General features: G+C 59.4%; 47 protein-coding genes and 4 pseudogenes (2 of these 51 running past the window's edge). 33 read left to right on the top strand and 18 right to left on the bottom strand.

The window, feature by feature from the left end; all coding sequences use genetic code 11:
* Window positions 1–439, top strand: the 3' portion of a protein-coding gene (gene ctaD, locus HDG37_RS17365; protein WP_184049711.1) for a cytochrome c oxidase subunit I. Its footprint begins 1,175 nt before the window's first position; only the last 439 of its 1,614 coding nucleotides appear in the window; its start codon lies off the left edge, out of view; the stop codon is at window positions 437–439.
* A gap of 130 nt (window positions 440–569) precedes the next feature.
* On the opposite strand, the gene HDG37_RS17360 is transcribed toward ctaD, so the two are convergent.
* The 10 genes from HDG37_RS17360 to HDG37_RS17315 all read right to left on the bottom strand — a co-directional run bounded on the left by HDG37_RS17360 (window position 570) and on the right by HDG37_RS17315 (window position 12,782).
* Window positions 570–1,505 (bottom strand): LysR family transcriptional regulator, encoded by a 936-nt coding sequence (locus HDG37_RS17360; protein WP_184049709.1) that lies wholly within the window; start codon window positions 1,503–1,505, stop codon window positions 570–572.
* Between the two features lie 476 nt (window positions 1,506–1,981).
* Entirely contained in the window at window positions 1,982–3,433 is a 1,452-nt protein-coding gene (locus tag HDG37_RS17355; RefSeq protein WP_184049707.1) for an NAD(P)(+) transhydrogenase (Re/Si-specific) subunit beta, read from the bottom strand.
* Complete coding sequence (locus HDG37_RS17350; protein WP_006047931.1) at window positions 3,433–3,762, bottom strand: NAD(P) transhydrogenase subunit alpha; 330 nt, start codon at window positions 3,760–3,762, stop codon at window positions 3,433–3,435. The genes HDG37_RS17355 and HDG37_RS17350 overlap by 1 nt, the downstream gene beginning before the upstream one ends.
* A 26-nt stretch (window positions 3,763–3,788) precedes the next feature.
* On the bottom strand, window positions 3,789–4,931 hold the full coding sequence (locus HDG37_RS17345; RefSeq protein WP_184049705.1) for a Re/Si-specific NAD(P)(+) transhydrogenase subunit alpha: 1,143 nt from the start codon (window positions 4,929–4,931) through the stop codon (window positions 3,789–3,791).
* A gap of 1,804 nt (window positions 4,932–6,735) precedes the next feature.
* A complete protein-coding gene (locus HDG37_RS17340; protein WP_184049703.1) occupies window positions 6,736–7,602 on the bottom strand; it encodes an AraC family transcriptional regulator in 867 nt (288 codons plus the stop codon).
* Between the two features lie 96 nt (window positions 7,603–7,698).
* Entirely contained in the window at window positions 7,699–8,592 is an 894-nt protein-coding gene (locus tag HDG37_RS17335) for a class I SAM-dependent methyltransferase (RefSeq protein ID WP_184049701.1), read from the bottom strand.
* 102 nt (window positions 8,593–8,694) lie between these two features.
* Entirely contained in the window at window positions 8,695–9,708 is a 1,014-nt protein-coding gene (locus HDG37_RS17330) for an NAD(P)-dependent alcohol dehydrogenase (protein WP_184049699.1), read from the bottom strand.
* Window positions 9,709–9,783: 75 nt separating this feature from the next.
* A complete protein-coding gene (locus HDG37_RS17325; RefSeq protein ID WP_184049697.1) occupies window positions 9,784–10,548 on the bottom strand; it encodes a DUF169 domain-containing protein in 765 nt (254 codons plus the stop codon).
* Between the two features lie 14 nt (window positions 10,549–10,562).
* Window positions 10,563–11,276 carry a nitroreductase gene (locus HDG37_RS17320; RefSeq protein ID WP_260334900.1) on the bottom strand — a complete coding sequence of 238 codons (714 nt, stop codon included), beginning with the start codon at window positions 11,274–11,276 and terminating at the stop codon, window positions 10,563–10,565.
* A 12-nt stretch (window positions 11,277–11,288) separates the two neighbouring features.
* Window positions 11,289–12,782 (bottom strand): class I adenylate-forming enzyme family protein, encoded by a 1,494-nt coding sequence (locus tag HDG37_RS17315; RefSeq protein ID WP_184049695.1) that lies wholly within the window; start codon window positions 12,780–12,782, stop codon window positions 11,289–11,291.
* Window positions 12,783–13,317: 535 nt separating this feature from the next.
* Between HDG37_RS17315 and HDG37_RS39340 the strand changes: the two are divergent.
* The 10 genes and pseudogenes from HDG37_RS39340 to HDG37_RS39330 all read left to right on the top strand — a co-directional run.
* Window positions 13,318–13,809 (top strand): annotated as a pseudogene (locus HDG37_RS39340) (transposase); the annotation flags it as partial.
* A gap of 1,693 nt (window positions 13,810–15,502) precedes the next feature.
* Entirely contained in the window at window positions 15,503–17,614 is a 2,112-nt protein-coding gene (locus HDG37_RS17310) for an FUSC family protein (RefSeq protein WP_311541474.1), read from the top strand.
* Complete coding sequence (locus HDG37_RS17305; RefSeq protein WP_184049691.1) at window positions 17,611–17,838, top strand: DUF1656 domain-containing protein; 228 nt, start codon at window positions 17,611–17,613, stop codon at window positions 17,836–17,838. The genes HDG37_RS17310 and HDG37_RS17305 overlap by 4 nt, the downstream gene beginning before the upstream one ends.
* The gene (locus tag HDG37_RS17300) at window positions 17,835–18,833 is read left to right on the top strand and encodes an HlyD family secretion protein (RefSeq protein ID WP_184049689.1); all 999 of its coding nucleotides are present in this window, start codon (window positions 17,835–17,837) and stop codon (window positions 18,831–18,833) included. The genes HDG37_RS17305 and HDG37_RS17300 overlap by 4 nt, the downstream gene beginning before the upstream one ends.
* Window positions 18,830–20,314, top strand: a complete 1,485-nt coding sequence (locus HDG37_RS17295) for an efflux transporter outer membrane subunit (RefSeq protein WP_221312043.1) — start codon at window positions 18,830–18,832, stop codon at window positions 20,312–20,314. The genes HDG37_RS17300 and HDG37_RS17295 overlap by 4 nt, the downstream gene beginning before the upstream one ends.
* A gap of 37 nt (window positions 20,315–20,351) precedes the next feature.
* Window positions 20,352–21,020 (top strand): carboxymuconolactone decarboxylase family protein, encoded by a 669-nt coding sequence (locus HDG37_RS17290; protein WP_184049687.1) that lies wholly within the window; start codon window positions 20,352–20,354, stop codon window positions 21,018–21,020.
* A gap of 236 nt (window positions 21,021–21,256) precedes the next feature.
* Window positions 21,257–22,165 carry a LysR family transcriptional regulator gene (locus HDG37_RS17285; RefSeq protein ID WP_184049685.1) on the top strand — a complete coding sequence of 303 codons (909 nt, stop codon included), beginning with the start codon at window positions 21,257–21,259 and terminating at the stop codon, window positions 22,163–22,165.
* Between the two features lie 50 nt (window positions 22,166–22,215).
* Window positions 22,216–22,695: a DUF2938 domain-containing protein gene (locus tag HDG37_RS17280; protein WP_184049683.1), complete on the top strand. Its 480-nt coding sequence runs from the start codon at window positions 22,216–22,218 to the stop codon at window positions 22,693–22,695.
* Window positions 22,696–23,055: 360 nt separating this feature from the next.
* Window positions 23,056–23,214 carry a hypothetical protein gene (locus tag HDG37_RS39335; protein ID WP_260334898.1) on the top strand — a complete coding sequence of 53 codons (159 nt, stop codon included), beginning with the start codon at window positions 23,056–23,058 and terminating at the stop codon, window positions 23,212–23,214.
* Window positions 23,211–23,546 carry a zinc-binding dehydrogenase gene (locus HDG37_RS39330; protein WP_311541470.1) on the top strand — a complete coding sequence of 112 codons (336 nt, stop codon included), beginning with the start codon at window positions 23,211–23,213 and terminating at the stop codon, window positions 23,544–23,546. The genes HDG37_RS39335 and HDG37_RS39330 overlap by 4 nt, the downstream gene beginning before the upstream one ends.
* A gap of 68 nt (window positions 23,547–23,614) precedes the next feature.
* On the opposite strand, the gene HDG37_RS17265 is transcribed toward HDG37_RS39330, so the two are convergent.
* A complete protein-coding gene (locus HDG37_RS17265; RefSeq protein WP_184049681.1) occupies window positions 23,615–24,532 on the bottom strand; it encodes a LysR family transcriptional regulator in 918 nt (305 codons plus the stop codon).
* A 143-nt stretch (window positions 24,533–24,675) separates the two neighbouring features.
* Here HDG37_RS17265 and HDG37_RS17260 point away from each other — a divergent pair, with 143 nt between their 5' ends.
* The 11 genes and pseudogenes from HDG37_RS17260 (at window position 24,676) to HDG37_RS17210 (ending at window position 39,496) form a co-directional block, all read left to right on the top strand.
* Window positions 24,676–26,064 carry a M20 family metallopeptidase gene (locus HDG37_RS17260; RefSeq protein WP_184049679.1) on the top strand — a complete coding sequence of 463 codons (1,389 nt, stop codon included), beginning with the start codon at window positions 24,676–24,678 and terminating at the stop codon, window positions 26,062–26,064.
* Between the two features lie 48 nt (window positions 26,065–26,112).
* Complete coding sequence (locus HDG37_RS17255; RefSeq protein WP_184049677.1) at window positions 26,113–27,429, top strand: MFS transporter; 1,317 nt, start codon at window positions 26,113–26,115, stop codon at window positions 27,427–27,429.
* Between the two features lie 9 nt (window positions 27,430–27,438).
* On the top strand, window positions 27,439–28,608 hold the full coding sequence (locus HDG37_RS17250) for an aminotransferase class V-fold PLP-dependent enzyme (protein WP_260334897.1): 1,170 nt from the start codon (window positions 27,439–27,441) through the stop codon (window positions 28,606–28,608).
* A 135-nt stretch (window positions 28,609–28,743) separates the two neighbouring features.
* Entirely contained in the window at window positions 28,744–29,880 is a 1,137-nt protein-coding gene (locus HDG37_RS17245; protein ID WP_260334896.1) for a cupin domain-containing protein, read from the top strand.
* 149 nt (window positions 29,881–30,029) lie between these two features.
* Complete coding sequence (locus tag HDG37_RS17240; protein WP_184049675.1) at window positions 30,030–31,214, top strand: porin; 1,185 nt, start codon at window positions 30,030–30,032, stop codon at window positions 31,212–31,214.
* A 1,123-nt stretch (window positions 31,215–32,337) separates the two neighbouring features.
* Entirely contained in the window at window positions 32,338–33,369 is a 1,032-nt protein-coding gene (locus HDG37_RS17235; protein ID WP_184049673.1) for a TRAP transporter substrate-binding protein, read from the top strand.
* A 15-nt stretch (window positions 33,370–33,384) separates the two neighbouring features.
* A complete protein-coding gene (locus HDG37_RS17230; RefSeq protein WP_184049670.1) occupies window positions 33,385–35,280 on the top strand; it encodes a TRAP transporter large permease subunit in 1,896 nt (631 codons plus the stop codon).
* 19 nt (window positions 35,281–35,299) lie between these two features.
* Window positions 35,300–36,379 carry a LacI family DNA-binding transcriptional regulator gene (locus HDG37_RS17225; RefSeq protein WP_184049669.1) on the top strand — a complete coding sequence of 360 codons (1,080 nt, stop codon included), beginning with the start codon at window positions 35,300–35,302 and terminating at the stop codon, window positions 36,377–36,379.
* Between the two features lie 4 nt (window positions 36,380–36,383).
* Complete coding sequence (locus HDG37_RS17220; protein WP_184049667.1) at window positions 36,384–37,391, top strand: hydroxyacid dehydrogenase; 1,008 nt, start codon at window positions 36,384–36,386, stop codon at window positions 37,389–37,391.
* Complete coding sequence (locus HDG37_RS17215) at window positions 37,388–38,203, top strand: amidohydrolase (RefSeq protein ID WP_184049665.1); 816 nt, start codon at window positions 37,388–37,390, stop codon at window positions 38,201–38,203. Before HDG37_RS17220 ends, HDG37_RS17215 begins: the two co-directional genes overlap by 4 nt.
* Before the next feature lie 200 nt (window positions 38,204–38,403).
* A pseudogene (locus HDG37_RS17210) lies at window positions 38,404–39,496 on the top strand (IS630 family transposase).
* Between the two features lie 418 nt (window positions 39,497–39,914).
* On the opposite strand, the gene HDG37_RS17205 reads toward HDG37_RS17210, so the two are convergent.
* Window positions 39,915–40,700, bottom strand: a complete 786-nt coding sequence (locus HDG37_RS17205) for an amino acid ABC transporter ATP-binding protein (RefSeq protein WP_184049664.1) — start codon at window positions 40,698–40,700, stop codon at window positions 39,915–39,917.
* 2,340 nt (window positions 40,701–43,040) lie between these two features.
* Window positions 43,041–43,367 (bottom strand): hypothetical protein, encoded by a 327-nt coding sequence (locus tag HDG37_RS17200; protein ID WP_184049662.1) that lies wholly within the window; start codon window positions 43,365–43,367, stop codon window positions 43,041–43,043.
* 313 nt (window positions 43,368–43,680) lie between these two features.
* Here HDG37_RS17200 and HDG37_RS40370 point away from each other — a divergent pair.
* Window positions 43,681–43,845, top strand: a pseudogene (locus tag HDG37_RS40370) (hypothetical protein); the annotation flags it as partial.
* Window positions 43,846–43,974: 129 nt separating this feature from the next.
* On the opposite strand, the gene HDG37_RS17190 reads toward HDG37_RS40370, so the two are convergent.
* Complete coding sequence (locus HDG37_RS17190) at window positions 43,975–44,748, bottom strand: AraC family transcriptional regulator (protein WP_221312042.1); 774 nt, start codon at window positions 44,746–44,748, stop codon at window positions 43,975–43,977.
* A gap of 55 nt (window positions 44,749–44,803) precedes the next feature.
* Window positions 44,804–45,742 carry a LysR family transcriptional regulator gene (locus HDG37_RS17185; RefSeq protein WP_184049660.1) on the bottom strand — a complete coding sequence of 313 codons (939 nt, stop codon included), beginning with the start codon at window positions 45,740–45,742 and terminating at the stop codon, window positions 44,804–44,806.
* A 253-nt stretch (window positions 45,743–45,995) separates the two neighbouring features.
* Between HDG37_RS17185 and HDG37_RS17180 the strand changes: the two genes are divergently transcribed.
* Together HDG37_RS17180 and HDG37_RS40365 are read left to right on the top strand one after the other, a co-directional pair.
* Window positions 45,996–46,427, top strand: a complete 432-nt coding sequence (locus tag HDG37_RS17180) for an OsmC family protein (RefSeq protein ID WP_184049657.1) — start codon at window positions 45,996–45,998, stop codon at window positions 46,425–46,427.
* 334 nt (window positions 46,428–46,761) lie between these two features.
* Window positions 46,762–46,944 carry a LacI family DNA-binding transcriptional regulator gene (locus tag HDG37_RS40365; RefSeq protein ID WP_184049772.1) on the top strand — a complete coding sequence of 61 codons (183 nt, stop codon included), beginning with the start codon at window positions 46,762–46,764 and terminating at the stop codon, window positions 46,942–46,944.
* 316 nt (window positions 46,945–47,260) lie between these two features.
* On the opposite strand, the gene HDG37_RS17170 is transcribed toward HDG37_RS40365, so the two are convergent.
* Window positions 47,261–47,695 carry a beta-lactamase hydrolase domain-containing protein gene (locus HDG37_RS17170; RefSeq protein WP_184049655.1) on the bottom strand — a complete coding sequence of 145 codons (435 nt, stop codon included), beginning with the start codon at window positions 47,693–47,695 and terminating at the stop codon, window positions 47,261–47,263.
* Window positions 47,696–48,298: 603 nt separating this feature from the next.
* Here HDG37_RS17170 and HDG37_RS17165 point away from each other — a divergent pair.
* From HDG37_RS17165 to HDG37_RS17130, 8 genes and pseudogenes are all read left to right on the top strand, one after another.
* Window positions 48,299–49,018 (top strand): MBL fold metallo-hydrolase, encoded by a 720-nt coding sequence (locus tag HDG37_RS17165; RefSeq protein WP_184049653.1) that lies wholly within the window; start codon window positions 48,299–48,301, stop codon window positions 49,016–49,018.
* A 376-nt stretch (window positions 49,019–49,394) separates the two neighbouring features.
* Complete coding sequence (locus HDG37_RS17160) at window positions 49,395–49,547, top strand: hypothetical protein (RefSeq protein ID WP_184049651.1); 153 nt, start codon at window positions 49,395–49,397, stop codon at window positions 49,545–49,547.
* A gap of 265 nt (window positions 49,548–49,812) precedes the next feature.
* On the top strand, window positions 49,813–50,454 hold the full coding sequence (locus HDG37_RS17155) for a hypothetical protein (protein WP_260334895.1): 642 nt from the start codon (window positions 49,813–49,815) through the stop codon (window positions 50,452–50,454).
* A 147-nt stretch (window positions 50,455–50,601) separates the two neighbouring features.
* On the top strand, window positions 50,602–50,850 hold the full coding sequence (locus HDG37_RS17150; RefSeq protein WP_184049647.1) for a hypothetical protein: 249 nt from the start codon (window positions 50,602–50,604) through the stop codon (window positions 50,848–50,850).
* A gap of 236 nt (window positions 50,851–51,086) precedes the next feature.
* Window positions 51,087–51,289 (top strand): annotated as a pseudogene (locus HDG37_RS17145) (transposase domain-containing protein); the annotation flags it as partial.
* Between the two features lie 482 nt (window positions 51,290–51,771).
* On the top strand, window positions 51,772–52,920 hold the full coding sequence (locus HDG37_RS17140; protein ID WP_184049770.1) for a porin: 1,149 nt from the start codon (window positions 51,772–51,774) through the stop codon (window positions 52,918–52,920).
* 927 nt (window positions 52,921–53,847) lie between these two features.
* Window positions 53,848–54,630, top strand: coding sequence for a LysR family substrate-binding domain-containing protein (locus tag HDG37_RS17135; RefSeq protein WP_184049645.1), 783 nt, complete (start codon window positions 53,848–53,850; stop codon window positions 54,628–54,630).
* A gap of 265 nt (window positions 54,631–54,895) precedes the next feature.
* Entirely contained in the window at window positions 54,896–55,828 is a 933-nt protein-coding gene (locus tag HDG37_RS17130; protein ID WP_184049643.1) for a LysR family transcriptional regulator, read from the top strand.
* 89 nt (window positions 55,829–55,917) lie between these two features.
* Here the strand turns inward: HDG37_RS17130 and HDG37_RS17125 are convergent, their stop codons facing one another.
* Entirely contained in the window at window positions 55,918–56,181 is a 264-nt protein-coding gene (locus HDG37_RS17125) for a transposase (protein WP_260334894.1), read from the bottom strand.
* 571 nt (window positions 56,182–56,752) lie between these two features.
* A protein-coding gene (locus HDG37_RS17120; protein WP_184049641.1) for an IS91 family transposase crosses the window boundary here: on the bottom strand, window positions 56,753–57,671 show its 3' portion. The gene runs 329 nt beyond the window's last position; the window shows 919 of its 1,248 coding nt (coding positions 330–1,248); its start codon lies off the right edge, out of view; its stop codon occupies window positions 56,753–56,755.

Here is a 57,671-nt window from a genome sequence, read left to right as displayed (position 1 = left end):
CGTGGTCGCGCACTTCCACTACGTGCTGGTGGCGGGCTCTCTCTTCGCGCTGTTCGCCGGCTGGTACTACTGGTCGCCGAAGTGGACCGGCTGGATGTACAACGAAACGCGCGGCAAGATCCACTTCTGGGCGTCGATGTTCTTCTTCAACCTCGCGTTCCTGCCGATGCACTTCGTCGGTCTCGCCGGTATGCCGCGTCGTTACGCCGACTACCCGGCTCAGTTCACCGACTGGAACCAGGTCATCTCGATCGGCGCATTCGGCTTCGGTCTCGCGCAGGTCTACTTCCTGTTCGCGGTTGCGCTGCCGGCCTATCGTGGCGGCGGCGAGCACGAAGAAGCCGGCGACAAGCCGTGGGACGGCGCAACGGGCCTCGAATGGACCGTGCCGAGTCCGGCTCCATTTCACACATTTGAGAACCCGCCGACGGTCGAGTGAATTGCCGTACGCTGGAGGTTCGATGAGTCAGATTCGCGATCAACAGGGACATCCAGCAACGCGTAAAGGCATCGACAACACGCTTTGCCAGTCCGCGCACGCACCTGTCGTGCCCTAGCCTGGCTGACGCCTAGTTGACTTCGCCCTCAAACAACGCACGCTCACAATCCAGAAGTCTCGGCATATATGCCTTCAAATGATCGACCCATGTGCGAATTTTGGCATCCAGATAGCGTGTGGATGCGTAAAGCACAAAGATGTTGATCGGATGAAGATAGTACTCGGGGAGCACTCTCACAAGCGTGCCGTCTTGCAAGGCGCGCAGTGCCGAATATGCTGGGACGGCGCCGACGCCAATCCCCAGCTCCAAAGCAGCGGCAATCGATTCTCCCGCGTTACAACGGAACCTGCTTTTAAAAGAATGAGCGATAGGATCCCCTTGCGACGTTTGGAGCGTCCACCGGCCTGCAGGAAATAGCGGATTCGAGATTTCGACACATGGCAGACCATCGAGGTCGCTCGGCTTTCGGACGGGGGCGTGTTTCTCGAGAAACGAAGGCGACGCACACAGAATGCTGGCTGTGGCACCGATCTTCTGTGCGACGAGGACCGAGTCTGGCAGGGTGTCAGCCAACACAACCGCGGCATCCAGCCCCTCCTCCACCAGGTCGGGCATTCTCGTAGAAAGTGTTAGATCGATGTCGACGTCAGGGAACGCATGCGCATAGCTGGCGACGCTGGGAATCACATAGTGATGCCCTATGCCCGAGAAGCCAAATAGGCGCAGACGACCAGATGGCTTCGCCCTCGCATCTCTTGCCTGCGCCTCGACAATATCAAGCTGCTCCAGAATGGATGCGCAACTCTGCGCGTAGCGGTGGCCCGCTTCCGTGAGAGAGACTTTGCGAGTCGTCCGGTTAAGAAGTCTGGCCTGAAGGTGTCGTTCAAGATTCGACACCGCCCTTGAGACAGCACCGGCGCCAACGCCCAGAAAGTCAGCTGCCGCCGTGAAACTGCTTGTTTCGACGACTTTCAGGAACCAGCGCATTTCCTGCAATGTATCCATCAGTGGTCATCCGAGATACGGCGCAAACCAGCGACGGCGCCCGGTTTTACAGATCGCAAATATTCGCGCACGTTTCGATGCTCCCGATCCAGGATGCCAATATCCGTTTCCCGATCGATTGTTTCCAGTGAACTCGGTGCGCCCCGTGGCCAATATGATAGCGGAAGCAGTCGTCTGCGCGCCCCCACCATTGCGGTACGACGTGCGTACACACAGACATTGAATCGGCATGGCGACTCCCGATGACAACCGCAATGCAAATCACCGCACGCGAGTGTACGCGCTTGCATGTCGCAGACGCAACCGGGTTGGCCGAAAAGCGCAAATGCCGCATATTCAGCCACGTGATGCATTCCAACATGGGATTCACCCCTGGTTGCCTGAAACCAGGATGTCGATCGCGGTTTGCCACGCCTTGGCAATCTGTATCGACCCGAACGCACCGGTCTCATGTGCCGACGATCGAACAAAAAGACTCAGGCTGACGCCTTCACCATGTCCTCGATCACCTTCTTCGCGTCGCCGAACACCATCATCGTCTTGTCCATGTAGAAGAGGTCATTGTCGAGACCGGCATAGCCCGCCGCCATCGAGCGTTTATTCACAATGACAGTGCGCGCCTTGTAAGCCTCGATAATCGGCATGCCGGCGATCGGCGACTTCGGATCGTTCTTCGCGGCCGGATTCACCACGTCGTTCGCGCCGAGCACCAGCACCACGTCGACCTGGCCGAACTCGCCGTTGATGTCGTCCATTTCGAACACCATGTCGTACGGCACTTCGGCTTCGGCGAGCAGCACGTTCATGTGCCCCGGCATCCGTCCGGCCACCGGGTGAATCGCGTACTTCACCTCGATGCCCTTCTCGACCAGCTTGTCGGTCAACTCCTTCAACGCATGCTGCGCGCGCGCCACCGCCAGTCCGTAGCCCGGCACGATCACCACGGTTTCGGCATTGCCGAGCATGAACGACGCGTCGTCGGCGGAACCGGATTTCACCGGACGCTGCTCCGTCGCGCCGCCTGCCGCCGCGCCCGCTTCGTTGCCGAAGCCGCCGAGAATCACGTTGAAGAACGAACGGTTCATCGCGCGGCACATGATGTACGACAGAATCGCGCCCGACGAGCCGACCAGCGAGCCTGCGATGATCAGCATCGGATTGTTCAGCGAGAAGCCGATGCCCGCCGCCGCCCAGCCCGAGTACGAGTTCAGCATCGACACGACCACCGGCATGTCCGCGCCGCCGATCGGGATGATGATCAGCACGCCGAGCCCGAACGCGATGATTGTCATGATGATGAACGGCAGCCACGCCTGCGTGAGAAAGAAGATGATGCCGAAGCCGAGCATCGCGATGGCGAGCATCAGGTTGATCAGATGCTGGCCGCTGTACACGACCGGCGCGCCCTGGAAGAGCCGGAACTTGTACTTGCCAGACAGTTTGCCGAACGCGATCACCGAACCCGAGAACGTAATCGCGCCGACGAACGTGCCGATGAACAGCTCGACGCGATTGCCGTACGGCAGGAAGCCCGGCGCGGTGTTCTCCGGATCGACGAGACCGAATGCAGCCGGCTCCGACACCACCGCGTACGCAATACACACAGCGGCAAGACCGATCAGCGAGTGCATGGCCGCGACCAGTTCCGGCATCTTGGTCATCTCGACGCGCGCGGCAACGAACGCGCCAACCGCACCGCCGACCACCAGCGCGACCAGCAGCAGGCCAAGCCCAAGACCGAGATTCGAACCGAGCCCGTTAGCCTGCTTGACGATCAGCGCGATGGTCGTGAGGATCGCAATCGCCATCCCCGCCATGCCGAAGGTATTGCCGATGCGCGCCGTCTTCGGATTCGACAGCCCCTTGAGCGCCTGAATGAAGCAGACCGACGCGACCAGATAAAGCAGCGTGACGACGTTCAGACTCATTACGCGTTCTCCTTGCTCTTGTCGGCGATCAGCTTCTTCGGCTCTTTCTTGCGGAACATCTCGAGCATTCGCCTTGTCACGAGAAAGCCGCCGAACACATTGACCGCCGCGAGCGCGACGGCGAGCGTGCCGAAGAACTTGCCCGGCGTGCCGAGCGTGAGGCCGGTTGCCAGCATCGCGCCGACAATCACGATCGCCGAGATGGCATTGGTCACGGCCATCAGCGGGGTATGCAGCGCAGGCGTCACATTCCAGACGACGTGATAGCCGACGTAAATTGCCAACACAAAAATGATCAGGTTAATGACGGTGTGGTTGAGCACTTCCATCGCCGTTTCTCCTCGGTGGATTCGTTTTATGCCTTGCGCGCAACCTGGCCGTCGCGGCACAACAGCGTCGCGGCGACAATGTCGTCGGCGAGGTCGATATTCAGCGCGCCTTCCTTCGTCACGATCAGCTTGAGGAAGTCGAGCAGATTGCGCGCGTAGAGCGACGATGCGTCGGCGGGCACCATCGAGGCCAGATTCGTGTAGCCGACTATCGTCACGCCGTTGTGCACGATCACCTGGTCGGCGACTGTCAGCGGGCAGTTGCCGCCCTTCCTGCCGTCGATTTCCGGGCCGCGGCCCGCCGCGAGATCGACCAGCACTGAGCCGGGCTTCATCGACTGCACGGTGTCGGCCGAAATCAGCGTCGGCGCTGGGCGCCCCGGAATCAGCGCGGTCGTGATCACGATGTCAGCCTGTTCCGCGCGTTCATGCACGAGCGCCGACTGCCGTTGCAGCCAGGACGGCGGCATCGGCCGCGCATAACCGCCGACGCCTTGGGCGGCCCCGCGCTCTTCGTCGGTTTCATAAGGCACGTCGAGAAACTTAGCGCCGAGCGACGCGATCTGCTCTTTCACGGCCGGACGGACGTCGGAGGCTTCGATCACGGCGCCCAGGCGCTTGGCGGTCGCAATCGCCTGCAAGCCCGCCACACCCGCGCCGAGAATCAGCACGCGTGCGGCCTTCACAGTGCCCGCGGCCGTCATCAGCATCGGCAGGAAGCGCGGATACAGCGACGCGGCAACCAGCACGGCCTTGTAGCCAGCGATGTTCGCCTGCGACGACAGCACGTCGAGGCTCTGCGCGCGCGTGGTTCTCGGCGCGGCTTCCAGCGCGAAGCCCGTCACGCCGGCTGCGGCGAGTTTCGCTGCCTGCTCGCGGCCGAACGGCTCGAGCATGCCGACCAGCACGGAGCCGTGCCTGAGCGAAGGCAATTCGGCGTCGGTGGGCGCCTGTACCTTGAGCACGATGTCGGCACCGAAAGCGGTGGCTGCATCGACTATTTCCGCGCCGGCCGCCGTAAAAGCGTCGTCCGGAAAACTCGCGTCGAATCCGGCGCCACTTTGCACCAGGACGAGATGCCCCTGGGCGCATAGTTTCCTGACAATCTCCGGCGTGGCAGCGACACGCTTCTCCCCCGGTCTTGATTCTTTAGTAACACCAATTTTCATATTGATTTTCGTCGATTGCGCCATATTCCGATTTGATAATCTCTGGTACATGCCCTGACAACGCTGTCGTTTGCGTCTACCGCAACCCGTAACCTTGCCAGGTAGCCGCCGGTATTTGCCGGGTGGCGGCGTCAATCACCCAATTGCCGCGCGAGAGAGCTCAGGATTTGGAATGCAGCGGGCGGTGTCGACTGACACCAGACTTGTCAGCGTTCCACTATCGTCGACCGTATCGTTTCGACGATAGTGGAACGGCGACCGCTATATCAGATCGATTTCAACGTACCTGCCGTTGTACGGCACCCGAACTCGGCAGCCGACGCGGGTGCCACCCGGATATGCACCGGCTTCCTGATGCAACGCCATGTTTTGGCGGTCAGCCATCGACGCCCTCGGTAGTCGGCTCGATCTAGATCTTCGACTTGACCGAATTCCCGATGTAGCAGGCACGATGGGCGTTGCGATGCCATTCCTGTACGTCCTCACGGCCGGGGCGCTTTTCGCCGCTGAACACGACATGGGGAGCAGCTTGACTGACTCATCCACACCGTCCCGTCAGCCTCCTTGGAAAGCGTACCGGTCGCCTCGTCTGTGTAAGATTCGACTGCGCATTTTGCCTTTGCAGCAAACACCAGGAAGAACAGCATGTGGTAACTTGAGAGAGCCGCAATGAACGCTTCTTCCGGATCCACTCCAGACGGAGTCCGACATCGGTTCACACAATACGTCAGGAGATGGTGACGCCTTGGCAACTGCACCGCCGTCAAAAGACCACTCGTGCGCGCTGCTGAAGCGTCCGCCCGTGAAACCCTGCCCGGGCAGGCACGCCCACCGCACTGTTGCCCTATGCGTAGCCATGAGCCATTGTCTCCATTTATTTAATAAGGAATATTGAAGTAGTACGCTCGCGCGTTTGAACAAGCTTGCGCGCATTCCCAACTCACGTCTTGTATATAATTGCGCGATCGTAAGGCGCGATTGAGCAGAGGCTGTGGCAGTATGGGGCGCGCAAACGTGCCCGGCGCACCATGTGGTACGTTGTGCAAGGCGTAGATCTCATCATCATAGTCAAAGCGTTTTCCAGTCCGTCAGCGAGCATTGCATTTGCGCCTGCGCTCGTCGCTTCGGTCGGCTGGGATACCAGCGCAATAGTGCCAGCGGTATTACGATGGCGGCCGAAGTGCCGCACGGCACAGGCAGCATTGCCATGTGACGGTCGTGCCCAGCCATGAAACGAGACTTGTCGCAGGAACCGTGGAGTGGTCGGCCTTCCTCTTCCGCTGGCAATGCGTCCATGTCTGAGCGAAAAGCAATGGTGCGGCCACCGCCGCGGACCATGTGGCCCCTCTGAAGCGCTCGCCTGATGCGGCAAACGATTTCGCCTGGCAGTCGTGGACCGGCGAACCGGATACGGACATGCTCAATGCCACCGTGCCTTAGAACGTAACAGGTTGTCCAGCAAGGTAAGACAAGCACCCACGAAGCGGTTGGCAATCGCGGGGGCTCTTTGAGATTGGTGTCCGACCTCCCGGGGCCACCTTCTCTACTACCTCGGCCGGCGTTACCTCTCACCGGTTTTCTCCGTCTTCGTCGAGGCATTTCGGTATCAGCCCTTCGCGGTGAAGGACGGTGGTTTACGAAGCCGGCCTCCTCTGCACAACAAAGGCAGGCTCTTTGCGGTTTTCCTAGGCCTCGATGATCGGCCCTGAGCGGCCCATAGGACTTTCGCTGAATCGGACATTCAAGTGCTGTGGGCCGAGTTCAGCACCACCGAGTGCTACTTTTGCCCCGACCGAATTTTTACTTATTGATAATCTCTGTACTGCCCAGGAGTGACGCCGTACACGCTGCGGAATATCCTTGTCATGTGGGCCTGATCGCAGAAACCGCATCTTGCGGCAATCTCCGCGAGTTGCAAGCCAGATTGCATCAGACGCGCCACTTCCCCTGCCCTGATTTGCATCCGCCAGGCGTGAGGCGGAATTCCATGCCGGCTCTTGAATCGTCTAATGAGAGCGTAGGTTGAGATTCCCGTCTCTTCCGCGATCTCGTCGATCGGAGTGTTATCCACCACCGAAGAATAGATCAATTCCTCGACCCGCCTCGTCTGGCTATCGGCCGGCTTTTCCATCCTTAAATCAGGACCGAATAGCGCCATATGATGCTTGAACCACTCGAAGAATTCATATAGTGCTACCTGTTGACGTTCCGCGTCACCTGACGTGGTCGCATAACGATGCATTTCCAGAAACAGACCGTTGGCGACCTGGTCGGAGGAGCGCACGGGAGCTGCAAATGCCAGAGACGCGCTGCAGGTGGAGCGCCCCCCAAAGGACGGAATCAACAAATCCGCTGGAACATGAAGCGTCCGCATCTCCCAGCCATCTGGATGCAATATCTGGGCTGCATGTATCTGCTCCGGACCGATTACAACCATATCGCCAGCTTTCACCGCATAGGTACGCCCTCTGGTGCTAAACAGGTATGCACCCTTCGTCACGAGGACAATCGTCGCTACGTCATGAGCATGCGGGATGAACTCACGACGATAGCGCCCGTTGAAGAGCACCACGCTGGGCATGGTCGGCACCCGCCAGCAGTTGCTCGGATGCGAACTCCGGTCACCTTCGTTATGCGCGTCCATGATCTCCGAGGTCTCCCATATGGCCATGAAGGCACCAGTCGCGCAAGGCAGTAGCGAGATTGGCTGCGAGATTACATACAACCACGCCAGGCGGCGCTCTCACGCTGGAGATTTGACTTTTCATCAAATGTCACCGGAGCGCCAGTCGGAACTACCCGTATGGGCACACCCGCTGTCGAGCCGTCTCGCAACTGCCTGAACAACCTTGATCCTTCCTTCAATGAGGTTCCTCGCCGCGTTACCTAGCTTCAGATCCGCTTCGGCGCCTAACAGCATGCTAATCAGAGGCGGTCGCCGGGGAAGCGCCCTCATTGCCTCCCCCGCCTTTCTTAGAGAAGTTGCATCCCGCTCGCTCACGTCTTCCCATTTCGCGATGCTGAACCCTGCGGCTTCGATCTGGTCGTGAGCTTTTCGCTGCGTGCTGAGAAAACTAATTGATTTCTCGCTTGCCCAGGGTACCGGGTAATGCACCGGCTCTCCGCTCCCGAGGAAAAGTTCATGGAAGAGCAGCACGCCCCCCGGTTTCAATACTCGCGCGAATTCGCGGTACAACTCGCGTTTTTCGGGAACGTTCATCTGGACGTGTTGGGTCCATATCAGATCAAACTGTGCATCCCCCACCGGCAGATCAAGCGCACTCGCCTTCAAGAATCGGACCGAGTGATCACAGGCGGTCCAGGCAGCCAGTTTGGAAGCTACCGAGACGTATTCCTCTGTTAAGTCAACTCCCAGAACAGTGCATCCAAACGTCTCGGCAAGATAACGGCTGGAGCCCCCCAGACCGCAACCAACGTCAAGGACGGCGAGACCGGGGCCGATAGGGACTTGGCTCGCGAGCTGTATCGTCGCCTGATGTCCACCGAGATGAAAGGCGTCCAGGAGCGCGAGGTCGGCGGAGGTCAGGCTCCGATGTTCCTTTCCCAAGCGGGAAAACGCCGTTTTTATCTCTTCCAGAAGAGAGCCTTGCTTGTAATGTTTTTCGACCCTCGCTAGAACGCTGTCTGCAGGGCGATGCATCGGATCCTCCGCGATTGATTTCAGCCGGGACGACTGCTGCTTCGCCTGCCATGCGGCGTCCGGCTCACAGACCGGGGAAGCACGTCCAGGTGATGCGTTACGCTAGTAGCTAACGCAAATCTTGCCGAATGTCCCTCCTTCGCGCACCTTCTCAAAAGCGGCGGGTACTTCGCGGAACGGTACCGTCAGTCCGACTTCAGGCCGCAGCTTTACGTGGTTCATCGTACGAAGCATGCTTTCAAAGTCACTCCGTGACCCAACCGTGATACCGTCGAGTCTGATGAAACGCATAACCACGAGAGCCAGCTCGATTGCGGCTTTGCCCCCCGACAAGATTCCCACCAACGAGATCGTACCCCCTGCCCTGACAGCTTTGAGCGACTTCGGAAGGGTTTCAGCACCGCCTACTTCTATAACCCGATCCACCCCACCAGCACAGATTTTGACCACTTCTTTGTGCCAGTCCTCAAACTGCCGATAGTTGACCGTTGCATCGGCACCGAGCTTTTTTGCACGCTCCAGCTTTTCGTCCGAGGACGAAATGACAATGGCATTCGCACCCATTGCCTTTGCCAGTTGTAGGGCAATGACCGAAACACCTCCCGTTCCCTGTATTAGCACGGTCTCCTTCGGCATGATCGGGCGTCCGTGCATGAGCGCATTCCACGCCGTCACCCCTGCGCAAGGCAGAGTCGCCGCCTCCACGTCGGACAGATAGTCGGGAACCTGAACGGCGCGCTCCTGAGCCACGACGGCAAACTCGCAGAGCATCCCGTTGCGCGACGAACCGAGTGCACGGTCCTGCCGCAGCGTGCCTCCAGTGGCTTCGCCTTCAAGCCAGTCAGGGAAAAAAATGGGGCACAACCGGTCGCCGACCTTGAACTTCGTCACCCCTTCTCCAACTTCCACCACCTCACCCATTCCGTCCGACACGGGGACGACTGGTGGCTTGATGACTTTCCCGTACTCGCCTTGCACGATCACAAGGTCGCGATAATTCAACGATGCGGCCAGCATGCGCAGCTTGACCTGACCGGGCCCCGGTCGAGGCTCCTCAGCATCGTTTAACTTGAGATTCTCGATTCCGAACTTCTCATTGATTTCCCAGATCTTCATCCCGGCACTCCTGCATACAATGAATACATTGGATATCGACAGTAGGCAACGCCATTACCGTCTCGGGTGGAACGCTTACTTCTTGCCGTAGCTCGCATCCATTCCTGCTCGCACATCCTGCTGGATTCCGTATTGCGCGAAGGGGTAACGCAGGCCATTTTTTGAGAGCGCTTCCATCCCCGCGATCGCTTGCGCCAACGTCGCCGGCGGGAGTGCCATGAGCATCTCGTCATCCAGCACACCTCCATACCTTCGCTCCGCGAAGCATGGAATGGACAGGCTGGGCTCACCGGTCTTGAGAGCTCGCCCCCACGAATCCGCACACGACGACTCGCCAACGACACTCCAATCGAAACGCTTGTAGCCCGCCCACTGCAGACCATTAATGAAATACATCATGGCGCCGGGAGTCGCATAGAACAACGCAATCTCTGGCTCGATGCGCCCGGAAGCGAGCGGCGATACGACAAGGGCTTCGTACTTGCCGTCAGGCACACAATTCATCGCTGCCTGATGAGCGCTCGAGTCATCGACTGTCGCGTACCATACGCCGACCATTTGCTGGCCCGACATCCACTCGGGGTCTTTTGCGCCTCCGAGCCCCACCACAGCCCGGCATTGCGGGCCGACCAGATTTTCAGCAGTAACACCGATTGTGAAACCAAGTCGCGCCGACTGCGCAACGATCTGGTCCATGGTATGAATAGCTTGCGGCCTGCGGATGCGGGGAATTTCCTCCATTTCCTCACGCCGTTCAAACAGCTTCATTCCAAACGGCATACTGCGCAACTTCAGCAATCGCTCCAGGTCCGCGACCAGTTTTACCAGATCCTCTTTCATCTTCGACTCCAACGTTATTCGCGAACAAAGGTCGCAAAATCCTCAACGGAACAGCGCTCCGTCTCCAACGTGTTTTCCGCCGCACTCGGGTCGGCCACTCCCATGGACATCCCTGAGACCATGACATACTTGTCGTCAATCTGGAGCTCCTTGCGCACCAATCCTCCGAATTCGCACCAGGCCTGCTGCGGGCATGTATCCAGCCCGAATGCTCGCGCGAGGATCATCACGTTCTGCATGAACATTCCCATGTCCAACCAGGACCCGTGCGTCATGGCCTTTTCCATCGAGAAGAACAGCCCTACCGGGGCGCCAAAGAACTCGAAGTTGCGCAAGACAGCCTGCGCTCTAGCCTTCATGTCATGACGTTGGAGCCCATATAACGCGTACAGATCGAACCCGACTTTGCGCCGGCGGCTGAGGTATGGCTCCCACCATGGATCTGGCGCATAGTCATACTCCTTGGTAGTCATCCCTCGCTTCGCTGCCTCCTGGACGCGGGTTGAAAGACGCTCTTTCACAGCACCGGTTACGACATGCACAAGCCACGGTTGCGAGTTTGTGCCAGAGGGCGCCCTGGCAGCCAGGGACAGGATGTCCCTGACTACTTCTTCGCCGATGCCATCGGGCATAAACCGTCGGATGGAACGCCGTCCGCTGATGGCATGAACCGCCGACAACTGATCCAGGATATCGCCTTCCATTTCTTTCGCCGTTTCAGAATCCATGACAGGCACGTCTTAACACACAAGCAGACGTAGCTCCCGACGCAGGATTTTCCCGGTGGGTCCCTTAGGCAGTCCTTCCACGAGTTGCACGTGCGCGGGAACCTTGTACTCAGCGAGGTGCAGCTTGCAATGGGATATAACTTCATCGCAAGACACGATATGCCCTTCCTTAACAACGACAAACGCCATGACCGTTTCGCCGAAAGTGCTATCCGGGACCCCGACGACAGCACATTCGCCCACCGCGTTGTGCAGATACAGTACATCCTCAATTTCTGCAGGGTAGACGTTCGAACCACCGCGGATGATCATGTCTTTGCGCCGACCGATAATGTAGAGAAAGCCGTCCGTGTCGATCCTTCCCAGGTCTCCGCTACACACCCAGCCGTCCACGACCGTCTCCGCCGTCGCCTGCGGATTCCGAAAGTAACCCGACATCATCGCGGGACTGCGCAACAATACTTCGCCCACCTCTCCAACCGGTACGTCATGAAACTCCGCATCCACCACGCGAATGCCACAATCGGGCAAAACTCTGCCGCACGCATCGCGTCTTGCTGCCCGGTCAATCAAGGGGTCGTAGGCTGTCACAGGCGCACACTCGGTCATCCCCCATAGATCGAAGACAGGGAAACCGAACCGCTCGCACGCGCGGTCATAGAGCGCGGACGGAAAAGCAGCGCCGGACGTGAGAGCCCAGCGTACGGACGACAGATCGACGCCCTCTTCCGCCTGGTCGAGCCAGTTCATCATCATGACGTATACGGTGGGTACCGCCATCAGTAAGGTGATGCGATGCTTCTCGACCGCTTTTAGCGCGACGGCTGGATGAAACCTGTCCAGCAACACAACGGTTGAACCGCCAATCATGTTGGACAATGCGTTCAATATCAGGTGGAGCATGAAGGCCATCGAGCCCACCACGAGAGAACGGTCGTTTGGAGAGATCCTCAAATGACTAGAAAACATCGTCACATCAGACAACATTGCCCCATGGCTGAGCATGACACCTTTCGGTTTGCCCGTAGTTCCCGACGTGTAGAAGATCAGGGCAGTGTCGTCTGGACGGGTTTCGACCCGCCGGACCAAAGGCTCGCTACTCCGAAGCAGTTGATGCCAGGATGATCCGTCCTCTCCAAGCACGCAACGCTGCACAGATTCCCCGTCCAGCAACGCGGTCAACTCCGCCTGTACGATCGCAAGGACTGGCTCACAGTGCTCTACGATGCCTTGCACTTCCCGCGCAGCAAGGCCCGGATTCACCGGCACAACAGTCGCGCCAGTCTGCAGAATGGCAAAAAAACTGACCAGCCACTCCGGCCGGTTGTATGCCAGAAGTACGACGCGTGTCCCCGGTGCGGCCCCCTTGTCTGCGAGACCGGTCGCGAGCCGTGCTACATCCTGCGTGAAGTCATGGAAAGCGACCGGTTCGCCTTTGAATAGCAAGACGGGATGGTCGGTGAAATGCGGTGCGCAATGCACCAGAATATCTGCCAGGTTGTCCAACGTCTCCTCCATACGCGGCGCTGAGTTCGGGCGAAACCGCCCTGATCGCCGCTGATTCGTCTATGGTCTTCCGTTTATTTTCGAACTGTTGCTGCCTGCAATATTGGTCGCTGCCTGCATCCGCGTCTTGAATGGAATTGCGAAACCACGTAGGGATTCACCCTTACCCCTGAGAGGGATGCAGATGTTGCAAAGCAGCAGACTCGAGTCAGTTGTGAGGAGCAAACAGGACAATGGGCCGGAACACCAGCTTTCAACGGGAAAAGCTGTTCATTCGAAGAAGCGGCAGTGTTGAAACTCACGCTAGTTAGTGGTACGAATCGGCCATACCACGCGCGTCGTTATGCGGATCGTCCAGTGGGCGAGCGCCACCAGTCGTGCCCTGCGGACCACAATGATACGGCCAGCGGACAGACACGCGTTTGTTTCGTGCGAACCTATCCGTCATTTTGCGGGCGGGCCATATCATGAGGCGTAAAAGCCAGTGATATGCCGATCAAGGAGATAAGACAAGCGTAGCGCGTGAGATTGCAGCCCCGTGGAACTGCTGGATCAACCGGTCAAGGGACCGACAACCCCGACCTGGGTGCAAGGTCTAACGGCGCCGTTCAACAAGGCGGTTCGAGCGTGCGATGCACCCGATAATGAATGTGCACCTGTCGGGGCTATCCGACTGGCCAGCCGAAGCCGCCCGCCCAAGCCAAGGAGCGCAACGTCGCGAGCGGCAAGACGGTCATCGCCAGTCGTGCCCCAGTGCGTGCTGAGCTGCCCCGCGATCGCGACGGCAGCTTCGCACCGATCCTGATTTCATGCATGAACATCCCCTTACCGGCTTCGACGAACGCATCGTCACAACTACGCAGGCGGTACAGCGTGCGCGAGATTCGGGCCTTCAGGCCGAGAGTTACCGCACCGAGGTATCGCCCACCGCTTGATCAACTCATTCACGGACGAGGTTATGGCCGACGCGCTGACCCGGCAGACCGGCCCGCTGAAGCCGATGGACCCAGCGGTTTGCTTCGACGCGACTACCCACAGTCGCCAGAATTGAAACGGTCCGCTTTCCCAAAGACGAAACCATGGAACGTCCGATACATACCAGGTACACCAGGCACGTATAGAGCGCACGCCGAAGCGGAGATGAAGTTGGGCAATCGAACAGTCGGCAATGCTTTACGGCGCAATCCGCACAGTAAAGCAGTAATGTCCTTCTACAGAGGTAACTATCCGTGGCGCCTCAAAAGGCAATGGTCCTAATGACGTCGGAGAACCGGGCACCGCCCCGCTTTCGAGCGTCATCAGCGGCGCTTATCGCACTCGATGTCATACAGCTCAGTAAAGAACCAGGACGACGCACGACGAAAAACGTGGTGACCAAGTTGAACATCGTGACAGCCGATACGACGAACGGCCAGCTACAATCTCCCAAACGCTTCCAGCGTGGACGGACGCCGTTTCACGTTTCCAGGCAGTTGCCAAATTTTCCCGTGGTTCAGCTACCTCCAAAGTATGTATTGCAGAAGCTCGGCGGACCTACACAGGCCGGCGGGTTTTGAACGTCGGTGTTGCTGGCGTTAGCCCCCCCACGAGAGTCCCGGTCTCGAGCGACCTTAGGGGTGCCGTGTGGGTTCGTGGCGGGCGCACTGGACGCTGGATCAACTGGGGTGTCAGCTTGGCCAGACCCGCCCGACTGGGCGTGCGCGCTCCCTGTCGCGACGCCCGCAATAAACGCTCCGCACACCAGTGCATTGATGACCAGGCGCTTTCTCATCGCTTCTCTCCTCGAACGAAATGAAGTAGGAACCTTATCGAAGGACACCGGTTGGGGATACACCAACTATGGAATATGTCTTTTGCGCGTTGCGCGGGAAATGCACGGAGCTGCCACCGCCGAAGGCAATGGGCTCTTGCATGCCCACGGACTTGCTAATCGCCGCGCGCCACGGGCGGTCGGCACGGCGCCCCGGGCATGACGCTACGACAGCAATGGACGTGGAGCTTACCGAGGCGAAACACGTGCACGTGTTGCGAGAGGCCACTATCGCCTGCCTCATTTCGCCTGGCAGACGTCAGCAAAGCGGCTCAGCGGAAAGTTGAAATGGCAAGCCGCATAATGATCTGATAACGGAGAACGGTTCTCCGAGCTGTACCGCGCCGCGGGGCTGATCAGCGACTGCCTTGTTCTACGAAGACTTAGGCCTCCGACGCGGCCCTTTGTCGACCGGCTACCACGGTCCACTGGACGCTGGATCGGCTCATAGTTGGATGCCCTTTTCCACACTTGCTCGCAACCATTGCGCATCGAACAGGGCGTTGCGATACCTTTTAGGTACCGCGACAAACCAATTTGGTCTTGGATATCTGCGCGCGCCGAACCTACCATCACAGCTTGGGCCGATCTGGTTCGCAGGCACCTGTCAATCGCCACGGATCTGCCTGTCCATGGGCTAGTGCTCTCTTGGGCGCGAGTCACTATGGTCGATCCGCATTGAGCCGGGTGACTTGAGATCCAGGCGCCGTCTTTCGTTCCCCGCCCTCGAAGCGAATACTTCTGGCGAAGGTGCCGCGCGGGTTACATGTTTGATCTGTCCCACTGTACTGAACCACTCATCCATGCATGACACCATGAACTCGCACTGCCGCGCTTTAACGAGCGATGAAATCTTCTCTGAATCTGCGCGGTGTTCCGGGGCCTCGAGGGGGCATGGTTTGCCCGATGCATGTTTCGCCTCGGGCAGCATTCGAACGCTGGTTTGTCGGGGTATGCGCTCGATACTTGCCGCCGGTCCAGCCGTATGATCGCCCGGCCTTCATCTCGCTCACTGCTGTTCGCAGTGAGCAGTTACCTCGCGGTCATAATGGCGCTTTACGTAGCGCTTTCCCTGGATCTGCCGAATCCATGGTGGGCGATGGCAACAGTCTTTATTGTGCAACCCACGAGACCGCTTGTTGGTGCAATCTGGGCAAAAGCTTTCTACCGTGCTGCTGGGACCATCATTGGCGCGATCGCCGCCATCATTCTTATCCCCAATCTCGTCAACTCGCCAGAGTTAATGATTCTGGCGCTTGCCACCTGGATTGCGGTATGTGTCTTTTTCGGCGTGCTAGATCGTTCTCCGCGTTCTTATCTGTTTATGTTGCCTGGCTACACGGCAGCGCTCGTTGGTCTTTCTACAGCGACTCACCCTGAAGCCATTTTCAATATCGCTATTGCACGGTCCGAAGAAATCATCATCGGCGTGCTCGCGTCGGCGGTCGTGCAGAGTATTCTATTTCCTCGTAGCGTGTCTGCTCTGGTCATTTCACAGCTTGACGCGGTCGTGGCCGATGCACGCACCTGGATCACCCAGGGTCTTCGTACATTAGCGCCTGCGCCCGCACCGGGTAACGTCGCCGCGCGGCTGACAGAGATCAACCTCGCCGCAACCGACTGGCGCTTCGAGGGAACCTTCCCTCGCATACGGCGACGTGCGCTAAGTGCACTCGAAGAGCGACTGATAACGCTGCTTCCACAAATTGCGACCGTGGAGGACACGCTCGATGCGATCCGTCGCTGCGGCCTGCACACTGATGAGACCGCCGCTAGCGCACGGCGAGTTGCGGATTGGGTGGCTACGGCCGATGTCGACAACGATGCGCTCGCCGATGACATTGCAGAGGAGATTGCAAAGCGGACGCCGACCCTTACTCCGAGTTCTGGCTGGGACGATATGCTGATCTCCAGCCTCTCGGATCGATTGATCGAGCTCATGCAGACATGGAAGGAGTGCCTTCTGCTCACAGCGGCGGTCAAAGCGACGAACGGCCGCCCAAACCCCGACATCCACCGTTTGCTGGAAAACGCTCCGCCCCGCGGTCTGCACACGGACAAGGGCGTAGCGCTTCTCTCAGCGACCGTTGCAGGGCTGACGGTTATCGGCATTGCCGTGTTTGCGATCGCAACCGGATGGGAAGGTTCCCCTTTCACGATTACGGTTGCCGCCATGTGCTGCTCATTGTTCGCTATAGCCGATGACCCAAGGCCGCCCGTTCGCAACTTTCTGAAAGGTGCCCTTCTTGCGCTTCCCGTCACGCTGCTCTATCAGTTCGCGATCCTGCCGGCGATCGACGGTTTCATTATGCTCGCGGTCGTATTGTTTCCAATTGTGAGTACTTTAGGACTGCTTTCCACATATCCGAGGATCATGGTAAGCGCGCTGGGTGCGTTTGTCGCGTTCTCTGCGATGCTCGCGTTGCAATCCTCGTACGCCGCGGACCTATCGAGCTTTCTCAATACGTACATTGCGTTCCTCCTGGGCCCCATATTTGCGCTTGTCGGTCTGGGCGTGGCCAGGGTGTTGCCAGTTGAACGAGCCGCCGCACGGATTCTGCGTGCCGGCTGGAGAGAGCTCGCTTTGCTATCACGATCGCGCCCGGTTCCAGATCCAAACCTTTGGGCGGGGCGGATGCTCGACCGCGTCGGCCTTCTGCTACCCCGTCTTTCCGCGATTCGAGCCGGCGATGTACCGCAATTGCGTGAGGCACTGCGGGATCTGAGGCTGGGTATCAGTATTGCGGAGCTACGCCGGTTGGATACTCTGGTCAGCGCGGCTGCGGACCGGCAGATTGCGGCCGTATTGGCCGAACTTGCCGCGCATTTCGATACCCTCGCCGCAGGCCGGAGCGCCGTCATCTCGCAGGATATGGTGGGTCATCTCGATGCTGCCATTAGAGGAATGCTCGAGCTGCCAGCAATCCCGGATCGACAAACGGGAGTCGGCGCAGCAATGCGGCTTCGATTGACCCTCTTTCCAAAAGCATCGGCATACCAACCAGGAGCCGGCGGAGCATGATGGGTGAAGTGAATCTACACGGCGTTTACTTTAGCAGCGTGCTCGCCGCGGCCTGTCTTGCGGGCCTATTGCTGCTCATTGCCCGCCGTTTTTTCCTGTGGTCCGGCTTTTACCGTCTCGTGTGGCATCGCCATGTGGTTGACTTGGCCATTTTTACTATTTTTTGGGCCGCGGTAGCACGGGTGCTGCCGGTACTGGCCGATATCGTCGGGAAATCTTTGTGAAGTCAACTACTGCACTGCCGGTTCTTGTCAGCCGCGTTGTACTAACATTCGCCCTCGTTGGGGCTGCGATCGTCGCAGGACACTGGCTCTGGCAGTTCTATCAGGTCGATCCGTGGACACGAGACGCCCGGATCCGGATCGACGTAGCGAGCGTTGCACCGGATATCTCAGGACTGGTTACGCAAGTGTACGTGGTCGATAACATGCCGGTACACAAAGGGCAGCCCCTGTTCGTCATCGACCGGCAACGGTATGAGCAAGCGCTGCAGCAGGCAGACTCATCTGTCCAGGCTGCCGACGCGGGAGTAGAGAAGGCGCGAGCCGACGTCCTGTCCCAGATGACGCTTCTCGCCCAAGCCCGCCGCGAAGACGAACGCGATCGGAAACTCGGCACCCTGGTGCCGACCGAGACCCTTGAGCAAGGCGCCGCTCGCGTGAGGCAACTCGCGGCATCGGTCGCACAGGCCAATGCCCAGGTGGGTCAGGCTACAGCCGCAATTTCCCAAGCGATCGCGGCGCGAAACACGGCCCGACTTAATCTTGAGCGCACCACGATCGTCGCACCCGTGGATGGGGTCGCGGCAAACGTGGGGCTTAGGCCCGGTGACTACCTGAGCGCCGGACACGCCGCGTTTGGCATCGCCGACGAAAGCTCGCTTCACATCGATGGCTATTTTGAAGAAACCAAGCTTGAGCAGATTCATATCGGTGACCTCGTCAGTATCCAGCTTATGGGAAGCAACCGGCGTCTAGAAGGACACGTCCAGAGCATCGCTCCGGGGATCGAAGATCGCGAGCGCACACAGAGCGGCGGCCTGTTGGCGAATATCAATCCCACTTTCAATTGGGTCCGTCTGGCCCAGCGCATACCGGTGCGAGTTCATATCGATCATGCTCCATCCGATATCCGCCTGATCGCAGGGCGTACGGCAACCGTCATCATCCATCCGGGATCTGCTCACACGGGTGCACCGCACGGGGGGGAAAGGTCGTGAAAATCCGCTTCGCGCCGACCGGCAAGGTTGCAGCACTTCTGATTGCCGCTGTTTTGGCTGGTTGCACCGTAGGTCCCGACTACCATCTGCCAGCCAAGGCAGCGTTCAACGCAGCCGGCTCGCGAGCTCCGTTCGTCGGCGCTGCGAACAGTTCTGCTGTCGTTCAGGACTCGCTGCCGTCGCAATGGTGGCATATGTATCGCAGCCCCGATCTGGATCGCCTTGTCGCCGCGGCACTTTCCGAGAACACCGATCTGAGAATCGCTAACGCGAATCTGGAGCGCAGTCGAGCGATGGTAGATCTTGCTCGCTCGCAAGGGCAGCCACGACTTGGCCTTGATCTCGGTTACCAGCACGCTCAACTGTCGGCAGAACAATTCCTCTCCAGCGAGTATCTGACACCGTTCGATATCTATGACGCGAAACTGTCTGCCTCATACGAGCTAGATCTTTTTGGGCGCATTAGACGTGGAATCGAGGCCGCCAAGGCGGACGACGAAGCCATTGAGGCGGCACGTGACTGGGTCCGTGTGAGCGTAGCAGCCGACGTGACCAGCGCTTACCTCGAAGTGTGCTCTACGGGCGCCGAACTGGCTGTAGCGCACCGGTCGTTCGAGCTTCAGCGGCAAAGTCTCATGCTGACCCGACAACTGCAGGAAGGCGGTCGCGCTACGCGCCTGGACCTTACACGGTCGCAAAATCTCGTGGACCAGATCGAATCCGGTATTCCGGGCATCGAAGCCCGCCAGCGCAATGCACTTTTCCGGCTCGCAACGCTAACGGGCAAGCCGCCCTCTGAATTCGAGGCGGGCCTCACGCAGTGTGTTGCCGCGCCGCCGATGGACCGGCCGATTCCCGTTGGCGACGGAACTGCATTGCTCAAGCGTCGCCCAGATGTCCGTGCTGCCGAACGTCAACTTGCCGGGAGCACAGCCGAAATTGGTGTCGCGACGGCCGAACTGTATCCCCGCGTCGTGCTTGGTGCATCGATTGGATCGACAGGCCTGGTCAGTGACTTCCTCACTCATCCGACGAACCTTTGGAGTATCGGCCCAGGTATATCCTGGGAACTGAACCAGAGTGGGCCACGCGCGAGGATCGCGGCAGCGAGAGCCGGAGAAAAAGCTCAACTTGCCCGCTTCGACGGGGTGGTACTGGGAGCGTTGCGTGACGTGGAAACCGCTTTGAACAACTACACGCACGATCTGGCCCGGCAGAAGAGCCTCGAAGCAGCGCGCAATGGAGCGGCAAATGCCGTCGCAGACGCGCATCTGTTGCAGGTCCAAGGTCGGAGCGGCGCCTTGGCGACGCTCGACGCCGAGCGCGTCCTTGTCAGCGCGGATGCCGCGCTAAGCAGCGTCAGGACGCAGATCGCCCACGACCAGGTCGCGCTCTTCCTTGCGCTCGGCGGGGGGTGGGAAAATGAAACCGTAGCGCCCGAGCACTCGTCCGTGCAGTCTCGCGCGGCTGTCGCGCAGTGATAACCTTTCCCCTGTCCCAAGCATAAGGAGCCTTTCCATGATTGCAAGTCACGACGATTTTTTGAAAACGCAATGTCCGGAGATAGTCGCCGCGGTTGACCAATACGCCACCGACGTCCAACGCAACGCCGCAGCGAATCTCACGCCTCGCCTCACGGCGCTGGTTCGTCTGGCGATCGCATTGTCAATCCCTAACCGGGACATGGCCCGAAACGCGATCGAGCACGCACGCACGGTCGCGTCTGACGGCGAAATAGCAGAGACTGTGTTTGTTGCATGCGAGCTTAAGGCCGGCGCTGCCACGGCCTACGGACGACTCGCCTTCAAGTTTACCGACCCGAGCGGATGTGGCAACGACAGCCATGATCCAGCTCAAGATCGCGTCTATATGCGGGATTTCGAAAAAGCCGATCCAGAGGCTTTCGCCAGCCTGATTCACCGCATCAAAACGGCCCACAACCCTAACTCGCGGCTGACCACACGGGAATATGAGCTCATCGCCGTCGCCTGCGCCACGATTTCGCGGTGCATCTACTGCATTGAAAAACACAGCCGCGACGCCAAGCAGGCAGGAGCTACCGATCGGGATCTGGCGGATGTCGTGCATCTGGTGATTGCATCGCGTGTCGACGGGACGCTTGAGGAGTGGAACGCAGTCGCGATCGCCCACGAACAAGCTGTTGAGGCCCCGGTTCGCCGCGGTTGAGATTAGCAACACCGCCATCGGTGCCCCGACAGCAGGCGCGTCCGTCCGGACGCGCCTTTCAAGAACGATGGCAGGCGTCGTGGGTTGAGCAACGCCGGTTACGCAACCGTCCATCTGCCTCAGCAAAGGATCGCTCCCTGTCACCTGGCTCCCCAGTGGTGAGACACACACGCGCTATGATAGACCTTCGACCACAGTCCAACCCGAGATTCGAGGGCCCGTCCGGCGCATCCCTTATGGAACTTAGGCAGCTTCGCTATTTTCTCTCGCTGGCCAATACGCTGAACTTCACCCGCGCCGCTGCTGAAGTCAACATAGCCCAGCCCCCTTTCAGCCGCCAGATAAGGCAGCTTGAGGCGGAGATCGGAACGCCCCTGATCGATCGCGAGGCAAAGCCGCTGACGTTGACTCCTGCTGGCGAATTGTTTTGCGAGCGGGCTGTTGAAATCCTCGGTCGCGTCGACCTGCTTAGGAAAGACGCACAAACGCTCGGCCGCACAGGTCAGCAGCCCGTGCGCATCGGCGTGGAGACAACCGTGCTCTATAGCCGCTTCCCCGAACTGCTAAGGGAACTGCGCGAGGCAAATCCCGGCTTGCGCATTGATCTCGTGGAACTGGTTCCCGATGGCTTGATTGGCAATCTAAGGGAAGGCAAGATCGATATCGGCTTCGGCCGAATGCGAGTTGCTGAGCCGGACGTTGCCCAGATGCTGGTTCGGGAAGAACCGCTTTTCGTCGCATTGCCGGTTCGCCATTCACTTGCCGAGGCGGCTCCCGCCCCGCTCCAATTGCGTGACCTCCTTGAGCAGACGCTCATCCTGTATCCGGCCGGTGAACCACCACATCTGCCTAGTTCACTGCACGCGCTTTTCACCACGCGCGGCCTGCGCCCGAAAGATGTGATCGAAGCGAGCGAACTTCAGGTCGCCCTCGGTCTGGTGGCGGCTGACTATGGGATTTGCATCGTGCCCGCTGTCGTCCAGCGCATGCGCAGCGATGTCTGTTATCGCCAGCTGGACGAGCCTGGCTTGACCTCCCCATTTCTTATCAGTTGGCGAAAGGACGACCGGCCAGAACTCGTTTCATCCATCAATGAACTGCTAGGCAGGATCCTCCAACACGCACCGCAATTCGCGGCGGACTGAATTTGTTTCTTTGCACCGCCCGATTTTCACGCCTCAAAAAACGCTAACAAATGACCGAGTACGTTCTACGAAGTATCGTGATAGGAGTTGGAGCAACGGCAATTTATGACGCGTGGAGTTGCCTACTCGTGCGTCTGTTGGGCTTTCCTGGCTCTAATTGGACGCTCGCAGGCCGATGGTTCTGTCACATGGCCCAAGGTCGCTTCATCCATTCGAGCATCGCCGGCGCACCCTGCCGACGCGGTGAGACTCTTGCGGGATGGACTGCACACTACCTGATCGGCGTCGTGTACGCGGCCGTCCTGCTTGCCGTCAGCGGTTTGAAGTGGGCACGGGATCCCACACTGGCTCCGGCGTTAATCGTCGGTAGCGTAACGATCACTGCGGGATGGTTCGTGATGGCGCCGGCAATGGGAATGGGCCTCGCGAGCGCAAAGCTTCCCAACGCCAATTGTGTACGAGCGGTTCAACTCATCAACCATGTTGTCTTCGGCATAGGACTGTACCTTGCGGCTCTCGTTTCCGTATAACAGCAACGCACGGCCCATTTAGCCATCGCGGCAACACTGAGTTCGCATACGGAATCCTCGAACGAGCGCGGTGCATCAAGCCCGAAGACTGGCCGCCCTTCTGTCATGCATTCGCGAACGGACTCTGGCGCACGAGGTCTCATGATGCTGCGCGACCAGAACACCCGAATTCGACGACGGTTTTTCCCGGGGGCGTTTTCGAATATCGATGACAGGCGCTTATCGACGGCTGCAGCTTATCTCGATGACGCGACGCGCAAGCGCAGCAACCTGCGCGTCTTCGCGCAACTGCGCGTCGAGCATCGTGATAGACGGCACGTGGCACGCGGAGTCGTCTCAGTCGCATGCAACGGCGAACGCATGCAGTTCGCTGCGCTGCCGGAAACCTACGCGCCTGTATGGACCTGCCATCACCGTAACGTCGAATTGAAGGCCGGACAGCGACTCGTCGCACGCGGAGGCACCTCGAGCCCGGGCAGGCAGCCATCGACATCGGCGCTCAACTCGGTGCCGATGTGATCGCGACCATCCGTCGACCGGACAATGAAAAGTTGCTGCGTTCCCTGGGCGCTGCGCACGTCGTGACGCCAGCTTGCGATCCGCTTGCCGCGCCTGATTGGCTAGGTGGCAAGGCCGACGCCGTGCTGCGTCTCGTCGAAAACAGTGCAGTTCTCGATTCGTTGCGGGCCACTCGTCGGGGCGGTCGCGTGTGCCTCGCCGGATTTGTGGGCGGGCTTGCACCCCTCACCGAGGGCATTCCAGATGTACTCGGTCAATGCACAAACCGGCTGCACCGCTTCACGAGACGCTCGACAAGAAATGCGGCCTGCCCGAGTGGCGGACATCGCTAAAGCCCACGCGATAACAACCCAAGACTGAGAAAGCCAGGGGATGGCTAAGCTCGCTTTTCCGCAAGCCCTCAATCCCGCTCGGAAGTCGCCTTCAAATCTTCGATGATCCAGTGAAGGCATTCCTGCGCGAGGTCGTCGAGATGACGGCCTGCCAGAGTGATGACTTGCAGCCGGCGTTGCACGAGCAACGGGTTGTCGAAGGGGATGGCTGTCAGCCGGTCCACGCCGAGGCGCTTCGCCACCGACACGTAACCCGACGGCATAATCGCCTGCGGCACCACCTGGGCGAAACGGTATAGGGCGGCGACATAGCGGCTTGTCATCATGGGGACGATTTCTATGCCTTCCACACTGCAAGCGATGTCGAAGAGTTGCCGATTTGTGGTGCCCTTGTCCTGCAGCAACACAGGGTAAGCGGTGAGATCCTTCAACGCGATCTTCGTATTGCCGGCAAGCGGATGATCGTGGTGCATCAGCGCCATTACCGGCGCGCGTTGCGTGAACTGCGCGACGACGCCGGGCTCCGGTTTGAACGTGAAGGCCAGCGCAATCGACGCTTCGCCCGAGAGCAGCATCTGGCTCGCGCGCTGTGCGGGCACGACTTCCAGTTGGATCACAAGGTCTGGATGCTTGCCGCAAAAGGCGCCGAGCGACACCGGCAAAAAGTCGAACGCGAAGCCTTCCGTGCACGCAATAGTGAGCGTGCGGGCACGCCGCCGCTCGTCGCCCTGAATTTCGTCGAACACGGCCTCGGCGTCGGCGAGCGTACGCTGCGCATGGCGAAACAGAAGTCGCCCCGCGTGCGAGAGCACCATTCCGCGCGCATGGCGCTCGAAAAGCGGCACGCCCAAGTCACCTTCCAGCTTGGCGATGTGCCGGCTCAACGCGGACACGGTCAGGCCGAGCTTTTCGGTCGCCGACGTCAGCGACCCCGCCTGGGCAACCGCGGAAAAATAGTAAAGCGAAGGCTCGAGCAGTTTGCGCATGCGCCGGCGTAAGAGAGTGCGGGTTCAACCCAGGAGATAACCCGAGGTTTGAGTAATACGCAAATGTACCTTGTTTGATTGCGAATACAAAAATGCTCGCGCAGGACTAATCTGGATCACCCGATTCAACCAAGCTCCCAGACATGTCCCGACACAGCGCTCTCGCCCTTGCCCGCAAGCACTTCGACAGCGGCGACTTTCTCGCCACGCTCAGCCGGCGCGTCGCTCTCGCTACCGAGAGCCAGCGCACGGAAGCGGCGCCCCTGTTGCGCCGCTATCTTTCCGAAGAAATCGAGACCGCGCTCGACGCACTCGGTTTTACCTGCGAACTAGTGGAAAACCCTGTATCTGGTATGCCTCCGTTTCTGATCGGCGAACGTGTCGAGTCGCCCGCGCGTCCAACGGTGCTGCTGTATGGCCACGGCGATGTGATCGACGGCGACGCCGCCAACTGGACCAACGAGCGCACCCCTTGGCAAGTGCGAGTAGAAGGCGAGCGCTGGTACGGACGCGGCATCGCCGACAACAAGGCGCAGCATTCGGTCAACCTCGCCGCACTCGCCGCTGTTTTCGCCGAGCGTGGGGAGTTGGGCTTCAACGCGAAGATCGTCTTCGAGATGGGCGAGGAAGTGGGCTCGCCCGGCCTCGACGCGCTCTGCACCACATTGCGCGAGCGGCTTTCAGCGGACCTGCTGATCGCTTCCGACGGTCCTCGCCAGCGCGCCGCCTCGCCTACCGTATTCCTCGGCTCGCGTGGCGCCCTGCACTTCAGGCTGCGGGTAGCCAACGCATTCGGCGCGCGGCATTCCGGCAACTGGGGCGGCGTGCTCGCGAACCCGGCGACGGTGCTCGCCAACGCGCTCGCGAGTCTCGTCGACGGACACGGCCGCATTCGAGTGAACGGCCTGCTGCCGCCGCCGATTCCGCCGCAAGTGCGCGAGCGCGTCGCACATCTGCAAATCGGCACCGACGAGGGCGACCCGCCGCTGTCCGCGAACTGGGGCGAGCCCGGTCTCACACCCGCCGAGCGCGTATTCGCATGGAACACGCTCGAAGTACTGGCGATGCAATCGGGCAACGTCGCAAACCCGATCAGCGCGATTCCCCGCGCGGCGGAAGCGGTGTGCCAGTTGAGATTCGTGGTCGGCACCGACTTGCGGCGTGCGAAAGAATTGATCACCGCCCATCTCGTCCGCGAGGGCTTCGAAGCGATCGAAGTGACGATCGAGGCGTCGGGCAACGCCACGCGTCTCGATCCGAACAATCCGTGGGTGGCATTGACGGAGCGCTCGATCAACGCAACCACCGGCAAACCGGTGACGCTGTTGCCCAACCTCGGCGGCACGATTCCGAACGAGTGTTTCGCCGACACGCTCGGCCTCGCGACGATCTGGATCCCGCATTCGTACCCCGGGTGCCGGCAGCATGCGCCCGACGAACACGTTCTCGCGCCTGTCATGCAGGAAGCCTTGCAACTGATGACAGGCGTGTTCTGGGACCTCGGCGAGCCGGGCGTGCCGCACGCCCGCTGAGTTGATCCGGTATCCCGCCAGTTCGACCACTTGAACGGAAGACATAACATGAACTCGACTGTCATCGACGATCGCGCGCAGCAGGCATCCGCGCAGCCCATGCGGCGCCTCATCGTCGCGACGAGCATCGGCAACGCGCTCGAGTGGTTCGACTTCGCCGCCTACGGCTTCTTCGCCGTCACGCTCTCGAAGCTGTTCTTCCCCGCGCACGACGAGACCGTCTCGTTGCTGATGACCTTCGGCACCTTCGGTCTTTCCTATGTATTCCGCCCGCTCGGCGCGCTGACGCTTGGCTGTTATGCCGACCGGCGCGGGCGCAAGGCTGCCCTGCTTGCATCGCTCGGACTCACGACGATAGGCACGCTGATCTGCGCGGTGATTCCCACGTATGCGTCCATCGGGCTTGCGGCGCCGATCGGTCTCATGACCGCGCGCATTCTCATATCGTTTTCGACCGGCGGTGAATTCGGCAGCGGCACCGCGCTGATGATCGAACAGAAAAATAAGCGCAAGGCGTTCCTCGCAAGCTGGCAGTTTTCCAGCCAGGGCATGAGCACCGTGCTCGCGTCGTGCGTGGGCCTCGCGCTCAGCACGCAGCTTTCGGCGGCGCAGATCGAGTCATGGGGATGGCGCACGCCGTTCATCTTCGGTCTGCTCGTCGCGCCCGTGGGCCTCTACATTCGCAAGCATATCGACGATACGTTGCCCACGGCCACCAGCGCATCCGCGCAGAACACGGCCGCGAACCCGGCGCGCAACGCGCCGGTGCGCGAACTACTGGCGCATAGCAAGGGCCGCATTCTGATCGCCGCGGGAATCATGGCCGTATCGACCGCCGCCAGCTACCTGATGATCCTCTACATGCCGACCTACGCGGTCAAGCAGTTGCGTCTGCCGGCATCCACGGGATTTGCGGCAACGGTGGTGACGGGCACGATCCTGATGTTCTTCACTCCCCTCATGGGCCATCTCGCCGATCGCTATGGGCGCAGCCGCATGATGGTGATTTCCGCGGTCGCCACGCTGGCAACCATCTATCCGTGCTTCGCGTGGCTTGTCAAAAGCCCGTCGTTCGCGGTGCTGATTACGATCATGGCGCTTGCGGGCGCGTTGAAGGCGATCTACTTCGGCCCGCTCGCCGCCGTGCTGTCGTCGCTCTTTCCGACGAACGTGCGCAGCACTGGGCTCGGCTTCAGCTACAACATCGGCGTGATGGTGTTTGGCGGCTTCACGCCGTGGCTCGTGACCGCGCTGATCGGCGCGACGCACGACCCGCTGTCGCCCGCTTTCTACCTGATGGCATGCGCGCTGTTGAGCCTTGTATGCATAGGGATCTATCACTTCAAGCTCATCAAGCACATCTGAGCCACGAATATGCCCACTCCAGACATGCGCAACCTCGCCATGAACCACGCAACGGAAGCAGACGATTTCAGCGGCTGGCTCATGTATCACTCCGTCGGCGTGTATCCAGGACATCGCAAGGCGATGACCGAAGCGCTCGCCGCGTTTGCCGCGAACTGGTGCGCGCCCGACGACAGCCGCTGGGACGCCGCTCTTGCCGCGCGAGCCGCTCTGCTGTCGGACTGGGCCGGATTGATCGGCGCGAACGAGGCCAACGTGTTCGGCGCGCAGAACGTGACCGACGCTTTCGCCCGCTTTCTCGATGGTCTCGCCGATGACACGTTGCGCGGACGCACGGTGCTCGTCGCCGCCGACTGCTTTCCGAGCCTGCACTTTCTGCTTTCGGGCCTCGCGCCGAGGCGCGGGTTCACGTTGCGCACCGTCGCCGTCCGCGAGGGCGAGGACTACGTGCGCGACGAAGACTTCATCGACGCCTGGACCGGCGACGTGGCACTCGCGCTCGTCACGTGGGTATCGTCGCTCACCTCGAAGCGAGTGAATCTTCCCGGCTTATGCGAGCACGCGCGCCGCCGCGAAAGCCTCGTGGCGCTCGATGTGACGCAAGGCATCGGCATCCTGCCGTTCGATCTGAGCCAGACGCCGTTCGACTTCGTCTGCGGCTCGACGCTGAAGTGGCTGTGCGGCGCGCCCGGCACAGGCCTCGGTTACATCGCGCCACACGCACTCGCGCAGGGCGCCACGCCCGCCGTGCGCGGCTGGTTCAGTCAGGAAGATCCGTTCAACTGGAACATTCACGCGTTCACGTATGCATCCGACGCGCGCCGCTTCGATACGGGCACGCCTTCCGTGCTGCCCTTCGTGGCATCGCAGCCAGGCATGACATGGATGCGCGCGCAACCACCGGGCAGCGTGCGTCGGCACAACCTTGCGCTGTGTCATCGACTGATCGACATGCTCGATGAAAGGGGCTACCGGCTGCTCTCTCCTCGCAACGACAACGAGCGCGGCGCAAGCATCATGGCCGAAGCGCCCGCGCATCTGGATGCAGCGCAACTCGTCGCGCAACTGAAGGACGCCGGCATCTTCGTCGATGCGCGCAGCCGGACGCTGCGCTTCTCCCCGGGCATCTGCACGACCCGCGATGGGATCGACAGCCTCGCGCAATGTCTGCCGCGATGATGACAGCGCGCGCGCCTTTTTGCGCTCTGTCGCGAGCGCCGCGCCGCATTGGAATCGCCTGTGTACTAACCGGGCCGCCGGCGTGCGCCAAGACTGAGCGCCACCCCTGCCCTTTCCACCTGGATGCGAATTTCAATGAACCCAGTTACTTCCAAACCCGACCATGCTGATGTAAGCGCCGACGACGCCATAGAAGGCGTGCAAGGCTTTCTCGTGCCCATGAACTGCACGGACCTTCCCGCCACGATGCACTTTTTCATCGCGCGCCTCGGCTTCCGACTCGACGCGATCTTTCCGGCGGACAGCCCGCGCACCGCTATCCTTTCGCGTGACGGTTTCAAGCTCAAGCTCGGCCTCGACGTAAGCGACGGCGTAAAGACGTTGCATGTGCTGTGCAACGATCCCGCGCAATTGCCCGGCGATGCACGCGAACTGATTGCGCCGAACGGCGTCACGGTTCGCATCGTTCACGCCAATCCGCCGATGACGTTGCCCGCGACGCGTCAACAACTCGTGCTCGCTCATGCGGGCGGGGACGCGCACTGGAGCGTGGGACGCGCGGGCATGCGCTATCGCGATCTGCTGCCCGAGCGCCATGGCGGTGCGTTCATCGCGTCGCATATTCGCATTCTCGACGGCGGCCCTGTGCCCGATTACGTGCACTATCACAAGATCCGCTTCCAGACGATTTTTTGCCGTAAGGGCTGGGTGCGGCTCGTGTATGAAGATCAGGGCGAGCCCTTCATTCTCCGAGCCGGCGATTGCGTGCTTCAGCCGCCTGAAATCCGGCATCGCGTGCTCGAAAGTTCGGGCGGTGCGGAGGTCGTCGAATTGGGCAGCCCCGCCGAGCACATCACGATGGCCGACCACGAATTAAGCCTGCCGACGACGTCTTTCCGGCCGGAGCGCGACTTCAACGGTCAGCGTTTCGTGCGACATGTCGCGAAAAACGCGAGCTGGAAGCCGTGGACGTCGCCCGGTTTCGTCGTCACGGACACGGGTATTGGCGCAGCCACCGACGGGCTCGCGGGCGTGCGCGTGGTTCGCGCCGAGGGCAATGGCCATGAAGCGGCCCGCAGGCACGACACCGAATTCTGTTTCTTCTTCGTGCTGTCAGGCAGCCTCGATGTTGTTCAGGGCGACAAGCGCCGGCAATTGAAAGCCGACGATAGCATCTCGATTCCCGGCCGGCTGCCCTACTCGTTCGCGCAATGCAGTGCCGATCTCGAACTTCTCGAAGTGACGCTGCCCGCGGATTTTTCGCTGGCGTGATGGCTCGTCGAGCAGAAAAACGGCGCGACGTCCTTTCGGGGCGTCGCGCGTAGATAGCCTGGCGGCTTGTCCGACGCGGGCGCTGCTGCACAGAAGTGAAGCTGCATTAAGTCCGTCCGCATCACCCCCCACACTCTACTTATTTCGCCATGCTAATGAATACAAAGACACTATCAGGTGCAGCGATTCTCGCTGCTTGCTGCGTCGCGCAAGCCAATGCTGCGAGTTCGGTCACGTTGTATGGAATCATCGACTACGGCGTGAACTATCAGAGCAACAGCGGCGGCGGGCGCGTGATCGGCGGATCGAGCGGCATCATGCAAGGCTCGCGCTGGGGTTTCAAGGGTGTGGAAGATCTTGGCGGCGGGCTTGGCGCGATCTTCACGCTGGAGAACGGCTTCGACCTCGGAAAGGGAACCTCGCTGCAGGGCGGCGCGTTGTTCGGCCGGCAGGCGTACATCGGACTCTCCAGCGAAAAGTATGGTGCGCTCACGCTCGGGCGTCAGTACGATTCGCTCGTCACGTTCGTCGAATCGCGCATGAACTCGGCGAATTTCGGTGGCGGTACGACGGCGCATCCCGGTGACCTGGACAATCTGAACAACAGCAAGCGGATCAATAACTCGGTGAAGTACATGAGCCCGAACATGGGCGGCTTCACAGTGGGCGGCGTGTACGGATTCGGCGGACAGGCCGGCGATTTCTCGCGCAACCAGATATGGTCGGCGGGCGTGGGTTACGAATATGGAGGCTTCTCAGCCGGCGCGGCCTTCATGAACGCGCGCAATCCCAATCAGTCATTCTTCACGAGCACGCCCACGAATGCCGCGGGCGCGAATCTCAACAACATGACCGCAAGTCCGGTGTACAGCGGCTACGCGTCGGCGCATACGTATCAGGCTATCGCCGCTGCCGGGCGGTACACGTTCGGCTCCGCTACCGTCGGCCTCGTCTATAGCAATGTGCAGTTCAAGAATCTCGGCGATACATCCACGGGATCGAACCCGCTTCGTCTGTCGGGCAATGCGAAGTTCGATACGGCCGAGATCAACGTCACGTATTACTGGACGCCGCTCCTGCTAAGCGAAATGGTCTACAGCTACACTCGGGGATCGGGCGTCGGTATGATCAGCAGTTCGCGCTACAACAACGTGTCGCTATCGCTCGACTATTACCTTTCGAAGCGCACCGATGTGTATGTGATCAGCAGCACCGAGTTCGCAGGCGGCACGGATTCCACCGGCAAGGCGGCGCGCGCCGCACTCAATGCACTGACGGCATCGTCGTCGAACCGCCAGACGTTCGTTCAGGCGGGAATCCGGCACAAGTTCTAATTCGGACCTACGTGCGGACCGGAGTGCATCGCGGCCGGACCACTCCCATTAATTGTCCGGATCGCCCGCGATGTAGGTTACGAACGCGTTGTACGGCAGGCCTAGCGTGACGCGTCCGATCATCAGGCCATACGTGCTGTCGGCGCGACAACAGATATGGGAATCTGGCGGCCCTGTGTCTGAATGACCATGACTTGGCGCGTCAACGTTGTTTGAACCTGCGCATTACGGTTGATTAGTTGCGCCAGGCGAAAGACGAGTGGGAGCATCAAGTCGAGGTCGCAAACGCCCAGCGTGCTGCGCAGAAGAAAGACATAAACGACGGTGCCATCGATTAGGGCACGTCTGCCAGGTAGCCTGGTGGACCGGCAGCTCGGCAGTCCGTCTCACTGATCTCGCGCCATGCCAATCGAACACCATTTTCACCCCCCGCATTCCGGGGCGCGCTGGTGTCTATATCCGCCCACGCCCGCAACAACCAACGAAACCCATCAGTCCGATGGGCGGCCCTTACGTCGGGCGGCTTCGTGCTCAGCCCGACATGTCGCGATTCAGCATAGTGTCGGAACGAAGCGTGATGAAAATCCCCGGATCTGCCCAAAAACACGGGGACAACCTGTGAACCAGGCGTCATTCGATGCATGGCCGTCCTCCTTTCCGCCTTGCCAGGCAACAGCCGAGTAATGCAGTCATGAGCGACCGCAGCGTTCGCCCCGTCCAAGGCACCGCCTACGCATTTTTATGCTGTCGCCCGATGGGCACATCGCGAGCTGGAACCCAGGTGCGCGGTGAATCAACGGGCACACCCAAGCCGGGATTGTCGGCTCTCACTGCTCACGTGCATGGAGGACGTTGCGCCCGGCGCTCCAGTTCTGCGGCCTGGAAACGTCGAGACGCGAGGGGCGTTTCCAAGCCGAATGCTCGCGCGTGCAGCGCAACGAAGCAGTTTCCGGACGCGCGTCGTCGTCACGGCGAACTGATGCGAGCGGGGTAAACGCCTATTTGATCTTGCGACCTACCGCCCTACTGTATCGATACACTAAATCGATGCAGTAGGGCGGCCTGTCGTGTCGCCCCTCACATACTCGCCCGCACTCAGAGCGGGCATCCAGGAGACAACACCATGCGTTCCATTTCCCGGCGACGGTTCCTGCAGACGGCCTCGGCGGCCTCGCTCACTGCGGCAAGCGCGGGCTTTCCCGCGATCGTGCGCGCCCAGCCGGCAGCTACGTTGCGGTTGTCATCATCGATGCCTCCGAACGAAAACGCCGCGCATTACGTGTGGTATCAAAACCTCGCTGCGAACCTGAAGGCGAGCGTCGGCGAACAGATCCGGATCGACTATTTCCCCAACAACCAGCTCGGTAAGGAAAGCGATGTAGTTCAGCAGGTTAAGGTCGGTGCGGTCGACATGATGGTCACCGGCTCATCGATCTGGGCGACGGTGCTGCCGGAGCTCGGGATGCTCGATCTCGGCTATGTGTTCGATAGCTTCGACCACGTCGGGCGCGCCATGGACGGCAGCGTCGGCAAATCGTTCGACACCATGCTGCAACAGCGTGCGGGTTGCTCGGTGGTCACGTGGGGCTATTCGTTCGGCGCGCGCAGCGTGTTCACGAAGAAGCCGATGCAATCGCTTGCCGATATCAAGGGTGTGAAACTGCGCGTGCTGCCCACGCCCGCCTTCATGGAAACCTTCAGGCTGATGGGCGCTGTACCGACGCCCATTCCCATCGGCGAGTTGTACATGGCCGTGCAGACAGGTGTCGTCGATGGCTTCGAGCACGACTGCGCGACCGTGCTCGCGAGCAAGTACGACGAAGTCGTGAAGTCGTGCTGGCAGACGCAGCACGTCTTCAGCCCGCTCGTCGTCGCGATGGGCCACCGCGCGCTGGCGAAGATTCCGGAGAATCTGCGCCCCGCGTTTCAGAAAGCGGCGCAAGACGCGACCGTGAAGCAGCGCGTCGCAGCCATCCAGACGGCTGCCCGCGCCGAGCAGGAGTTGAAAGAGCGCGGCATGACGTTCTATCCGATGTCGAAAGCCGACCGCGACACCGCGCGCGGCGAGATGCAGTCGCAGTTGTACCCGAGCTTCTCGAAGCAGTATCCGTCGACCGCGCCGCTCTTCACCGCAATCGCCGCAGCGCGCGGCTAACGAGGCAGGCACACCATGACCACTTTCTCCGCGACGCCCGGACCGGAAACGCAACTCGCCGCGCCGGGCTTCGGCCATGAGACCATGCTCGCGCGCGGCCTCGCCCGTCTCATGCGCTGGATCGAATACCTGTGCGCGGCGGTGCTCGCGGCCGATGTGCTCGTGGTGTTCCTCTCCGTGATCTACCGCTATTTCCTGCACGATCCTTTCGACTGGGCCGAGGAAGTCGCCGGCGCGCTGATGATCGTGCTGGTGTTCTTCGGCGCCGCCACGGTGCTTGCGCGCAGCCAGCACGTCGGCGTCGACCTGTTTCGCGGCATGCTGCCAAGGCGCTGGCAGCCCGCGCTCGTTCATGTGGGGCACTGGGTGATCGTGGGCGTCGCGATGAATCTGTGCGTGTCGTCGTGCCTGCTGCTGGTCGATTCCTATGGTCAGATGACGCCGAGCGGCCTCCCCGCGTGGATCAACGTGTATCCACTCGTCATTGGCAGCGTATTCATGACAATCTTCGCGCTCGCCAACGCGGCGAACGGCCCGCGCAAGACCGTGCTGGGCACATTGGTCGGCTGCCTGTTGCTCGCGGCGGCCGTGTTTGCGTGGAACGCGTCCGTGCCCGCTCACGCGATCAAGCCCGGCTCGCTGCTGATAGCCGGCTTCATCGGCGCACTTGTGCTCGGCGTGCCAATCGGCTTCGTGCTCGCGTTCTCGGCGCTGCTGTATTTCCTCGCGGACCCGTCCCTGCCGATGCTCGTCTATTCGCAACAAGTGATGGCCGGCACCGACCATTTCGTGCTGCTCGCAATCCCATTCTTCGTATTAGCCGGCCTGCTGATGGAAACCAATGGCATGTCGTCGCGCCTGATCGAACTGCTGCTGCGAATTTTCGGGCGCGTGCGCGGCGGCCTCGGGCTCATCACGATCATGGCGACGGCATTCTTCTCGGGTGTGTCCGGTTCAAAGCTTGCGGATATCGCGGCCGTCGGCGGCGTCGTGATGCCGGCTGTGCGCCAGAGCAAGGAAGATCCGAACGAAGCCGCAGCGTTGCTCGCCTGCAGCGCCGTGATGGCCGAAACTATCCCGCCGTGCGTGAACATGATCATCATGGGCTTCGTCGCGAACATATCGATCGCGGGGCTGTTCCTCGCGGGCGTAGTGCCGGCCGCGGTACTTGCCGTGGCGCTGGCGATCGTCGCGGTGATTTTCGGGCGCCGCATCAATCTCGCCGATGCGCTCACCAATCCACGCGCATGGATGCCGCTGCTCGGCGGCGCGCTGGTCGCGCTCGTCATGATCACCATGATCGGCAAAGGCGTGACGTCGGGCATCGCGACGTCGACCGAGGTGTCCGCATTCGCCGTGGTCTATGCGCTTATCGCCGGCTGGCTGGCGTTTCGCGAGCTCACGCCGAAATCGGTCGCACGGGTATTCGTGCGCTCGGCATCGATGGCGAGCAGCATTCTGTTCATCGTCGCGGCGGCCTCCAGCGTGTCGTTCGCGCTGACCATCGAGCAGATTCCCGCGCTCGTCTCCGATTCGATGATCGCCTTCGCGCATCAATATGGACCGACGATGTTCCTGCTGCTTTCCGTGCTGATCATGATCGTGTTCGGCGCGGTGCTGGAAGGCGCGCCCGCGCTCATCATCTTCGGGCCCCTCCTTACTCCGATCGCCACGCAGCTCGGCATCAACCCGCTGCATTTCGGCACGGTGATCGTCGTCGCGATGGGCCTGGGCTTGTTCGCGCCGCCGGTCGGCCTGGGCCTGTTTGCGACCTGCGCCATCACCGGCACGGATATGAAGGACGTTGCGCGTCCTATGCTCAAATATCTGCTGGTGCTGTGCATTGCACTGGTGGTGCTGATTCTGGTGCCATCTTTTTCGTTGTGGTTGCCGACCCGGCTCGGCCTGTAGCCGGCAGATGCAAAACCTTATGAGCACCATTCAGGATGTCGCCCGCGAGGCCGGTGTTTCCGCGAGCACGGTATCCAACGTACTCAACGGCCGCACCGACCAGATGCGTCGGGAAACGCTCGCGCGCGTGCGGGCCGCGATGAGTTCGCTGCAATATCGGCCGAGCACGCTCGCGCGTCAGCTCAAGACCGGACAGACGCCGCTCATCGGACTGCTGGTGCCGTCCATCGCCAATCCGATGTACGGCTATATCGCACGTGAGGTCGAAACGTACGCGCAGGAGCGCTACGGCTATCGCGTGATGGTCGGTAACACGTATCGGGATCCGGCGAAGGAAGCGTCGTTCTTCGCAGACCTGCTGTCGCAAGGCGTGCGGCGCGTGATCGTCATTTCGTCGCTTGCGAACGAGCGCCATCTGGAAACCGCCGTCGAACGCGGCATGGTTGTTGTCAGCTACGACCGCCGCGCGACCGAAGGTGAGACCACGCGCGTCGAACACGTCACGCCGGACAACTTCGAAGCAGCGCGCATCGCGACGCGCCATCTGATCGCGCACGGCCACGCGCGACTCGCCTTTGCAACGTTGACCGGCGTGACGATGAGCCGCCGCGACAAGATCAACGGGTTCCTCTCGGCAGCACAGGAGGCGGGGCTATCAGAGGAGGCGCGCGTGCTCGACAGCGGCCCGGTGAACGAATACGGCGATTCGATGATCGCTGAGAACGGTCGCGCGCTTGCACGCCTGCTCTCGCAAGACGAGGCGCGCCCGACCGGCATTGTCGCGGTCAACGACCTGATGGCGCTCGGCCTCATGGCAGGCCTGCGCGAGTGCGGACTGCGCGTGCCGGAAGACGTGTCGATCGTCGGCATGGACGGGCATTTCCTCGCGGCGATTTCAAACCCCGCGCTCACGACCGTGCAACTTCCCGTGCCGGCAATGGCCGCCGCGATGGTGGAGCGCGCGATGCGTCCGCACGACGAACCGATGCCTGCGTCGGAGCAGGCGCTGTTCACGGACATCACGCTCGTGGAGCGCGAATCGGTCGCACGCCCGGGCAAATCTGCGGCGAAAGCGAAGCAAGCCAGAAAGACAGGATAAGGACATGAATAAGGTATTCGTGAGTCATCCCCGGCACATGCTGGATCATTACTTCGGCACGCGCGCCGCGGCGGCGCTGGCGAAGTTCGCGGACGTCACGTACAACCCCGAAGACCGCGAGCTGACGCTCACCGAACTCGCCGACGCCGCGCGCGATGCCGATGTCCTCATCGCTTACCGGCAGACGCCTGGGCCGCGCGCGTTGTTCGAAGCGCTGCCGAAGCTGGCTGCCTTCGTGCGCTGCGCGGTGGATATCCGTACGATCGATGTGGATGCCGCGAGCGAACTCGGCGTGCTCGTCACGCAGGCGAGCGCAGGCTTCATACCGGCCGTGTCCGAGTGGGTGATCGGCGCGATGCTCGATCTCGCGCGAGGAACGACCGCGTATGCGGAGGCGTATCACCGGCACGAATCACCTGTTCCGAAGATGGGCCGCGAGTTGCGCGGCAGCACGTTCGGCGTGATCGGGTATGGGCAGATATCGCGCTACCTGTGCCCTCTCGCGTCGGCCTTCGGCATGCGCGTGATCGTGTCCGATCCGTATGCGACGATCGACGACACGCACGTGCAGCAAGTCGACCTGGACGATCTGCTCGCCGAGTCGGACTTCGTCGTCTGCCTTGCGCCCGCTACGCCGCAGACTGCGAATCTGATGAACGCGCAGACCTTCGCGGCGATGAAAGCTGGCGCGTACTTCATCAACGCGGCCCGCGGCGAACTGGTCGACGACGCCGCTCTGCTCGCCGCGCTGGAGCGTGGCCACCTGGCAGGATGCGCGCTCGACGTGGGCCGCGCTGCGGATCAGATGCCATCGTCTGAGTTGGCGGCCCATCCACGCGTAATCGCGACGCCGCACATTGGCGGACTGACGCCGGGCGCCATCGAGCATCAATCGATGGAAACCGTCGCGCAAACCGAAGCACTGTTTCAGGGCCGCATGCCTGCGGGCGCGGTGAATGCGGCGCACGCGTATCGCCTCTCGGGCTTTGCCATGCCGACGGACCCGCGATGACACCTCCAATCGACTTCGAAGGCGCATGCGATTGCCACATCCATGTGTACGAGGAACGCTATCCGCTCGCGGCGAGCGCAACCTTCACGCCGCCGCCGGCACCTGCTTCGGCATATCGCGAAGTGCAACGCGGACTCGGTTTGTCGCGCGCGATCGTCGTGCAACCGACGGGGTACGGCTTCGACAACCGCTGCACGCTCGCGGCCATCGCTCAGTTGGGCGACGGTGCGCGTGGCGTCGCGGTCGTGCCGCCCGACGTCAGCGATGACGAATTGCAGCGCCTGCACGATGCCGGCATACGTGGTGTGCGTTTCATGATGCTGTCGGGCGGCGTACTGCCGTGGAGTGTGCTCAAGGATATGTCGGCGCGCATCGCACCGATGGGATGGAATATCAACCTGCAGCTCGACGGGCACACGCTGCCTGATCATGAAGCGATGCTGGCGTGCTTGCCATCGAACCTGGTTATCGATCATCTCGGCAAGTTTCTCGCGCCGGTCACACCGGGAAGCGAAGGGTTCGCGTCATTGTGCCGCCTGCTCGAAGGTCCGCGTTGCTGGATCAAGCTGTCCGCCCCGTATGAAAGCTCGCGCAACGGCGCGCCTGGTTTCGACGACGTGTCATGGCTCGTGCGCACGCTCTCAACCCGATTTCCGGAACGCGGCGTGTGGGCATCGAATTGGCCGCACCCCAACGCAAAGCCCGTGCCCGACGACGCGCGCATGCTCAACTGGACGATGCGGCTAACGGAAAGCGACGAGGTGCGCCGCAAGATACTCGTCGATAATCCGGCAGAGTTGTATCGATTTTAGGCCCGTCTACCACAGCTGTGTCAGTCGACTTCCTAGTGTTCCGTTCTGTTGTTAAGGCAACGCTGATTAAGTCCTTTTCGCTCCTCGCAAAGCCTTGTCGCTACGTGGGCATCTGCGAAAATCAGGTACTTATTCAGCGTTGCCTTAACTAATCTATGTTCACGTAGCATGCTGGTATCAACGGAACGGGAGATACCAGCATGCCCATGGAACGACCGAAGGCCGAACTGGTGTTGAGTGACGATGAGCGCTCGCAACTGAGCTCGATAGCGCGTTCGCGCTCGATCTCGGCGGCGCTGATGACGCGTGCGCGCATCGTGCTGGCTGCTGCTGCCGGGGAACCCAACAGCGCAATTGCCCAGCGTCTTCAGCTCACACTTGCGACCGTGGGCAAGTGGCGTATGCGGTTCCTGGAGCATCGCATCAACGGGCTGTACGACGAAGTGCGTCCGGGCAAGCCGCGCATGATTGACGATGAGCGGCTGGCGCAGCTGATTCATAACACCCTGCACACAAGCCAGCGAATGGCTCCGCGCACTGGAGCGTGCGCACGATCGCGGCCGAAACGGCTATCTCGCCGGCGAGTCTGCGCCGTTACTTCAAGCTGCTGGGCCTGCAACCGCATCGCAGCGAAAGCCTCAAGCTCTCGACCGATCAATTCTTCATCGAGAAACTGCGCGACGTGGTCGGCCTGTACCTGAGCCCGCCCGAGAATGCATTGGTCCTGTGCGTGGACGAGAAGAGCCAATGCCAGGCGCTCGAACGCACTCAGCCCATGCTGCCGATGGGCTTCGGCTATGTCGAAGGCGTCACGCACGACTACGTTCGCCACGGCACCACGACACTGTTCGCGGCTCTGAACGTACTCAATGGCGCAGTGCTCGCCACCTGCTAGCCGCGTCATCGGCATCAGATGAGTTCCTGTCGTTTCTGCGCGAAATCGACAAGGCCGTACCGGCTGAACTCGACGTGCACTGCATCGTGGACAACTATGGCAGTCACAAGCATCCAAAGGTCAGGGCGTGGCTGACCAGGCATACGCGCTACCACATGCACTTCACGCCGACCTACTCAAGCTGGCTGAAACAGGTTGAACGCTGGTTTGGCCTGATTACGCACGAGGCGATCCGCCGAGGGTCGTTCAAGAACGTGCGTCAACTCGTTACCAGCATTGAGCGACATATCGAGCAGTACAACCAGCACGGCCGGCCGTTCGTATGGACCGCGACTGCCGATTCAATTCTCCAGAAAGTGGCTCGGCTATGTAAAGTTATTTCTGGGAAGGAACACTAGCAGGCCGCTGAAATACCGACGACGAATGTCATCGCGAACGCAACGAGAACACATTGGTTGAGACCGCAGCGACGTTCACCGACGGACTTGTGGCACCGGCGGAACGCGCTAACCTGTCGGTCGCGGGCGTTGCAGAAGGTGCTATGCCTGGCACTGGGTGAAAGCCGACTGCTCCTTGCGAAGATCACGGCGATTGCGATGGCTCGAACGGTTAATCGGTTGGAACGCGGGCGAGGAAAACACGATGAGGAACGTGAACCGGAAATGTTCGTCTTGCAGATGAGAGCCTCGCCGGCGAATCCATTAGGGCCGGCAGGCTGAATCGACCGGCGCAGCGGCCCGGACATAAGCGTGCTGGCTTTAGCGGCCAGCTAAGATCGCAACATTGTTTGCAATTCGGCATCCGACACCCGATTCCTTAACGTAGGATCTGATGCAGGAAAATACGCGTCCGCTCGCACACGGGATGATCGAGGAAAGCCGCTGCTGAATTCTGCTCGAGGATTTGCCCGCCCTCCATGAACGCCACGCTCGTCGCGACCTTTCGCGCAAACCCCATCTCATGCGTCACACACAGCATCGTAATACCGTCCTCAGCAAGGGACACCATAGTGTCGACGACTTCCTTGACTGTCTCACGGTCGAGACCTGAAGTCGGCTCGTCGAAAAGCATCAGGCGCGGGCTCATGCATAGTGACCGGGCGATTGCCACACGTTGCCGCTGGGCTCCTGATAGGTGACCCGGATATCGATGCGCCTGGTCGGAAATGCCCACGCGCTCTAGGCAATCCCTTGCAAGCTCTTCGGCATCCTCCCGGGGCATTTTACGAACCCGGATTGGCGCTAACGTGCAATTTTCGAGGATGGTAAGGTGAGGGAAAAGATTGCCCTGCTGGAACACCATGCTCACCTCGCGGCGTAATTGATCGAGCCGTTTAGGCTCATTGGTCACCATCATCCCGTGCACTGTGATGCGGCCTTCCTGGTAATCGTCTAGTCTGTTGATGCAGCGCATAAGCGTCGACTTCCCCGATCCCGATGGGCCGCATATCACCATGCATTGGCCTCGGTATAGCCGCAGGCTTACGTCTTTTAAAACCTGACAGGTTCCGTTCCATTTGCTGACGCTTTCGACGTCAAGCTCGATATTGTTAGGCTGATCCGCGGACGAACGAGGCCCGGCCGTCGAAGATTGTGATAACATGATTTATTCCTCACAGCGGTCTCTTTTGGCTAAGGGCTTTGCTTTCGTCGAACCAGCATAACGTGACATTCGAAAACTGCTGATGTGACTACAGGGCGCATCGAACGCAAATCGCCCGAATCGACCAGGATCCTTATATCAAAAAAGTGGCCCCGATAGACCGGACGCAAGTTCCGCTGTGCAAATAGCATACAGCAGTTCGATCTGCATCATCGCCTTGTGAAAGGCTATGTCAGCGGGGCCGCGGTTGTAGTATTCGGGGGTTTGCGTTAAGACTCCGTTTAATTATTCAGTTCGTTGAAAAAGCGGCGCGATGCTGCCACAAGCGACGTTTGAACTTGCGCACTCCCTAGTCAGTGAATTCATCGGTCCCACTTCGTTGATGGGATGGTCCATAATGTCGGTTTTAATCGTCCCAATGTGATCGCGGCCGGTGACTCCTGTAACGCGGTTACGCGGGACTGCACAAGAATGCGCCAACTTCGTACGTACTTGCGTTGGTGTAAAAATCACAAAGTAGCGAGCAATCCCGCGGCGCAGGTTCCTCCGGCTGGGACACTCGACGCCGACTGCACAACGTCACCGCATGGGGCGCATCTAACCCTGCATTTGCGCCATCTCGCGCCACGGAGCGCAGATGATCGCGCCAAGTGCGGCGATTAGCGCTTCGTAATCGACAAGGCGCCGCGCGGCTACCGCGCGAGGAGCCTCCATGTCCCGGATTCGTTGTGTCGCGGACGTATGCGATACGAGGTTCGGCGCCGTGAAAGCAACATGCGCCGTAAATGCGTTTCTTCGTGTCCGACCAGCCGGCAACGGGATAGCCACCAGCAACGCGCCGTTCCGCACATGCCGTGCCGACTTGCCCGATTCGCATCGCGCCGGCCGTTGCCTCGTTCACGGGTCTGCCCCTGAGCGATTACGCCCATACGCGCGCCCCGAGTCACGCTGAGGGCCGGAAGCCCGCGTACGAGGCCGCGCAGCGAAGAGGACATAGCATTCACGCGCGCCGCAGTCACTATGCGTACGATCGACAGGCTCGCAGCAGACTCGGATCGGCGAACAGGTGGTGGACGCCGGAGCCGCCGCGCTTAAGATCAGGCGCAGTTGCGGAGAAAGACGGAACTGAAAAGTCGCCACGCGCTCGAGGTGGAGTAAGGCCGATTGATCTGATGAGTGATGCTGAGAGGGGATTGAAAGGCGTGCTCGAGGCGAGATGCGGCCAGAAACTAATTCAGCGATTACTTCGTCGGTCTGATCCAAGAAGTGACCCGGCAGATTGGGTTTTGCGCGGCCAGGGAAAAACAGCAAGTCTGAATGGCGCGGCTAGCACGAAGCGCAATCTTCTCTTCGCATCGGATAACGCAACTGCGATCGAGCGGGCGACAAGATTCTCCTTGGCGATCTGATGGCCACTGCGCGGGCGGCTGACCAAGAGTCCGGACCATGCGATGCAGCGCAACCCTGCCTCCGAGATGCGCCTTTCTACCCGCGCAAACGACAAACACAGACGACGAGCCCGACAATCACCCTTTTGGTTGCCAGCGGCGCAGCGGCCACACGCCACCAAACGCGAACGGGCTAAGCACTTGGTCGCGACAGAACAATGACAAACGCGAAAACCTACGCGCCGACAAGGCGGACACATGGTCGACACGCCCGACAATCACCCCCTGGTTGCCAGCCGCGCAGCGGCCACACGCCACCAGACGCGAACGGGCTAAGCACTTGCTCGCATAACAATGACAAAACGCAGAAACCTTAGCGTCGATAACGCGCGACACATAATCGTCAAGCCCGACAATCACCTCCTTGGCTGCCAGCCGCGCAGCGGCAATCAAATCACTCAGACGCAAAAGCCAAAAGGTACGCTTACATAAGCATATCCTTTTAAAGATCGAGCATATTCTTTAGTGAGAATGTGTTATTTTGAGAAATAGCAAGGATATGCTCACGGAAGAAGATTCTTAGCGAGGATATCCATACTTTATAGTAGCGAGGAGGGGCCCCTGCTATATCCGCGCAGGTGCCTCTTCCACCATTATTAGATTGATGGCTCCGATAGACGTTTCGAGTTGCGGCTCTCCCTTCGCACCGCTTGAACTATTTCAACTCTACCCCGTGGTCGTCTGATTTTCTCGCCAGCGCGCCACCGGTCACACCCGTCCACGCTGCAGGTCACCACCGAAGCTCTTCAGTTGGAAGAGGCGGCGCTAACGTCGGGCGGCTCAGTGCTCGGCCGACGTGTGACTATTAGTGCATATCACCGGAATAGTTTAATCGTCAATCCGAAATCGGCGGAAAATTCTAATGTGACTTCAGTTCGCCAAGAATGTCCCGTTATTTAATCGACTTTTCAAAAATCGGATTCATGAAAAATTTCTTCTCCATACGACTTCCCACAGAAATCGCCATGCATATTGTCGATAAGAGGTGCGATGACAGATCGGAAAACATTGGCGAGGAGCGCAAGGCAATGGGAACCGCCTCGCATAGCGGATCGAGAGAGCGAAGTCCACGACCGAAGCCGCTCCTGCAACTCGGCTCGGATGCAGGCCGGTCAGCGCCGACCGCGAACATGCTGACCGTCAAACAACGAGTATCCGCGCGTCCGCCTGGCAAGCTGGTGCTCATATCGCTCGCCGATCGCTCGGTTTCGCCGCTCATCGAAATGCCCCCTTGCATCCCATTCTTGCCGCGCTTGCGAGGGACGAAACGTCGTCGAGCGACTTGAGCGTCGTCACTGCGGAGATGCGCCCCCAATTGGCGCTCGGCCGTCCAGGCCCGCCACCAGACAGCAAATGAGGTGTCGCGCGAAGTTGAAGAGATTCCCTATTGCCACGCATTCGACCAAGCAAACACGGGGGAAAATCATGGCTTTCCCGCGGCAAGGTCCGACGAATGCACAGGTCAGCGCACCGGAGCTTCGGACACATCCACTGTCGCTGCTCACGTTATTCGTTGCTTTGGTGGCGCAATCATGAACCGCCGCAGACCGGAGTTCCAGACGATCGACGTCAGCGCCTGGCCCACCGTGGCCAGCATGGAACTTGACGAAGCCGCACGGCGCGACTTCGAGATGCGTCGGCAGGCCGTAATGCGTTTCGCAGCCGGCGAGTCCGTTAGGGATATCGAGCAGGGGACCGGCGTGAATCGCCGGCAACTATACCGCTGGATCGAGCGCTATGTTGCTGCATCCGGACGGAAGACCTTTCGGTTTTCGTGCTCTTGTGCACTACATGCGCATCGCGGAGTACGCGCGGATAAGGAACATCTAGCTCCGGAGCACTCTGCATGTGCCGTCCTCAGCCCGAGCGACGCCCATTTGTGCGCGTCGCACTTTATCGGGCGTCGTGGCGGTCCACGCTTTGAAGGCCCGGTAGAACGAGTTCGCCTCATCGAAACCGAGGAGGAACGAAATCTCTGCTACAGGCAGCGTGGTCTTCTCAAGATAGTGCCGGGCCAGATCCTCTCTCGTCTCTTTCAGGATATGTTGATAGCTGGTGCCTTCCGCCTCGATGCGTCGCTGCAGCGTTCGCTTGCTCATGGCGAGCTTCCGGGCGATTTCAGCTATCGCGACGAGGCAGCTTGGAAGCCCTTCGAGCAGAACTGCGCGGACCCGCTTTGCAGTGGTCGCGGGCGCATCGAGATCGGCGAGGCGCTGGCGCAGCTCGGGCTCGAATGCTGCCCACAGCGGCTCGTTTGACATGAGGAACGGGCGTGTCGCATCGGCAGCCGTGAACGTGACCTGATGCTTCGCGCTCCGCTGCATGCGCGCGCCAAGAAACGATTCATACGGCGCCAAAGGCGACGGCAGAATCGTGGTCGTGACCTCAACCGCACGTACCGACTCGCGGGTGCCCATGCGAGCGAGCGTCACGCAAAAGAGGAGTTCCATCACCACCAGAGACACAGGGGGCGACAGCCTCCTGTCGAGCCATGTCAGCTCGACCGTCACGAGTCCGCCCGCCTCCGTCACCTCTAGTCGTATGGGCGCGATGAGCGCCTTGTAGCGCGCAGGCTTGTGGGCAATTGAAATCCTGCTCAATTGCGGTTCACTCCACAGCGAACCATACCCGGACGCCCATGGCAAACCAACGGCATTACACTTGACACGAACCGCCAGCCACGTCAGAGATGGCCGGCGTAAGGGCCGGCTGTGACGGATCCGCTCTCGGCGCTAGCCGGATGAAGTTGGCAACAGGAATGGACGGATCATCTGCCCGCCAAACCATGACGACCTCCAGCACAGGTGCCGGTTCAATATCTACGATCCGCACATCCGCTGGGACAACGCATCCGGCCTGACGGCCGATGAACAGAACGCCGAGGCCTGCGCTGACGCGGCCGATGCAACCTTCGTTCTGTTCACATTCGATGATGCGAGGACGAAAACCAGCGCTAGCGCATCCGCGAATGACCTCGTCATGCACTGCTCCGTTCAATCGGCGTGACGGGACAATGAAGGCGTCCGCAGCGAACACCCCTAGAGGCAACGACGGACAATCCTTGTCCGCGCAATCGTGGTCTGGGGGAATGACAAGACGCAAATTTTCGCGATGGACTACCCTGCTTGCCAGCGCTTCTTTATTGATCGGCCCCAAGGCGAATCCCACGTCGAGCTCCGCGCTGAGTAGATCGTCAAGCTGGGCGTCGCTCGGGAGCTCTCTGAGTGAGAGATCGACGTCCGCATACGCGCTCCGGAACGCCCGCACCATAGGAGCAGCCACCGTCGTCAAGGCGGTCGATGTGCAACCGATACGTAAGGTAGGGACGACGCTGTTGCTGGCATGGCGCATATACCGCCGCACCTCGTCCGCATGCGCTACGAGACGACGTGCTTTGTCAATGAGCAGAGCGCCCGCAGGGGTAAGCGCCACCCTGCGCGTCGTCCGGGTGAACAATTTGACGCCAAGCTCATCCTCAAGGTGACCTATTGTCCGACTCACAACCGGCTGTGACATGGCCAGTCGCTCGGAGGCACGGTGAAAGCTGAGGGTTTCAGCAACCTGCATAAAACAGCGAAGCGACTTGATTTCCATGGTTTTCCTCTAACAGATCGATTCGCATTATGCATCAATCAGTGATTGTATTAAGGAACAGTCAACGTCCGCAAAAGACATAAACTCGGCATAGACGCTTGTCGGACGGACAGCTTTGCAGAGGTGGCCCGGCGGGCGCTACGACGGATCCTGGCATTCCATGCGGTTTCGGCTTACTGGCGAGCGTTAGACGCAAACGCCATGGAATGGAGGAGGCGCAGTAATCCTATTTATATAAACAGAGGTGCAAGATATGGCGAAGTTAAACATCGATTTTGTTGCTACCTGGTACGGCGGCGTAAAGGGCGAAGGAAAGATCGTCGGGCGTAACTTCGAGCTCGGGATTGCCATTCCCGAGGCGTTCGGCGGAAGTGGAGACGGCGCCAGCCCGAAAGATCTGTTTGCGGCAGCCACCGCTGCCTGTCTGCTTTCAACGCTTAGGGTGGTCTCGGAGAAGAAAGGGCTTCCCGTAAAGGGGCTTGCAATCAAAACCAGCGCTGAGTCCGACGACGGCGGGTTTCATATCAAACATGGCGTGGACATCCAGCTTGACAGTAATGCAACACCGCAGGATGTCGAAACAACGAAGCAGATGATTGTGTCAGCCGACAGGAGCTGCACAGTAGGCAATATGGCGCGAAAGGCCGGAGTGATCATTGAGGTCGAGCAAAACGTTAAGGCGTGAGCTAGCGGCTCAGTGCAAAGCCGAAACACTTCGGACGTGCTTCGGAACGCAGTACTGGACCGAACCGTCTGTTGGTTACCGCATCCAATACTTGTAGGAGCCGTGTCGGAGCAACACCGTCTTCGTAGGGTTCGCCGCATGTTCGCCGTCGATCATGTTCGTTCTGACATCGCTCTACCGCCATAAACGACCCGTGCATGAGGGCCTAAGTTACAGTGGCGGGCCTGCCTAACGCTTATACCGATTGCTTATACCGATTCCTTGCTCTTCGCCCATGTGGGTACGTGCGCACACTCGCGTTGCGCCACGGACATCACGTTGTTGACCGGCGCGAATACCGATTGGCGCCGGCTCGCCGGTTGGAGTCGGCATCTCGATCTCCACGGTTTCACGTTCTCTCGCCGTTCATTCCGCAACCAGCGATGAGACTCGCAGTGAAGTCCACGACGTGGCAGCCGAGCTCGGCTGCCACATGCCGTCTCAGGGACGGCGCGCACGCAAATCAGCCCCCGGTTGATCGGCGTGTAGTGAGCCCCCTTCTCGACTGCTTCATGATGTTGCCGCTCACACATCTTCACGACGCACAATCGTCACGGCAGGCGGCGCTCAGATGAAGGCATGGATGTTTGTGCTCGCATGCTCGGCGAAATGGCTCTCTTCAGCCTGGCCGAACGCCGGGCCGGACATGCCGCATGAATGTCCGACCGTGACTTGTCGTATCAGCCGCGCCGGCAGAGGGGTGGCGCGGAATGCAATCCGTTTTAGCGGCTGTCGCGGCAGAGCTGACCGGCATTGATCGTCGGGTGACTACCGGCCTGCTGACCGACACACGCTCAGGTGGCGAGAATACGACGGACGTCGTCCTCCAGCTTGGCGAGTCCATGCAGTCGACCAATTTCGATCGCGTCGGGCACGTTTGCTCCTTCCAGCCATGCGGCCCGCAACGCGAACAGCGCGCCGACGCGATTGCCAGAGCCACAGTGCACTAGAACCGGCAGGTTTTCGCGGGCCCGCAATACCTGGTCCAGCGCAGTGACCGCTTCCCGTGTGAGCGCACGCGCATCCGCGATCGGGATATGGAAATAGCCAAGCCCCAGTCGTCCAACCTCTGCATGTTCGTCGAAGCCGGCCTGTTCAGAAGCTGGCCTGAGATTGACCACCGAAACAAACCCGTCACGCTTCAGTTGTGCCAACTGCTCAGCTGATGGTTGACCCGCAATAGCGACGTCGGGTTCCGGTCGTTGAAAACCGGGAATGGGTGCAGTCATGGAATGAGCATCCTTCAAATGGTTCGTCTGTTCGCCTGGTGGACCTGCGGTGGAACTTCGAACGTGTGAAACAGCGCCGAGCTCGGGACCGGACACTCCAGCCCCTGCACCCGGCTCACGGCTGTCTCCAGCGGCCAGCGGATCGTCGCGGCGGTAGCACGGCAACGCAACAGCAAACAGGAAACAGGAAATACACCTGGACCTTGAGGTGGCCACAATCGGCGCATTTGCGTTCGGACTGAAGTGAACTGTGCTGGGGAGGCCGCGTAACCGCCTGGACATGCCGGCAAGCCCAGGAAAGTACACCGGGAAAAACGTCACGAGCCGCCCCCAGCGTCCACGCCGATTGACAGAAGTGATACTCCGACCGCTCGATCACCGCGATAACGAGGCTAAGGTCGGGCTTTTTCTGGCGCGCGGCCACGTTCGTCCCCTCCAACGCCGGGGCGCATGACGACCAGACTGTAGTGCTTCCGGAACTCCGGTTTCCCCATGAATACCATACCCCTGAGGTTGACATTTCGTGCTCACGATTTTATATTCTACGGAGATATAAGCTTATATCTAAAAGTAATAAACGCAACTTTTTGAGGTAATAAAGCCATGCTGTTCCGTCAGATGTTCGACTCGGCTTCGAGTACTTACACTTACCTGCTTGCTTCGCGAGCGGGCGGCGAAGCACTCGTCATCGATCCCGTCAAAGAACAGCTGGGCCAGTATCTGACGGTGATCAGGGAGCTCGGTCTGCGACTTGTTCATGCCATCGACACGCATATCCACGCGGACCACATCACCGCGCTGGGAGATCTGCGCGACGCGACGGCATGCGCCACGATCATGGGGGAACGATCAAAGGCTGACTGCATATCTCGACGCGTCCACGACAATGAACTGGTCATTGTCGATGGCATCGCCCTTCGCGCGGTGTACACGCCCGGTCATACGAATGAGTCGTTCAGTTTTGTGTTAAATCCCACCGAGCCGACTGCGGTATTTACTGGCGATGTGCTCCTGATCCGGGGAAGCGGTCGCACGGATTTTCAGGGCGGCGATCCTCGCCAATCTTACGATTCCATCGTCAACAAGCTTTTCAGTCTGCCTGATGCCACCACGCTCTATCCGGCACATGACTACAAGGGCTGGACAGCTTCGAGCATCGGCGAAGAAAAGAATTTCAATCCTCGTCTCGCGGGTAAAACGGAAGCCGAGTACATAGAAATCATGAATGGGCTGCATCTGCCGAACCCAAAGATGATGGATGCTGCAATCCCGGCCAACCTCGCATGCGGCCAGCCTTCCACGCCTCTCAGACGGCAGGGATAGAACTCATGGTGTTCGCTTCGGGCGCAACGATGCAGCGCGTTGCTGCGGTGCTATGCGACGGTTTCGTCAGTTTTTCGCTCGGACTGGTGGGGGCAGCAGCTCAGTCCGAACGCGGCTGAGCCGCTCTATCTGCGGCCAATGTCGATGCTGGGTAGGCCAGGCAACCTTCCCCACGTCCAGCAATTTACAGATCTGCTTAACTCGCGCGTAAAAATTCCCCTCGTCCACGGTGCCGGACAAAACGGTGTGCGGGAAGATGTCGCAGGGCCGGCCGGAAGCATCACGCGCCTGAAGGTATTTCACTACAACATTTTGGGTATGCGAAAAACAGTGCGAGGCGAAAAAGAACGTGGACCGACCACCCAGAGATCAACGTATGGCTGATCTGAAACATCTGGCAGGTCGGCAATCCATCGCTTGCGACGTCATGCCTATCGAACCGGAATACGCCATTTATCGAGATGCAGGCGCCGCCATTGCGCGCGCAGCGAAGACCACCCGCCGCCAGGGCAGTTGTCGATTTTCCTAAGTCGAAGGAAAGTGCTGCAATCTTCAGGAAATGGGCTGGAAAGAGCACCTGGACAAATCCCGTGCCCTCCCGGCGCATGCGTCGGATACTCAAACAATCATGGAGACAAAAAAAGCATGACTAACAGCGAAAACCGCCGCACGGCACTCAGACGTTTGGCTTTGCTGCGGGTGCCGCTTTGCTCACAACAACGGCCCAAGCGCCCGCAGCAGCGGCCGCAGACACACCCCTGTTGCCCGGAGGAGCTACCAATCTCCGGCAACTTATGCAGCGGCTGAAAGACGCACTGCGTCTTCGCTCATTCAAGACCGTGCCGATGATCCTTCAGAGCCCGGACCAGTGGGACCACGAGGCGCTTTCCGAAGTGATTGCCTATCGCGGAGGACTACGTCAGGTATGGAACAACACGGAATTGGGCGGCCCATGGTTAAACCTGATGCGCAACTCCCTGAATGCGCAGATCTGGTCGTTCAAACATCCGGACTTCCTGATAGTCTCCGCGACGCATGGGTCGGCGCATCTCGCGCTGTTCGATCAGACAATGTGGGACAAGTACGGGCTGGCAAAACTTGCCGGTGAAAAATTTTCTTCCAACACACTGATCAGCGAAAAGCCGGCCGGTGCATCCGGCGCGAGCGATTACCAAAACCCACAAGGTGCGTTCTCCTCGCACGACAACAGCATCGCGGCGCTTCAGCGACGTGGCGCCGTCTTTCTGTCCTGTCATAACGCGACATGGGAACTGGCTGACCTTCTCAACGCTAGCGGTAGCAACCCTGACAGGTTGCCTGTCGACGCGCTCGCTGCTGAACTGACGAACCATGTGATACCGGGAGCGATCGTCACGCCGGGTGCGGTCGGTACGTTACCCGAGCTTCAGCAGGCAGGATTTCATTACGCGGCGTAGGAGCAGACATGCGTGAGCCGTAATCTGCTTTCAGAAGCAGTCTGGGCATCCAAACAGTCATGCTGACATTCCGGCGACGAAGAATACAACCGTGATTTATGGGGGCACGGTGGTGCGCGGCGCCGTGCACGCTGAGGCGGCGAGGAGATGGCTAGCATTATCCGCTCTCCCTCTGCATTGGAAATCTCTGAGCAGTATGTTTCCGAGAAATACGAAACGCCGAACGGGGGGCTGAATCTATTGGTCGACCGCCACTGGTGCCGGCTTCTGACCGGGAAAGTGCTTCCGCCAGCGCATGCCGGTTGGATCGATGCTGACGCGTTCCCGCTTCATCACACGACCGGTTTAGCACCCGTCTTTTCGCCGACGACCCTGGCCGACGACGTACTGCTCTGAACTTTAAGCGGAGCAACCGTCCGCACACCGTTTTTGGTCAATGCCTATCAGCAGCCCTGGCACCTTGCGTATAACGACGTTTTACCAACGGTTCACATTCGTTATCCCTGCAGGCCCGCCACGCTTCTTGGCCCCGTCGCTGCTCGGAGCTTCCATACACCGTCTCACAAGCACACAAATTTCGGACCACGGTTTCAGAAGAGCTTCATCGGGAACCGCTACCAGCCCCACTCCACAGAGCCAACTGGTTGTTAGCCGGCTAGCTGCGAGCCGGCCAACGCGCTGCCGCCATCATGAGCCCGTTGTGATCTGCACAACTCAATGGGCACGAACCGTACGCCTATCGAAGGATGTCCTCACGCGGCTGCTGACGCACAAGGCCAGCGACATCGCGGCATTGCTGCCGCATGGCGGCCAGCCAACCGCGACCAGCGGCTAGCCAACCCGTCAAAGCGGGTTCGCTAGCCCCTCACGTTTCAGTTAGCGCGACTGACTGGTTATTACTTTGCGTCCAACAGCAGCAGCATCACAGAGCCGCATGCCCCCGTGTGGTTGCGGGAATGGCAAGCGAAGACGCCATTCTGCAAGCCGCGTATCGTTTATGTACGGGTGGCCACGACAACAGCCCGAGCGGACTAGTGGCGCACAAACAACAACACCGTGCCCTTGACATTCGCATAAGAATGCCCTGACAACGCGTCTCAGTTAGTAGAAGCGTTTCCCGCCAGCGGCACGATTATGTCGTAAAAGCACATAAAACCTGTAACAAATCTGAAAGCCCTCCTTTCATGAAGTCATCTTTAGACTCTACTAACCCTGAACCTCGAAGCTTCAAAAGACTTGGATCTTCGATTGACGTATTCGGACACCGGGGGACCGCTTATGGAAGTGTACAAATCGCATTCTTCACGGGATTGGGAAATGAAAAAAACGTTTACGGCTGTCGCCGCCTCCTCTGTCTTCGTCGCAGCGGGGGCGCATGCGCAAAGCAGCGTCACCTTGTATGGCCTCATCGATGCAGGTCTGACCTACACCAATAATCAAGCCGGTCACGCCGCATGGCAGGAAACCAGCGGGTCGATCAGCGGTAGCCGGTGGGGCCTGCGAGGATCAGAAGATCTGGGTGGCGGACTAAAAGCAGTATTTAAGTTGGAAAACGGCTTCGGCATCAACAACGGCACACTTAAGCAGAGCGGCCGGGAATTCGGCCGTCAAGCTTTTGTCGGTATTGGAAGTGATAAATTTGGCACCGTGAAGCTTGGACGTCAGTACGACAGCGTAGTCGACTACGTCGGGCCGTTCTCATTAACCGGTACCGAATACGGTGGAACTCAGTTCGCACACCCATTTGACAATGACAATCTTAGCAATTCTTTCCGCGTGAATAACTCTGTTAAGTATGACAGCGTGAATTTCGGTGGCGTCAAGGTCGGTGCGTTGTACGGGTTCTCGAATCAAGCCGGCAGTTTTGCAAACAACCGCGTGTACAGTATCGGCGCGTCTTACCATTGGGGTGGTCTCAATGTGGGCGCGGGGTATCTGCAAATGAACAATGACCCCAACAATCTGCTGCAGGCCGCATCGAATGGCGGTGCGGTAACTGGAGATGCAACCTTCGCAGCGGGCCGCCAGCAGACGTGGGGAGCCGGCTTTAACTATGCGTTTGGCCCGGCAACGGCAGGATTCGTCTATGCTCAAACAAACCTATCCCAACTTTCAGGTATTAACGCCAGCAATGCCGGGACTGCGACGACGCTCGGTCTGAATCGAAACAGCGCGCACTTTCAGAATTTTGAAGTCAACGGTCGCTACTTGATCACGCCGGCACTGAGTGTAGCCGCCTCCTATGTGTACACTATGGCCAGCGTAGAAGGTCGCGCGCCTAAATGGAACCAAGTCAATCTGCAAGCTGCCTATGCCCTATCCAAGCGCACCAGCATTTACGTTCAGAGCGAGTACCAGCACATTAGCCAGGACGGTCTGCCGATCGGCGCGGACATATATGGGCTGAGTGCTTCGAGCAATCAGAATCAGGTGGCCGTAACGGCCGGCATGCGCCACAGCTTCTAAGCCTACCTGCAGTCCAAGTACACAAAGGACTGTCAGATGCCTTTTGTGTACTTCCCTTTAATTGATAAGCGCAAGTTCTGCGACCAGAGCATTTGTACACAAGCTTACCGATGTCAGAAGCAACAAATAACCATGATCGTGCAGTTTTCGACGATCGTGTGTCGAACAAGCAACTCCACATTCGCGCGACCTCGACTACAAAGGTGACGTCCCAGTCCGTCTTAAGGATACGCCAGCCGCTTTCAGGAGATCACCATCCTTGCAAGCTTCTTCCGTGGCTCTAACCGTGGTTTGAATTTGATAGGCGGCACCATTTTTCGACATTATCTTTAATCGCGCCAACAACATGATGGCTATCGAGAAGTTCTTACCCTGAGGTTGTGCATCACTTTGAACCGAAAAGCTCGTCATCGAAAATTTCTTTATCGGTTATAGCTCGAAAATACAGCATGAAGCAGCTGCAGCTGTGAGCAGTTCCCTCGAAGTGCCCGCCATTCCACGGCCACCATATGGCTGCGGCATAAGCTGCAGTGAATGGTCCCCCCGCGATAATACCGCCCCCCGGGCTGTACTACCTTCTCATTAAGACTGTAACTGCACTGCATTTTGCCGCGCGGGTGTACCTCACGTTTGGCTGTTAGAGTAACGAATAGCGGACCGCTGATCTTGGAAACTGAGCGAATGTCCAAAAATCATTGATGCCCCGTTTGTCTGTCACTCTAGCGAAACTGGTGCTACGATTGATTCTTTAAAGGATAAATATTGATACGTTTTTCACATTAAAAAAGGCGTAAACTCGAGACATGGAGTTCGAATGCTTCGCTGCTTCGCGCATGTAGTCGAGACTCTCAGTTTTCACAGCGCCTTGGAGCGACTGAGCACTTCCCAACCGGTGGTTTTCCAATAACTCTTCAGCTGGAAGCGCAATTGGGTGTCAGGCTGTTCGCCAGCGTTACGCGACGGTTTACCTTGACCGCCGCTGGCATGTTGCTTTTGATTGGAGCTCCCGGACTTGGATTTCTTCTGGACGAGGTCAGGCGGCTTATGCGATATGCGGGCAACAACGACACAGGGATGCTCCGGCTTGGCGTTACACCGGCACTGGCCACGGTAGCAGCGCCGATGATGTGGACGTTCTGCGCCAATCATCCCTGCGTTGGGCTGGAATTAATCGAAGAGGCCAGCGCAATTCAGCTGGACAAACTCGTTAGCGCGGAAGTGGATGCTGCATTTATTATCGACCCGTTGAAAAAGGTTGGTATTTTGTGTCAGCCAATTTGCAGCGAAGAGATGCAACTCGCCGTCCCGATCGATCACGAGCACGTTTTCAAAAGAGATGGGGAAATTCGCTTGAAGACGTTTGCCAATGATGCGTTTGCAATCCCATCACGCCGAGTCAACTGTGCCATACACGATGAGGTCATCAGGGGCCGCTCTATCGCAGGTTTCCTCCCGAAGTTTATCGAATATGAGCCCGAGCAAAGCTACGTTGGGCGTGTCAGTGCGGGCCTCGGCATTCTGTCCGTCAATCGAAAGTCCAGTTCCGCCCCTCCAACGAACATCACAATCGCTGCAATCGAATCCGTCCAGGTACTCGAAGTGGACGTTGCATGGCGGAGCGACGACCCGCCGCCGATTATTACCGATTTTGTGACATTCGCTTCCACGAGGAACTATAACGAAGCTCAGCATCTTACCCAGGTTTCTTGACCGAATTCATTGTCAATTTAATCGCGACCTGCAGGTATAGGTTGTCACTTAATGTGTTCTCATCGGATGCACAAGAGAGTGTTGATCACGCAGATAAAATCGCGGACGAAATCCATTGCCGATATTACGCATGGATTTCGCCCGCTGAATGCAATAGGCTGCTTTTACCCTCGGCGCGCATGAAAGCAATCAATTCTAGTTTTATCCAGCTTCGCTGATTGATCGAATTTATAGATCATCGCTGGTAACAGCTGCGGAAAAATTAATGGATACCGTCAACCAAATGCGCATATTTGTGCGAATCGCCGAAGCCGGGACTTTCACAGCGGCCGCGCGTACGCTAAATACGAGTCCTGGCGCCATATCTCGCGCGATTGCCGAACTTGAATCTCGCCTTCGAACACGGCTCCTTCACCGCACAACTCGAAAGGTGGCACTCACGTCGGCCGGCCAGTTATATTTGCAACGCTGTGCTCAAATTCTCTCGGACATTGAGAAAGCAGAGGAAGAAGCAAGCCAAGCCCAACAGCGACCCGCAGGTCAACTTCGCGTGCATAGCTTCACAGGGTGTGGAATGTATTATGTTTTACCCGCTATCAAGGAATATCGCCTAAAATACCCAGACGTCGCGGTCGACTTAACGTTATCGCAGGATGTTCCGCAACTCTACGATGGCCACATTGATGTAGCGGTTATAACCACTTCGTCTCCCTTGCCAGACTCGGATCTCATATCGCATTTACTTGGCAGTACAGTCAGCATTCTTTGCGCGTCCCCAGCATACATTAATAAGATAGGCGCTCCCAGTACTCCGGACGACCTAGTCGATCACGACTGCCTGATCCTCCGCGCGAACGCGTTTCCCGCGAATGACTGGCTTCTGGAAAGCCTGGATCGCAGTGCAGTAATGAAAGTAAGTGGATCCGTCACGCTTAACACCGCTGAGTCAACAGCTCTCGCCGTTAAAGCAAGCATGGGCATTGGTGTTCTTCCTGTCTATGCTGCTCTGGACGGTCTCGCAGATGGTAGCCTAGTTCGGATTCTGCCGGAGTACACGCTGCAAAAGATGAATCTTTATGCGCTACACCCATCACGGCAATACACTGACGCAAAGATCCGAACCTGGGTGACGTTCCTGCGGGAGTATGTGGCGACGTCGACTGCGCGGGATCTTCTTCTGCTTAGTAGCTACGCATAATTCTATCTCTCCGCGATCCAACCGGCAGTCGCAGGTTAGTTTCGCCCCTGTGGCTGAGTGGCGGCTGCGGAACCTGGGCCCGCCACTGGTTAAGCGAGTAGTTGATCCGCCTTGGCAGTGTCGGGCTTCGACGACAACGTTTCGAGCTTGGCTTTGAGCCACGCTTCATAGATTCGAAGCAGTGGCTCGACTCTCTCCGACCGTATTCGTAGCCGTTTGGCAACAGGCTTGCCGCGAATGGCGGCGTCAATGTTGTATCGCGCGCCAATGTATTCAAGTGCCTTTTGGGTCGTGTCGGACGGCGTGCGCACTTGCGCACTGAATATCGTAGAACTTTCTCCTTGCGTGAGCATGACTTACCGTTTCCCGTACCGAGTCGGCCCTGAACAATTCGTGTCTCGTGTCTCCAGCATCACACCATCACGTCGGCGGCGATCCGGCGGTTGATCAGAGTGACGAGAACGAAGACGCAAAGAAGCCGTAGTTTCCTCAGGATCATCCGAATTAGTTCGACTACAGCCTTAGGCGATGGAAAGCGCTCACGCGCTACCTCGTCGATGGGCAGGTGCCCATCGACAACACCCTGCCTCATGCCGCGAGCGGCATGAGGCAGGGATTTTTTTGGTTGGCGGTCGCGGCAACCAGCGCATCGCCATGTCGTCGGACCTGATCCGCGACCGGTAATCAAAAAAATGTTTGTGCTAAACCGCTCCACAGGCGGTGGCCGCTATGGGCATTGAATGACCGCCGCGGTAATTTGTGAAGTCTTGCAGGGGCAATCACATACGGACTTCCGGCGAGAGTGGGAAACATCACGTGTAAAGGAAGCGCGAATGTGCGCGTGAACCGGCAAATCACCCGCCATTTTGGAGTACGCTGGTGCGCCAGCAGATCGAAGGCACGAGTGCAGCCGCGTTGGCCTCGTCAGGAAAGGCGAACGTGTACGAAAACAGGTGCGATGGCAACTAGCGCGCATGGGTGGGACCTGGTGGGGGCTCTTGGAAGGCTGCCGGGCATGTCTTCGATGCGGAGCATGTGTCCCTTGCCACACACGGGGCAGTCGCGCAGTGACTTGCCGGTGAGTCGCTGGTAGCGGTTACGGTAGTCTTCGCCGGGCTCGACTGCGGCAGCGGCGGGAGCCTCGACACCGAGCAGCCGCCTGCAGGTGGCGAGCTTGTCGGCACGGTGGCAGTTGGCGAGCCACCCGTAGCTGCGAATGCGCTTGAAGCCGTCAGGTAGCACATGCAGCAGGAAGCGACGGATGAACTCGTCGGCGGTGAGCGTCATGGTTCTTTGTCTGGACTCGTGCCGATAGTCCTTCCAGCGGAACTGCACGGTGTGCCCATCGAAGGCGAGCAGCCGGTTGTTGGAGATGGCGACGCGGTGGGTGTAGCGGCCCAGGTAATCGAGCACGTGTTCGGCACCGCCAAAGGGTGGCTTGGCGTCGACCACCCACTCCGCCCGTGCCGCGGGTGCAAGCCAGGCTGCGAATTCGACGGGATCGCTCAGGGACTCGAACTGACCGTGCAGGCGCAGCCCGCCGGCGTCGTAAGCGCGGCGCAGCTGTTCGAGAAACAGGCGGCGAAAGAGCCGTGACAGGACCCGCACGGACAGGAAGAAGCCGGGACGGCAGGCGATCCAGCGCTTGCCGTCCGGGGAGATGCCGCCGCCCGGCACAACGCAATGCACATGAGGGTGATGCTGCAGATTCTGTCCCCACGTATGCAGGATCGTGGGGAAGCCGATCTCGGCGCCCAGGTGCTTCGGATCGGCGGCGATCGTGCGCAACGTTTCGGCGCCGGCGCGAAACAGCAGATCGTAGAGCGTCCTCTTGTTCTGGAAC

Origin of the sequence: Paraburkholderia sp. MM5384-R2 (assembly GCF_014201025.1) — a bacterium.
GTDB classification, from domain to species: Bacteria; Pseudomonadota; Gammaproteobacteria; order Burkholderiales; family Burkholderiaceae; genus Paraburkholderia; species Paraburkholderia tuberum.
Note: the sequence above shows the minus strand (reverse complement) of the source record. Positions and strands in the feature narration are given on the sequence as shown.

What these genes read in the sequence shown, in the direction of transcription:
- HDG37_RS17240 (WP_184049675.1), top strand. Translation starts at nt 30,030, where the DNA reads ATGCTAATGAATACAAAGACACTATCAGGTGCAGCGATTCTCGCTGCT.
- HDG37_RS17280 (WP_184049683.1), top strand. Translation starts at nt 22,216, where the DNA reads ATGACCGAGTACGTTCTACGAAGTATCGTGATAGGAGTTGGAGCAACG.
- HDG37_RS17325 (WP_184049697.1), bottom strand. Translation starts at nt 10,548, where the DNA reads ATGAAAGAGGATCTGGTAAAACTGGTCGCGGACCTGGAGCGATTGCTG.
- HDG37_RS17220 (WP_184049667.1), top strand. Translation starts at nt 36,384, where the DNA reads ATGAATAAGGTATTCGTGAGTCATCCCCGGCACATGCTGGATCATTAC.
- HDG37_RS17165 (WP_184049653.1), top strand. Translation starts at nt 48,299, where the DNA reads ATGCTGTTCCGTCAGATGTTCGACTCGGCTTCGAGTACTTACACTTAC.
- HDG37_RS17225 (WP_184049669.1), top strand. Translation starts at nt 35,300, where the DNA reads ATGAGCACCATTCAGGATGTCGCCCGCGAGGCCGGTGTTTCCGCGAGC.
- HDG37_RS17260 (WP_184049679.1), top strand. Translation starts at nt 24,676, where the DNA reads ATGTCCCGACACAGCGCTCTCGCCCTTGCCCGCAAGCACTTCGACAGC.
- HDG37_RS17230 (WP_184049670.1), top strand. Translation starts at nt 33,385, where the DNA reads ATGACCACTTTCTCCGCGACGCCCGGACCGGAAACGCAACTCGCCGCG.
- HDG37_RS17345 (WP_184049705.1), bottom strand. Translation starts at nt 4,931, where the DNA reads ATGAAAATTGGTGTTACTAAAGAATCAAGACCGGGGGAGAAGCGTGTC.
- HDG37_RS17320 (WP_260334900.1), bottom strand. Translation starts at nt 11,276, where the DNA reads ATGGATTCTGAAACGGCGAAAGAAATGGAAGGCGATATCCTGGATCAG.
- HDG37_RS17155 (WP_260334895.1), top strand. Translation starts at nt 49,813, where the DNA reads ATGCAGCGGCTGAAAGACGCACTGCGTCTTCGCTCATTCAAGACCGTG.
- HDG37_RS17130 (WP_184049643.1), top strand. Translation starts at nt 54,896, where the DNA reads ATGGATACCGTCAACCAAATGCGCATATTTGTGCGAATCGCCGAAGCC.
- HDG37_RS39335 (WP_260334898.1), top strand. Translation starts at nt 23,056, where the DNA reads ATGCAGTTCGCTGCGCTGCCGGAAACCTACGCGCCTGTATGGACCTGC.
- HDG37_RS17330 (WP_184049699.1), bottom strand. Translation starts at nt 9,708, where the DNA reads ATGAAGATCTGGGAAATCAATGAGAAGTTCGGAATCGAGAATCTCAAG.
- HDG37_RS17255 (WP_184049677.1), top strand. Translation starts at nt 26,113, where the DNA reads ATGAACTCGACTGTCATCGACGATCGCGCGCAGCAGGCATCCGCGCAG.
- HDG37_RS17285 (WP_184049685.1), top strand. Translation starts at nt 21,257, where the DNA reads ATGGAACTTAGGCAGCTTCGCTATTTTCTCTCGCTGGCCAATACGCTG.
- HDG37_RS17180 (WP_184049657.1), top strand. Translation starts at nt 45,996, where the DNA reads ATGGCGAAGTTAAACATCGATTTTGTTGCTACCTGGTACGGCGGCGTA.
- HDG37_RS17250 (WP_260334897.1), top strand. Translation starts at nt 27,439, where the DNA reads ATGCCCACTCCAGACATGCGCAACCTCGCCATGAACCACGCAACGGAA.
- HDG37_RS17170 (WP_184049655.1), bottom strand. Translation starts at nt 47,695, where the DNA reads ATGACTGCACCCATTCCCGGTTTTCAACGACCGGAACCCGACGTCGCT.
- HDG37_RS17215 (WP_184049665.1), top strand. Translation starts at nt 37,388, where the DNA reads ATGACACCTCCAATCGACTTCGAAGGCGCATGCGATTGCCACATCCAT.
- HDG37_RS17205 (WP_184049664.1), bottom strand. Translation starts at nt 40,700, where the DNA reads ATGTTATCACAATCTTCGACGGCCGGGCCTCGTTCGTCCGCGGATCAG.
- HDG37_RS17310 (WP_311541474.1), top strand. Translation starts at nt 15,503, where the DNA reads ATGTTTCGCCTCGGGCAGCATTCGAACGCTGGTTTGTCGGGGTATGCG.
- HDG37_RS17160 (WP_184049651.1), top strand. Translation starts at nt 49,395, where the DNA reads ATGGCTGATCTGAAACATCTGGCAGGTCGGCAATCCATCGCTTGCGAC.
- HDG37_RS17200 (WP_184049662.1), bottom strand. Translation starts at nt 43,367, where the DNA reads ATGAGCGGCGAAACCGAGCGATCGGCGAGCGATATGAGCACCAGCTTG.
- HDG37_RS17245 (WP_260334896.1), top strand. Translation starts at nt 28,744, where the DNA reads ATGAACCCAGTTACTTCCAAACCCGACCATGCTGATGTAAGCGCCGAC.
- HDG37_RS17350 (WP_006047931.1), bottom strand. Translation starts at nt 3,762, where the DNA reads ATGGAAGTGCTCAACCACACCGTCATTAACCTGATCATTTTTGTGTTG.
- HDG37_RS17150 (WP_184049647.1), top strand. Translation starts at nt 50,602, where the DNA reads ATGGCTAGCATTATCCGCTCTCCCTCTGCATTGGAAATCTCTGAGCAG.
- HDG37_RS17290 (WP_184049687.1), top strand. Translation starts at nt 20,352, where the DNA reads ATGATTGCAAGTCACGACGATTTTTTGAAAACGCAATGTCCGGAGATA.
- HDG37_RS17355 (WP_184049707.1), bottom strand. Translation starts at nt 3,433, where the DNA reads ATGAGTCTGAACGTCGTCACGCTGCTTTATCTGGTCGCGTCGGTCTGC.
- HDG37_RS17305 (WP_184049691.1), top strand. Translation starts at nt 17,611, where the DNA reads ATGATGGGTGAAGTGAATCTACACGGCGTTTACTTTAGCAGCGTGCTC.
- HDG37_RS17360 (WP_184049709.1), bottom strand. Translation starts at nt 1,505, where the DNA reads ATGGATACATTGCAGGAAATGCGCTGGTTCCTGAAAGTCGTCGAAACA.
- HDG37_RS17185 (WP_184049660.1), bottom strand. Translation starts at nt 45,742, where the DNA reads ATGGAAATCAAGTCGCTTCGCTGTTTTATGCAGGTTGCTGAAACCCTC.
- HDG37_RS17125 (WP_260334894.1), bottom strand. Translation starts at nt 56,181, where the DNA reads ATGCTCACGCAAGGAGAAAGTTCTACGATATTCAGTGCGCAAGTGCGC.
- HDG37_RS17335 (WP_184049701.1), bottom strand. Translation starts at nt 8,592, where the DNA reads ATGCATCGCCCTGCAGACAGCGTTCTAGCGAGGGTCGAAAAACATTAC.
- HDG37_RS17140 (WP_184049770.1), top strand. Translation starts at nt 51,772, where the DNA reads ATGAAAAAAACGTTTACGGCTGTCGCCGCCTCCTCTGTCTTCGTCGCA.
- HDG37_RS17265 (WP_184049681.1), bottom strand. Translation starts at nt 24,532, where the DNA reads ATGCGCAAACTGCTCGAGCCTTCGCTTTACTATTTTTCCGCGGTTGCC.
- HDG37_RS17340 (WP_184049703.1), bottom strand. Translation starts at nt 7,602, where the DNA reads ATGGCCATATGGGAGACCTCGGAGATCATGGACGCGCATAACGAAGGT.
- HDG37_RS17235 (WP_184049673.1), top strand. Translation starts at nt 32,338, where the DNA reads ATGCGTTCCATTTCCCGGCGACGGTTCCTGCAGACGGCCTCGGCGGCC.